52 protein-coding genes and 1 riboswitch (2 of these 53 only partly in view) are annotated in these 57,671 nt (G+C 72.2%); of the genes, 29 read left to right on the top strand and 23 right to left on the bottom strand.

Annotation, left to right across the window (positions count from 1 at the left end):
* Together lpdA and PUR26_RS22380 are read right to left on the bottom strand one after the other, a co-directional pair.
* A protein-coding gene (gene lpdA / locus PUR26_RS22385) for a dihydrolipoyl dehydrogenase (RefSeq protein ID WP_329874231.1) crosses the window boundary here: on the bottom strand, positions 1–114 show its 5' portion. The gene continues 1,275 nt to the left of window position 1, outside the view; 114 of the gene's 1,389 nt are visible here — the first part of the coding sequence; the start codon lies at positions 112–114; the stop codon falls past the left edge of the window.
* A gap of 526 nt (positions 115–640) precedes the next feature.
* Positions 641–2,161, bottom strand: a complete 1,521-nt coding sequence (locus PUR26_RS22380; protein WP_329874230.1) for a leucyl aminopeptidase — start codon at positions 2,159–2,161, stop codon at positions 641–643.
* Between the two features lie 318 nt (positions 2,162–2,479).
* Between PUR26_RS22380 and PUR26_RS22375 the strand changes: the two genes are divergently transcribed.
* From PUR26_RS22375 to PUR26_RS22350, 6 genes are all read left to right on the top strand, one after another.
* Complete coding sequence (locus tag PUR26_RS22375) at positions 2,480–4,525, top strand: hypothetical protein (protein WP_329874229.1); 2,046 nt, start codon at positions 2,480–2,482, stop codon at positions 4,523–4,525.
* A gap of 22 nt (positions 4,526–4,547) precedes the next feature.
* Positions 4,548–6,068, top strand: a complete 1,521-nt coding sequence (gene pelF, locus PUR26_RS22370) for a GT4 family glycosyltransferase PelF (RefSeq protein ID WP_329874228.1) — start codon at positions 4,548–4,550, stop codon at positions 6,066–6,068.
* Positions 6,068–7,531 carry a hypothetical protein gene (locus PUR26_RS22365; RefSeq protein WP_329874227.1) on the top strand — a complete coding sequence of 488 codons (1,464 nt, stop codon included), beginning with the start codon at positions 6,068–6,070 and terminating at the stop codon, positions 7,529–7,531. Before pelF ends, PUR26_RS22365 begins: the two co-directional genes overlap by 1 nt.
* Before the next feature lie 21 nt (positions 7,532–7,552).
* On the top strand, positions 7,553–8,161 hold the full coding sequence (locus PUR26_RS22360; RefSeq protein ID WP_329874226.1) for a spherulation-specific family 4 protein: 609 nt from the start codon (positions 7,553–7,555) through the stop codon (positions 8,159–8,161).
* Positions 8,161–8,955, top strand: coding sequence for an endo alpha-1,4 polygalactosaminidase (locus PUR26_RS22355; RefSeq protein WP_329874225.1), 795 nt, complete (start codon positions 8,161–8,163; stop codon positions 8,953–8,955). The genes PUR26_RS22360 and PUR26_RS22355 overlap by 1 nt, the downstream gene beginning before the upstream one ends.
* A gap of 74 nt (positions 8,956–9,029) precedes the next feature.
* Positions 9,030–9,602, top strand: coding sequence for an ArsR/SmtB family transcription factor (locus tag PUR26_RS22350; protein WP_329874224.1), 573 nt, complete (start codon positions 9,030–9,032; stop codon positions 9,600–9,602).
* Here PUR26_RS22350 and PUR26_RS22345 read toward each other — a convergent pair.
* Complete coding sequence (locus PUR26_RS22345; protein WP_329874223.1) at positions 9,583–10,389, bottom strand: adenosylcobinamide-GDP ribazoletransferase; 807 nt, start codon at positions 10,387–10,389, stop codon at positions 9,583–9,585. The two genes, PUR26_RS22350 and PUR26_RS22345, sit on opposite strands and share 20 nt — an antisense overlap.
* 59 nt (positions 10,390–10,448) lie before the next feature.
* Here PUR26_RS22345 and PUR26_RS22340 point away from each other — a divergent pair, with 59 nt between their 5' ends.
* Positions 10,449–11,216, top strand: a complete 768-nt coding sequence (locus tag PUR26_RS22340) for a hypothetical protein (RefSeq protein ID WP_329874222.1) — start codon at positions 10,449–10,451, stop codon at positions 11,214–11,216.
* Here the strand turns inward: PUR26_RS22340 and PUR26_RS22335 are convergent.
* The 4 genes from PUR26_RS22335 to PUR26_RS22320 form a co-directional block, all read right to left on the bottom strand.
* Positions 11,140–11,883 carry a hypothetical protein gene (locus PUR26_RS22335; RefSeq protein ID WP_329874221.1) on the bottom strand — a complete coding sequence of 248 codons (744 nt, stop codon included), beginning with the start codon at positions 11,881–11,883 and terminating at the stop codon, positions 11,140–11,142. The genes PUR26_RS22340 and PUR26_RS22335 overlap by 77 nt on opposite strands.
* Positions 11,880–13,640, bottom strand: a complete 1,761-nt coding sequence (locus PUR26_RS22330; protein ID WP_329874220.1) for a phosphatidylglycerol lysyltransferase domain-containing protein — start codon at positions 13,638–13,640, stop codon at positions 11,880–11,882. The genes PUR26_RS22335 and PUR26_RS22330 overlap by 4 nt, the downstream gene beginning before the upstream one ends.
* Positions 13,641–13,721: 81 nt before the next feature.
* Entirely contained in the window at positions 13,722–14,879 is a 1,158-nt protein-coding gene (cobT, locus tag PUR26_RS22325; RefSeq protein WP_329874219.1) for a nicotinate-nucleotide--dimethylbenzimidazole phosphoribosyltransferase, read from the bottom strand.
* 61 nt (positions 14,880–14,940) lie between these two features.
* Entirely contained in the window at positions 14,941–16,140 is a 1,200-nt protein-coding gene (locus PUR26_RS22320; protein WP_329874218.1) for a bifunctional adenosylcobinamide kinase/adenosylcobinamide-phosphate guanylyltransferase, read from the bottom strand.
* 81 nt (positions 16,141–16,221) lie between these two features.
* On the opposite strand from PUR26_RS22320, the gene PUR26_RS22315 reads away from it, so the two are divergent.
* Complete coding sequence (locus PUR26_RS22315; protein ID WP_329874217.1) at positions 16,222–16,431, top strand: hypothetical protein; 210 nt, start codon at positions 16,222–16,224, stop codon at positions 16,429–16,431.
* A gap of 111 nt (positions 16,432–16,542) precedes the next feature.
* Here PUR26_RS22315 and PUR26_RS22310 read toward each other — a convergent pair whose 3' ends face one another.
* The 4 genes from PUR26_RS22310 to PUR26_RS22295 form a co-directional block, all read right to left on the bottom strand.
* Positions 16,543–17,589, bottom strand: coding sequence for a S1C family serine protease (locus PUR26_RS22310; protein WP_329874216.1), 1,047 nt, complete (start codon positions 17,587–17,589; stop codon positions 16,543–16,545).
* Between the two features lie 67 nt (positions 17,590–17,656).
* Entirely contained in the window at positions 17,657–19,396 is a 1,740-nt protein-coding gene (locus tag PUR26_RS22305; protein WP_329874310.1) for an ABC transporter ATP-binding protein, read from the bottom strand.
* A gap of 345 nt (positions 19,397–19,741) precedes the next feature.
* Positions 19,742–20,509 (bottom strand): class I SAM-dependent methyltransferase, encoded by a 768-nt coding sequence (locus PUR26_RS22300; protein WP_329874215.1) that lies wholly within the window; start codon positions 20,507–20,509, stop codon positions 19,742–19,744.
* A gap of 26 nt (positions 20,510–20,535) precedes the next feature.
* Positions 20,536–21,132: a DUF3043 domain-containing protein gene (locus PUR26_RS22295; protein ID WP_329874214.1), complete on the bottom strand. Its 597-nt coding sequence runs from the start codon at positions 21,130–21,132 to the stop codon at positions 20,536–20,538.
* Between the two features lie 278 nt (positions 21,133–21,410).
* Here PUR26_RS22295 and PUR26_RS22290 point away from each other — a divergent pair, with 278 nt between their 5' ends.
* The 5 genes from PUR26_RS22290 to PUR26_RS22270 all read left to right on the top strand — a co-directional run bounded on the left by PUR26_RS22290 (position 21,411) and on the right by PUR26_RS22270 (position 28,003).
* Complete coding sequence (locus tag PUR26_RS22290) at positions 21,411–22,208, top strand: PspA/IM30 family protein (protein ID WP_329874213.1); 798 nt, start codon at positions 21,411–21,413, stop codon at positions 22,206–22,208.
* Positions 22,209–22,396: 188 nt separating this feature from the next.
* Positions 22,397–22,675 (top strand): PspA-associated protein PspAA, encoded by a 279-nt coding sequence (gene pspAA / locus PUR26_RS22285; RefSeq protein WP_329874212.1) that lies wholly within the window; start codon positions 22,397–22,399, stop codon positions 22,673–22,675.
* 111 nt (positions 22,676–22,786) lie between these two features.
* Positions 22,787–24,037 carry a sensor histidine kinase gene (locus PUR26_RS22280; protein ID WP_329874211.1) on the top strand — a complete coding sequence of 417 codons (1,251 nt, stop codon included), beginning with the start codon at positions 22,787–22,789 and terminating at the stop codon, positions 24,035–24,037.
* Complete coding sequence (locus PUR26_RS22275; RefSeq protein ID WP_329874210.1) at positions 24,034–24,720, top strand: response regulator transcription factor; 687 nt, start codon at positions 24,034–24,036, stop codon at positions 24,718–24,720. The genes PUR26_RS22280 and PUR26_RS22275 overlap by 4 nt, the downstream gene beginning before the upstream one ends.
* Positions 24,721–24,874: 154 nt before the next feature.
* Positions 24,875–28,003, top strand: a complete 3,129-nt coding sequence (locus PUR26_RS22270; RefSeq protein ID WP_329874209.1) for an efflux RND transporter permease subunit — start codon at positions 24,875–24,877, stop codon at positions 28,001–28,003.
* Positions 28,004–28,243: 240 nt separating this feature from the next.
* Here the strand turns inward: PUR26_RS22270 and nadA are convergent, their stop codons facing one another.
* Positions 28,244–29,422 carry a quinolinate synthase NadA gene (gene nadA / locus PUR26_RS22265; protein WP_329874208.1) on the bottom strand — a complete coding sequence of 393 codons (1,179 nt, stop codon included), beginning with the start codon at positions 29,420–29,422 and terminating at the stop codon, positions 28,244–28,246.
* 319 nt (positions 29,423–29,741) lie between these two features.
* Here nadA and PUR26_RS22260 point away from each other — a divergent pair, with 319 nt between their 5' ends.
* Positions 29,742–30,098 (top strand): iron-sulfur cluster assembly accessory protein, encoded by a 357-nt coding sequence (locus PUR26_RS22260; protein WP_329874308.1) that lies wholly within the window; start codon positions 29,742–29,744, stop codon positions 30,096–30,098.
* A gap of 95 nt (positions 30,099–30,193) precedes the next feature.
* Here the strand turns inward: PUR26_RS22260 and PUR26_RS22255 are convergent, their stop codons facing one another.
* Complete coding sequence (locus PUR26_RS22255; protein ID WP_329874207.1) at positions 30,194–31,633, bottom strand: hypothetical protein; 1,440 nt, start codon at positions 31,631–31,633, stop codon at positions 30,194–30,196.
* Between the two features lie 81 nt (positions 31,634–31,714).
* Positions 31,715–31,939 (bottom strand): hypothetical protein, encoded by a 225-nt coding sequence (locus PUR26_RS22250; protein ID WP_329874206.1) that lies wholly within the window; start codon positions 31,937–31,939, stop codon positions 31,715–31,717.
* Positions 31,940–32,068: 129 nt separating this feature from the next.
* On the opposite strand from PUR26_RS22250, the gene PUR26_RS22245 reads away from it, so the two are divergent.
* The gene (locus PUR26_RS22245) at positions 32,069–33,043 is read left to right on the top strand and encodes a carbohydrate kinase family protein (RefSeq protein ID WP_329874205.1); all 975 of its coding nucleotides are present in this window, start codon (positions 32,069–32,071) and stop codon (positions 33,041–33,043) included.
* A 34-nt stretch (positions 33,044–33,077) separates the two neighbouring features.
* On the opposite strand, the gene PUR26_RS22240 is transcribed toward PUR26_RS22245, so the two are convergent.
* Positions 33,078–34,481, bottom strand: coding sequence for a cysteine desulfurase/sulfurtransferase TusA family protein (locus PUR26_RS22240; protein WP_329874204.1), 1,404 nt, complete (start codon positions 34,479–34,481; stop codon positions 33,078–33,080).
* A 271-nt stretch (positions 34,482–34,752) separates the two neighbouring features.
* Between PUR26_RS22240 and ctaC the strand changes: the two genes are divergently transcribed.
* The 4 genes from ctaC to PUR26_RS22220 all read left to right on the top strand — a co-directional run bounded on the left by ctaC (position 34,753) and on the right by PUR26_RS22220 (position 39,246).
* Entirely contained in the window at positions 34,753–35,721 is a 969-nt protein-coding gene (gene ctaC, locus PUR26_RS22235; protein WP_329874203.1) for an aa3-type cytochrome oxidase subunit II, read from the top strand.
* Positions 35,718–37,466, top strand: a complete 1,749-nt coding sequence (ctaD, locus tag PUR26_RS22230) for an aa3-type cytochrome oxidase subunit I (protein ID WP_329874202.1) — start codon at positions 35,718–35,720, stop codon at positions 37,464–37,466. Before ctaC ends, ctaD begins: the two co-directional genes overlap by 4 nt.
* The gene (locus PUR26_RS22225; protein ID WP_329874201.1) at positions 37,463–37,861 is read left to right on the top strand and encodes a cytochrome c oxidase subunit 4; all 399 of its coding nucleotides are present in this window, start codon (positions 37,463–37,465) and stop codon (positions 37,859–37,861) included. Before ctaD ends, PUR26_RS22225 begins: the two co-directional genes overlap by 4 nt.
* Positions 37,862–37,989: 128 nt before the next feature.
* Positions 37,990–39,246, top strand: a complete 1,257-nt coding sequence (locus PUR26_RS22220; protein ID WP_329874200.1) for a L,D-transpeptidase — start codon at positions 37,990–37,992, stop codon at positions 39,244–39,246.
* 61 nt (positions 39,247–39,307) lie between these two features.
* On the opposite strand, the gene PUR26_RS22215 is transcribed toward PUR26_RS22220, so the two are convergent.
* Complete coding sequence (locus tag PUR26_RS22215; RefSeq protein WP_329874199.1) at positions 39,308–39,709, bottom strand: hypothetical protein; 402 nt, start codon at positions 39,707–39,709, stop codon at positions 39,308–39,310.
* Between the two features lie 190 nt (positions 39,710–39,899).
* Between PUR26_RS22215 and ctaE the strand changes: the two genes are divergently transcribed.
* From ctaE to PUR26_RS22185, 6 genes are all read left to right on the top strand, one after another.
* Positions 39,900–40,520, top strand: a complete 621-nt coding sequence (ctaE, locus tag PUR26_RS22210; RefSeq protein WP_329874198.1) for an aa3-type cytochrome oxidase subunit III — start codon at positions 39,900–39,902, stop codon at positions 40,518–40,520.
* Positions 40,521–40,583: 63 nt separating this feature from the next.
* Positions 40,584–41,393 carry a cytochrome bc1 complex diheme cytochrome c subunit gene (gene qcrC, locus PUR26_RS22205; protein ID WP_329874197.1) on the top strand — a complete coding sequence of 270 codons (810 nt, stop codon included), beginning with the start codon at positions 40,584–40,586 and terminating at the stop codon, positions 41,391–41,393.
* Positions 41,390–42,451 carry a cytochrome bc1 complex Rieske iron-sulfur subunit gene (gene qcrA, locus PUR26_RS22200; protein WP_329874196.1) on the top strand — a complete coding sequence of 354 codons (1,062 nt, stop codon included), beginning with the start codon at positions 41,390–41,392 and terminating at the stop codon, positions 42,449–42,451. Before qcrC ends, qcrA begins: the two co-directional genes overlap by 4 nt.
* A complete protein-coding gene (gene qcrB / locus PUR26_RS22195; protein WP_329874195.1) occupies positions 42,448–44,079 on the top strand; it encodes a cytochrome bc1 complex cytochrome b subunit in 1,632 nt (543 codons plus the stop codon). Before qcrA ends, qcrB begins: the two co-directional genes overlap by 4 nt.
* Positions 44,080–44,202: 123 nt before the next feature.
* The gene (trpD, locus tag PUR26_RS22190) at positions 44,203–45,267 is read left to right on the top strand and encodes an anthranilate phosphoribosyltransferase (RefSeq protein WP_329874194.1); all 1,065 of its coding nucleotides are present in this window, start codon (positions 44,203–44,205) and stop codon (positions 45,265–45,267) included.
* Positions 45,268–45,398: 131 nt separating this feature from the next.
* A riboswitch (SAM riboswitch) is annotated at positions 45,399–45,516 on the top strand.
* A gap of 203 nt (positions 45,517–45,719) precedes the next feature.
* Entirely contained in the window at positions 45,720–47,192 is a 1,473-nt protein-coding gene (locus tag PUR26_RS22185) for an aminotransferase class V-fold PLP-dependent enzyme (protein WP_329874193.1), read from the top strand.
* A 71-nt stretch (positions 47,193–47,263) separates the two neighbouring features.
* On the opposite strand, the gene PUR26_RS22180 is transcribed toward PUR26_RS22185, so the two are convergent.
* The 7 genes from PUR26_RS22180 to PUR26_RS22150 form a co-directional block, all read right to left on the bottom strand.
* Positions 47,264–48,592: a glycerate kinase family protein gene (locus tag PUR26_RS22180; RefSeq protein ID WP_329874192.1), complete on the bottom strand. Its 1,329-nt coding sequence runs from the start codon at positions 48,590–48,592 to the stop codon at positions 47,264–47,266.
* Complete coding sequence (locus PUR26_RS22175) at positions 48,589–50,019, bottom strand: SLC13 family permease (RefSeq protein WP_329874191.1); 1,431 nt, start codon at positions 50,017–50,019, stop codon at positions 48,589–48,591. The genes PUR26_RS22180 and PUR26_RS22175 overlap by 4 nt, the downstream gene beginning before the upstream one ends.
* 73 nt (positions 50,020–50,092) lie before the next feature.
* The gene (locus PUR26_RS22170; RefSeq protein ID WP_329874190.1) at positions 50,093–50,752 is read right to left on the bottom strand and encodes a response regulator transcription factor; all 660 of its coding nucleotides are present in this window, start codon (positions 50,750–50,752) and stop codon (positions 50,093–50,095) included.
* Positions 50,749–52,110, bottom strand: coding sequence for a sensor histidine kinase (locus PUR26_RS22165; RefSeq protein ID WP_329874306.1), 1,362 nt, complete (start codon positions 52,108–52,110; stop codon positions 50,749–50,751). The genes PUR26_RS22170 and PUR26_RS22165 overlap by 4 nt, the downstream gene beginning before the upstream one ends.
* Before the next feature lie 49 nt (positions 52,111–52,159).
* Complete coding sequence (locus PUR26_RS22160) at positions 52,160–52,606, bottom strand: hypothetical protein (RefSeq protein ID WP_329874189.1); 447 nt, start codon at positions 52,604–52,606, stop codon at positions 52,160–52,162.
* A 124-nt stretch (positions 52,607–52,730) separates the two neighbouring features.
* Complete coding sequence (locus PUR26_RS22155) at positions 52,731–53,012, bottom strand: Lrp/AsnC family transcriptional regulator (RefSeq protein ID WP_248635491.1); 282 nt, start codon at positions 53,010–53,012, stop codon at positions 52,731–52,733.
* 40 nt (positions 53,013–53,052) lie between these two features.
* Positions 53,053–53,796 (bottom strand): rhomboid family intramembrane serine protease, encoded by a 744-nt coding sequence (locus PUR26_RS22150; protein ID WP_329874188.1) that lies wholly within the window; start codon positions 53,794–53,796, stop codon positions 53,053–53,055.
* Between the two features lie 219 nt (positions 53,797–54,015).
* Between PUR26_RS22150 and PUR26_RS22145 the strand changes: the two genes are divergently transcribed.
* From PUR26_RS22145 to PUR26_RS22130, 4 genes are all read left to right on the top strand, one after another.
* The gene (locus PUR26_RS22145) at positions 54,016–54,267 is read left to right on the top strand and encodes a hypothetical protein (RefSeq protein ID WP_329874187.1); all 252 of its coding nucleotides are present in this window, start codon (positions 54,016–54,018) and stop codon (positions 54,265–54,267) included.
* A 48-nt stretch (positions 54,268–54,315) separates the two neighbouring features.
* Positions 54,316–55,680, top strand: coding sequence for an NYN domain-containing protein (locus tag PUR26_RS22140; RefSeq protein WP_329874186.1), 1,365 nt, complete (start codon positions 54,316–54,318; stop codon positions 55,678–55,680).
* Positions 55,681–55,987: 307 nt separating this feature from the next.
* On the top strand, positions 55,988–57,013 hold the full coding sequence (locus tag PUR26_RS22135; protein WP_329874185.1) for a C40 family peptidase: 1,026 nt from the start codon (positions 55,988–55,990) through the stop codon (positions 57,011–57,013).
* A 190-nt stretch (positions 57,014–57,203) separates the two neighbouring features.
* On the top strand, positions 57,204–57,671 hold the 5' end (the start) of the coding sequence (locus PUR26_RS22130; protein ID WP_329874184.1) for a C40 family peptidase. It continues 561 nt past the right edge of the window; 468 of the gene's 1,029 nt are visible here — the first part of the coding sequence; its start codon is at positions 57,204–57,206; the stop codon falls past the right edge of the window.

Here is a 57,671-nt window from a genome sequence, read left to right as displayed (position 1 = left end):
CTCGATCAGTGCGACGTCCAGGCCCAGCTGCGCACCTCGAAGGGCCGCGGCGTAACCGCCACTGCCACCGCCGAGGATCACTAGGTCGAAAACGGTGCTGGCGTCGTTCGCCACGTCACGTCCTCCATGCATGTGCGCCGGTCGCCGGTCGTCGACGACCGGGCGGCGGCTGGTGTTCGGCCGCTTTTCGTCGGCCCTGTGGTGGGGGCCCTGTCCTGCCGAGAACCCATCTTCGCACTTGTTGCCGGAGTCCGGGACGCGGGGCCGGGGTCTGAGACGGCTGATCGTCCGCGCTCCCGGGTTACCAACGCGTACAGACGTACGGATTTCGTCGAAAGCGAACGCGCCGTTCATCCGGTGGGCACGGTCCCGCCGCCGGCCGCGCGCGGTCCCGGACGCGGAGCGCGGCGGTCCCGGACGCGCGGGCGTCCGGGACCGCCGCCCGGGATCAGCCCCCGTCGGGTCCCGCGCAGGTCGCCCGAAGGCCCCCTTCAGGCCTCCGGGTCCGACGACCGGATCCCGCCGGGCCGGATCCCGCCGGGCGGGGGGCCGGACGGCGAGGGGACCAGGGCCTCTCGCGTCCGGTCGTCCTATACCTCTCCGGGTCCTGTCGTCTCCGTACGTCTCCGGACGGAGAGTCCTAGCCGAGGTCCCCCGACGCCGTGCGCTCCGCCAGCTTGACCAGGGTGCGGACCGACGAGCCGGTGCCGCCCTTGGGGGTATAGCCGTAGGGCGCGCCCTCGTGGAAGGCCGGACCCGCGATGTCCAGGTGGGCCCAGGTGATGCCCTCGCCGACGAACTCCTTCAGGAACAGGCCGGCGACCAGGCCGCCACCCATGCGCTCGCCCATGTTGGCCATGTCCGCGGTGGGGGAGTCCATGCCCTTGCGCAGGTCGGCGGGGAGCGGCATCGGCCAGGACTGCTCGCCGACCTCCTCCGCGATCTCGTGGATCGAGGTACGGAAGGCGTCGTCGTTGGCCATGATCCCGAACGTGCGGTTGCCCAGCGCCAGCACCATCGCGCCGGTCAGCGTCGCCACGTCGACGATCGCGTCCGGGTTCTCCTCCGACGCCTTGGCCAGGGCGTCGGCCAGGACCAGGCGGCCCTCCGCGTCGGTGTTGAGCACCTCGACGGTCTTGCCGCTGTACATCCGCAGCACGTCGCCGGGGCGGACGGCGGAACCGGAGGGCATGTTCTCGGCGAGCGCCAGCCAGCCGGTGACGTTCACCCGCAGACCCAGGCGGGCGACCGCGACGACGGCGGCGAACACCGCGGCGGCGCCGCTCATGTCGCACTTCATCGTCTCGTTGTGGCCGGCCGGCTTGAGGGAGATGCCGCCCGAGTCGTAGGTGATGCCCTTGCCGACGAGGGCGAGGGTCTTCTCCGCCTTCGGGTGCGTGTAGGCGAGGCGGACCAGGCGCGGGGTGTGCTCGGAGCCCTGGCCGACGCCGAGGATGCCGCCGTAGCCGCCCTTGACGAGCGCCTTCTCGTCGAGCACCTGCACCTTGATGCCGTGCTCCTTGCCGGCCGCGGTGGCGATGGCGGCGAAGGACTCGGGGTAGAGGTCGTTCGGCGGGGTGTTGATCAGGTCGCGGGCGCGGTTGATCTCCTCCACCAGCGCGATCGCGCGCTCGGCCGCGGCCTTGAACGCCTTGTCGCGCGGCTTGGTGCCGAGCAGCGTCACCTCGGCGAGCGGACCCTTCGCGTCCTTGGCGTCGCCGGACCGGTAGGCGGTGAAGGCGTACGCGCCCAGGAGGGCGCCCTCCGCGATCGCCTCGGCGTCCTCGACGGCCCCGATGGGCAGCGCGAACGCGGCCTTCTTCGTGCCGGACAGGGCACGGGCGGCGTTGCCGGCGGCGCGGCGCAGGGCCTCGGCGTCGTAGTCCTCGTCCTTCTCCGGGGCGGTGCCCAGGCCGACGGCGAGCACGACGGGGGCCTTCAGACCGGACGGCGAGGGCACCTTGGTCACCTCACCCTCGGAGCCGGACGCGCCGAGGGTCTCCAGGACGGCGGCGAGCTTGCCGCCGAACGCCTTGTCCACGGCCTCGGCGCCCGGCGCTACCACGAGCCCCTTGCCGCCCTTCGGCTTGGCGACGCCGACCACGAGGGCGTCGGCGCGCAGCGTCGCGGCACCGGCAGTGCTGAGAGTGAGAGCAGTCACGGTGGTGAAATCTCGCTTCCGTTGAGTTCTGGGCGGTCTGCGCGGCCACCCCCTGACGGGGTGGGCCGGCCGTGCCCGCCGCATCGTAATTCGGCCCACTGAGCGCCGGGACCGAGCCTACGCGCGCTCCCGAGTCTCGCTCACGGCAGCGGTAGTTCACTCATCCGTGGTGTGTCGTCGATGTTTTCGGCCTCCACTCGTGAGAGCTGCGTCACACTCCCTGCAATCGCGCAAGGGAGCAACGTACGCCTTTGCATCATCTCCACAGATCCTCCCTGTGCCCGCACGCACACCGGAGGAGCCACAAGGGGGGACATCGTGCACACCCACAGTCATGCACATCGTGCCGTCAGAACGGCCGGTGCGCTGGTCGCCGCGGCCCTGGTCGCCGCGGCGGTCCCGGCCGGCCCGGCGGCCGCGGCCGAGCCCGCGCCGCGCGTCGACCTCACGGTGCTGGTCGTCGACGACGGCGGGGGAGCCGTCGGGGCGATCGCGTCCGAACTGAAGGGTTCCGGTGTGCCCCACCGGACCGTGCGCCTGGACGACCCGGGGCGGCCGGTCATCGACGCCGCCTTCCTCTCCGACACGCTCGACGGCCGGCCGCGCGCCAAGTACCAGGGCGTGGTGCTGCCCGACGAGGCCCCCTCCGGCATGGGACCGGCCGAGCGGGCGGCCCTCGCCGCGTACGAGAAGACCTTCGCCGTCCCGCAGGTCGACGCCTACACCTGGGCGCACCCGGGCGTCGGCCTCGACTACACCAGCGAGGGCGGGCGCTCGGGAGTGCTCGACGGCGTGGAGACCGCCGTCACCGCCGAGGGACGGACCGGAATCTTCCGCTACCTGGACGGGCCGCTGACGTTCGAGGACAACGCCCCGGACGTGTCGGAGAGCTACGGCTACGCCGGCCGCCCCCGGGCGGGCTTCACCAGCTTCCTGGACGTCCCCGCCGACGGCGGCGGCCGCGCCAGCCTGATCGGCGAGTACGCCCACGACGGCCGCCGCGAACTGGTCGTCACCTTCGCCTACAACCAGTACCAGCGACAGTTCCGCGCGCTCGCCCGCGGCATCGTGGAGTGGCTGACGCAGGGCGTGCACCTGGGGCAGACCCGCAACTACTTCTCCGTCCACGTCGACGACGTCTTGGCCCCCGACGCCCGCTGGGACACCGTCCGCAACTGCACCCCCGGCGACTTCGACTGCGTGGGCGGGGACGGCGAGGGCACCGCGCCGATCCGGATGACCGCCGCGGACGCGCAGTACGCGGCGGCGTGGCAGCGCTCCAGCGGCTTCACCCTCGACATGGTCTACAACGCGGGCGCCGGCGAGGAGTGGAAGGCCGAGAACGGCGGCAGCGACCCCCTCACCACCCAGCTCCTCGCCGACCGGGCCCAGTACCGGTGGGTCAACCACACCTACACGCACCCCTTCCTCGGCTGCGTGCAGGACACCTCCGCCGTGCCCTGGCGGTGCGCCCGGGACGCGGCCGGCGGGACGCTCTGGATGAGCCGTGCCGAGATCGCCGCGCAGATCCGCGACAACCACGCCTGGGCCGTCTCCAAGGGCGTCTCCGTCGACCGCGCCGAACTCGTCACCGGTGAGCACTCGGGTCTGAGAACCCTGCCGCAACAGCCCACGGACAACCCCAACCTGGCCGGCGCCCTCGCCGACAACGGCGTCAAGTGGATCGCCTCCGACAACTCGCGCGAGCCACAGCAGCGCGCCGTCGGCGCGGCCTCGACCGTGCCCCGCCACCCGATGAACGTGTACTACAACGTCGGTACGGCCGCCGAGATGGCCGACGAGTACAACTGGATCTACACGGACACCGCGGACGGCGGCAGCGGCGTCTGCGCCACCAACCCGGCCTCCACCTGCCTCGACGAGCCGCTCGACACCGCGACCGGCTACGCCACCCACATCGTCCCGCAGGAGGCCCGCATCGCGCTGGGCCACATCGTCGCCAACGACCCGCGGCCGCACTACGTCCACCAGTCCAACCTCGCCGAGGAGCGCATCCTCTACCCGGTCCTGGACAGGATCCTGGCCGACTACCGCGCCCTCTTCGCGGACAACACCCCCCTGGTCAACCCCCGCCACCGCGACGCCGGTACGGAGCTGGCGCGCCGTGCCGCCTGGGACAAGGCCCTCGCCGACGGCAAGGTCACCGCGTACCGCATCGGCAACACCGTCACCGTCAAGGCACCCTCCGGTGTGAGCGCCCCCCTCACCGCGCCCGAGGGCACGCGCAAGCGACTGCTGCTCGGCACGGCGGCCTTCGGCACCGCGTACGCCGGGGCGCGCTCGGCCTGGACCGCCCCGGAGGCGCTCCAGTCCGCGATCACGCTCACGCTGCCGACCGCCTGACCGATCCAACGGGGGGACCACCATGCCCAGCAGCGGCCGTCATGTCACCATGCTCACCGAAGGCACCTATCCGCACGTCCACGGGGGCGTGAGCACCTGGTGCGACCAACTCGTCCGCGGCATGCCCGAGGTGGACTTCCAGGTCCTGGCCCTCACCGGCAGCGGCCGGGAACCGGTCACCTGGGAGCTGCCGCCCAATGTGTACCGGCACACCTCGTTCCCGCTGTGGGGGCCGACGCCGCGGCGCGGCCGGCCCCTGTTCGGCCGCGAGCGGCGCCGCTTCACCGACCTCTACGAACGCTTCCTGCTCTCCGTCCTCGACCCGGGCGCCGGCTGCCACTTCGGCGAGAGCCTGTACGCGCTCGCCGCCCTCGCCCGCGACGGGCGCCTCTCCACGGCGATGCGCTCCGAGTCCGCCGTGCGCTCGCTGATGTGGATCTGGACCCAGCCGCACCTGTCGACGGCCGCCGCACGGCCCACCGTCCACGACGCCCTGACCGCCACCGACCTCCTCGAACACGCGCTGCGGCCGCTCACGGCCCGGATCCCCGACGACGGCGTGGCGCACGCCGTCTCCAGCGGTCTCGCCACCCTCCCGGCGCTCGCCGCCCAGCACTTCGAAGGGGTGCCGTTCCTCCTGACCGAGCACGGCATCTACCTCCGGGAGCGCTACCTGGGCTACCGCACCGAGGCCCAGCCCTGGCCGGTGAAGGCGCTGATGCTCGGCTTCTACCGGGAGCTGAACTCGCTGGGCTACCGCAAGGCCGACCTGATCACCCCGTGCAACCAGTACAACCGGCGCTGGGAGGAACGCGGCGGCGCGCCCGCCGACCGCATCCGCACCGTCTACAACGGCGTCGACCCGCACGCCTTCCCCCTCGCCGGACCGGAACCGGCCGTTCCCACCCTCAGCTGGGCCGGCCGCATCGACCCGATCAAGGACCTGGAGACCCTGATCAGGGCGTACGCCATCGCCCGCGCGGAACTGCCCGAGCTGCGGCTGCGGTTGTTCGGCGGGGTCCCGGCCGGGGGCGAGGACTACCGGACCCGGCTGGAGAAGCTCGCCGCCGAGCTGGGCGTCACCGACGGCATCAGCTACGAGGGGAGGGTCTCCGACGTGGCCCGCGCCTATGCGGCGGGCAGCGTGGTGATGCTCTCCTCGATCAGCGAGGGCTTCCCCTTCTCCCTCATCGAGGCCATGTCCTGCGGCCGTGCCACCGTCTCCACCGACGTGGGCGGCGTACGGGAGGCGGTCGGCGACACCGGCCTGGTGGTGCCGCCCCGCGAACCGGCCGTGATGGCCGAGGCCGCGACCACCCTGCTGAGGGACGCGGAACGCCGCGCCGAACTGGGGCGCAGGGCCCGGCAGCGGGTCGTCGACCAGTTCACCCTGCGCCGCTCCGTCGACGGCTTCCGCCGCATCTACCTGGAGCTGGCCGGCGTGCCGGAACCCGAGCCCGCCGAGCCCGGGGACTGGACCCTCCGGCTGCGGATCACCGATCCCTGGTACCGCGAGGCCGTCGCCACCGACGAGGCCGCGTGATGAGCGGCTCCCTCTGGCTCAAGCCGGCCGCCACCGGCGACACCCTGCCCTTCGTCCCGCGCCCGCGGCCCAGCTGGGCCGCGGCCGACCCCCTCGACGAACTCACCAGCAGGCTGGAGGAGCTGATAGCGGCCGCCGTCCACCCCGACGAGATAGCGGCGATACTCGAATCCGACGGGATGAACGACGAGCACATACGGCTGACCTACGGCCGGGAGGACTCCTTCGCGCTCGCCGAAGAGCTCTACGCGCGCGTGGGGCGCCGGTTCACCGGACATCCCGTGCCGCCCGCCGGCCCGGCCCGGGGCGCCACCGAACGCGGACTGCTGGCCGACTGCCTGCTGCGCGGCCTCGTCTTCGCCCTGCCCGGCCTGGCCTATGTGCTCGGCGCCCCCTTCCTGACGGGCCCGCCCGGCGCGTTCGGTCTGCCCTCGGGGACGGTCCCCCTGCTCGCCGGGGCGGTCACCGGGTGGATGTGGAACCAGGCCCTGGCCCACCGGGCCTACTCCTGGCTGGGCCTGGGCGACCGTCAGGCCGCCGCGCGTGCCCTGCTCACCGGCGCCCCCGCGGGCGCGCTGACCGGTGCCGTCGTCGCGGTGGCGACGGCCGGGCCCGGGGAGTGGGGAGCGGTCGCGTTCGCCGCCGGCCAGTCGCTGTACCTCGCCGCCGCCACCGTACTGCTGGTCCTCGACCGGGAGCGGTCCCTGCTCTGCGCGCTGCTGCCGATGCTGGCCGGCGCGCCGTTCGCGTTCTGGCTCCCCCTCCCCCTCCTGGCGCGTGGAGCGTTGCTCCTCACCTCCCTGGTGGCGGCGCTCGTCCTCGGCGGCCTCGCCGTCCTCCCGGGCACGGCGCCCGGGCAGCCCGAAGGGGCCGCGCCCAGGCTCACCGCGTCGGTGCCCTACGGACTGTTCGGGCTCGGCACGGGCGGGCTCGTGCTGTACGCGGCCGTCGGCGACGTCCTGACCGGGGGACCGGGCGCCGCCGTGGCCGCGCCGTCCGCCGTCGCCCTCACCCTGTCCATGGGGCCCGCCGAGTGGCTGCTGCACCGCTTCCGCAGGGAGAGCCTCGCCGGGCTGCGGGCCGCCACCAGCGCCCGGGGCTTCCGCCGCGCCACGGCTGCCTCGCTCGCCCTGTGCCTCGCCGGCTACCTGCTGGTGCTGATCGCCTTGGCCGCGGCCGGGACACTGCTGTGGCCGGGGGCGCCCGGGCTCGGCGGCGTGCAGGCGGTGTCCCTGCTGCTCATCGGTACGGTCCTCTGGGCCGCCCTGCTGCTGCAGTCCTTCGGCGCGGTGCTGAGCGCGGCGGTGGTCTGCGGGGCGGCGGCCGCGGTGCAGACGCTGGCCCTGGTCACCGGGGCGGGCGATCCCCGGCTCGTGGGAGCGGGCATCGCGGGGGCGGCCGCCCTGGTGCTGACCGTGCTGGGCTGTGTACTGCTGGGGCGGGCCACCGCCCACCGCTCATGACGTCGTTAAGGAAACCTTTCCGTGGAGCTACTCGTGCCGTACTACGAGCACCCCGCCGTGCGCCCCGCCGAGTGGGACGCCATCATCGGCTCCGCTTCGCGGATCCACGCGGTGGTGCTCAACCCCGCGAGCGGCGCCGGCGACGCGCCCGACCCCGCGTTCCAGGCCGTCGCCGCCCGGCTGAGGGACGCCGGGACACGCATCCTGGGCTACGCGGACACGGGATACGGGCGGCGCGCCCACGCCGACGTCGTACGGGACATGACACGCCACCGCGACTGGTACGGCGCGGACGGGGCCTTCTTCGACCAGGTCCCGACCGGGCCCGAGTTCCTCGGCCACTACCGGCGCCTGGGTGTCGCGGCGCGGGCGGCGGGCGCCGCCACGCTCGTCCTCAACCACGGGGCGCACCCCCACCCCGCGTACGCGGCGCTGGCCGAACTGCTCGTCACGTTCGAAGGCCCCTGGGAGACCTACCGCGACCTCGACCTGCCGGTCGCCGACCACTACTGCCACCTGGTGTACGCGGCACCGGCGAGTGCTCGCCTCTCCACACGTGTCCGGTGCGCGGTCCCCGGCGGCGGGGCACATCCCTGGGGAACCCTTCCCCACGCCCTGGAGCGCCCCTGATGCGACGCCTGGTCCCCCTGCTGTCGGCGCTGCTGCTCCTGGCCGGCTGCACCGGCTCGCCCGACGGCGAGGCCCCCGGCCCCGCACCGCGCGCCGAGCGCTGGCAGCCGGAGCCGGGCCAGCCCTGGCAGTGGCAGCTCAGCGGCCGCCTCGACCCGGGCGTCGACGTGCCGGTGTACGACATCGACGGCTTCGACCACCAGGCGGCCGCCGTCGACGATCTCCACCGGCGCGGCCGCAAGGTGATCTGCTACCTCTCCACCGGAGCCTGGGAGGACTGGCGCCCCGACGCCGACGCGTTCCCCCGGGACACCCTGGGCCGGGGCAACGGCTGGGAGGGCGAGCGATGGCTCGACATCCGGCGCACCGACGTCCTCGAACCGCTGATGGCCGCCCGCTTCGACATGTGCCGCGACAAGGGCTTCGACGCGGTCGAACCCGACAACATGGACGGCTACAAGAACCCCACGGGCTTCCCCCTCACCGCGGCGGACCAGCTCCGCTACAACCGCCTCATCGCCCGGCTCGCCCACGAACGGGGCATGGCGGTGGGGCTGAAGAACGACCTGGACCAGATTCCCGAACTCGTCGGCGACTTCGACTTCGCCGTCAACGAGCAGTGCGCCCAGTACACCGAATGCGAGGACCTGACCCCGTTCATCGAGGCGGACAAGGCGGTCTTCCACGTGGAGTACGAGCTCACGACGGAGCAGTTCTGCCCCCTGGCGAAGAGGCTCCGCCTGAGCTCGATGCTGAAGAAGTACGAACTGGGGGCCTGGCGCCGGCCCTGTTAGGGGTGCCCTGTCGGATCGGGCCGGACCAGTGACCGGGGCTGCTGGGCCGCGCCCGGCACGCCGCCCTCGGGACGGTGCTGCGCCCGGTATGGACGAGGGTGCAGGACCTGCACCAGGGGGAGTTCACCCGCCACGCCCTGATGGTGGCCGAGCACGGCATCGGTGCCGCGCTCGCGGCGCTCGTCCCGGGCGGGCGGCTGCGCGACGGGGTGTGGGAGCTACCGGGGCCGGAGGCCCGGGACATCACGCTCGGCGGCCGGGGCGTGCTCGTGCCCACGTTCCACTGGACCGGCCACCCGCTGATCGCCGACCTGCCCGGCCGGCCCCTGGGCGTCACCTGTCCGGCCGGGCCCGGCCTTCCCCTCACGGCGGAGGGCGCCGACGACGGGGACGGTGCGCCGGCCGGGGTCCTCGGCCGTACCCGCCTCGCGATCCTGGTCCTGCTGGCCGGCGAACAGGCCACCGGCGGACTCGCCCGGCGTCTTGGGGTGAGCGATGCCACGGTCTCCGCCCACACCGCCGCCCTGCGCGGCGTGGGGCTCGTCACCACGGTCCGCGCGGGCCGGGCGGTCCTGCACCGGCGCACCGCCCTGGGCGCCCTCCTGGTCCGCCGCGCGGACCCGGTCCCTACGCCGCGCCCACGGTGAGCGCCACCAGGGCGACCGTCGCCGCCGTCTCCGCCACCGCGCCGAAGACGTCCCCCGTCACCCCGCCGAGGCGTCGTACGCAGCGCCGCAGCAGCCACTCGCCCGCCAGCAGGGCCACCGCGGCCGCCAGCGCGTGGTGCAGCGCGTTCCACGCGCCCCACGGGGCGCCCGCCGCCGCGCACCCCGCCAGGACCGCGGCGCTCACCGCCAGGGCCCACCGCGCCGGGACCGTGCCCGCCACCACCGCGCCGAGCCCCTCGGGCCGGGCCGCCGGGACGGAGGCGCGCGAGGCGAGGGTGAGCGCCAGACGGGCGAGCGTGCCCGCGAGGACGGCGCCCACCGCGCCCCTCGCCCAGCCCTCCCCGTACAGCTCGTACAAGGCGGCGACCTGCGCCAGCAGCGTGAACAGCAGTGTGGTCACGCCGAACGGGCCGATGTCCGACTGCTTCATGATCCGCAGCGCGTCCTCGGCGGGCTTTCCGCTGCCCAGCCCGTCCGCGGTGTCCGCCAGGCCGTCCAGGTGCAGCCCCCGGGTCAGCACCGCCGGGACCGCGGCCGAGGCGACGGCGGCGAGCAGCGGTCCCGTGCCCAGCAGCAGGGACAGCACGCCGGCCGCCGCCGCGGCCAGCCCCACCACCAGGCCCGCCACCGGGGCGCACAGCATGCCCGTACGGGCCGCTCCGCGGTCCCAGCGGGTGACGTGGACGGGCAGCACGGTCAGCGTGCCGAAGGCGAACCGCAGGCCGTCGGCCGCCGGTCGATCGATGGATGAGGTCACCGCGCGCACAGTAGTCGCCGACCGGGAACGGTAAATTGCGCATAACGCGCAATACGGAAGCGGGTGGCATGGGTCACTGGTTCTATCGCAACATCGTCGAGCCCGGGAAGCTGCCGCTTCTGCTGGCGCTCGCCTCCTTCGTGCTGACCTTTCTGATCACCAGGACGGTGACCCGGCTCATCCGGGCCGGCAAGGGCCCCTTCCGCAACATCAGTCCCGGCGGTATGCACATCCACCATGTGGTCCCGGGCGTCGTCCTCACCCTGACCGGTGGCTTCGGCGCGGTCGCGGCGGACCGGCACGGCGTCGCCTCCGCCGTCTGCGCGATCGTCTTCGGCATGGGCGCGGGCCTCGTCCTCGACGAGTTCGCGCTGATCCTCCACCTCGACGACGTGTACTGGAGCGAACAGGGCCGCAAGAGCGTCGAGGCCGTCGTGCTCACCGCCGCCCTGGTCCTGCTGATCCTCCTCGGCTTCGCGCCGCTGGGCGTCAACGAGGTCGGCCCCGACGAGCGCCAGGACCGCCGCGGTTTCCTCCTCACCGTGGCGCTGAACTTCCTCTTCGTGCTGATCGCGCTGTTCAAGGGCAAGTTCCGGATGGCGGTCCTCGGCACCCTGGTGCCGTTCGTGGCCCTCTTCGGCGCTCTGCGGCTCGCCCGGCCCGGCTCCCTGTGGGCCCGCAAGGCATACCGCCGCAGGCCCAGGGCGCGGGCCAGGGCCGGGCTGCGCGCCTTCCACCACGACCGCCGCTGGAACGGCCTCAGACGCCGCTTCCAGGACCTGATCGCCGGCGCGCCCGACCGGCTGCCGCTGCGCCGCCCGGGGGACCGGCGCTGACGCCCGGCCGGACGGCGCGGATCCGTGCCCGGCGCCCGCTCCACGACATGGCCGCGCACACCGCCAGCACCGCCGCGATCGCCGCCAGGTGCTCCTTGCCCGCCAGGTTGTTCTTGACCAGCACCTCCACCACCATGGCCACGATCACCAGCCCGCCCGTGAACCAGGCCCGGTGGCGCCAGCAGACCAGGATCGCGAGGCCGACGACCGCCGCCGACGGCCCGGTGTCCACGACCTGCGCGTCGGTCCCGGGCAGCCCGAGCGGATGGCCGGGACCGAGTGCGATCCCGATCCGCGCGTACATCGTCCCGGCCAGGGTCGCGGCGTACGCGACGAGCAGCGTCCGGGCCCGGCCCAGACAGATCTCGGCGATCCCGAACACCAGCAGGATCTGCGCCAGGGCGCCCCACACCGGCAGGTCGAGGGCCGGTACGAAGAGCGACAGCGGGGTCCGCGCCAGCGCCGCCCCCAGGGGGTCCGCTGCCCGCACCGACCCGATGTCCTGCACCGGCTGGTAGCCCCAGGGCTGGTTCTGCACCACCTGGAAGACCGCCGTCAGGGTGACCGCGCAGAGGGTCATCGCGACCGCCCGCGCTCCGCGTGCGGCCAGCGCCGTGCGCACGGTCTCGTACAGCGGCCCCCATTCCCGGCGCGCGAACCGTCTCAACGCCGGCCCTCCAGACGGGTGCGGTGCAGCCACTTGGGCAGGCCGGGCGCCTCCAGGAAGCCTTCGGCGCGGCCCGCCGCGACTCCGATGCGCAACAGGTCGGCGCTCTTCTCGAAGAGCATGAATCGTGGCTCCCAGATCGGTCGGTACTTGGCGTTGGCGCGGTACAGCGACTCGATCTGCCACCAGCGGGAGAAGAAGCTGAGCAGCGAGCGCCACAGCCTCAGAACGGGTCCCGCCCCAAGCCTCGAGCCACGTTCGAAGACCGACCTGAACATCGCGAAGTTGAGTGAGACCTGAGTGATCCCGATCTCCTCGGCGCGCCGCAGCAGCTCGATGACCATGAACTCCATCAGGCCGTTCTCCGCGTCGCGCTCACGCCGCATCAGATCGAGCGACAGTCCGCCGGGCCCCCACGGCACGAACGACAGCAGCGCCCTGGCCCGCCCCTCGGCGTCGGCGCACTCGACCATCACGCACCGCCCGTCGGCCGGGTCGCCGAGCCGCCCGAGCGCCATGGAGAAACCCCGCTCGGTGGCGCCGTCCCGCCAGTCGTCGGCCCGCCGCAGCAGTCCGGCCATCTCGTCGTCCGGGATGTCCTCGTGGCGTCGGATCCGGACCTGGTAGCCGGCCCGCGCGATCCGGTTGTACGCCTGCCGTACGGTCCGCATCGCCCTGCCCTCCAGGGTGAACTCCGCGGTCTCCACGATCGCCTCGTCGCCCAGCTCCAGGGCGTCCAGGCCGTGCCGGGCGTAGACCGTGCCCGCCTCCTCGCTCGCACCCATCACGGCCGGGATCCAGCCGTGTTCGCGCGCCTCGGCCAGCCAGGGCCCGATCGCCCCGGGCCACGCCTCCGGGTCGCCGATCGGGTCGCCGGAGGCCAGGGAGACCCCGCCCACGACGCGGTAGGTCACGGCGGCCTTCCGGCTCGGCGACCAGACCACGCTCTTCTCGCGGCGCAGCGCGAAGTAGCCGAGCGAGTCGCGCTCGCCGTAGCGCTCCAGCAGCTCCCGCAGCCGCTCCTCGTCACCGGGGCCGAGGGGGTCGACCGCCCGGCGGGAGCGGAACGCCGCGTACAGCACGGCGACCAGCAGGGCGGTGGACATCACGTTGATGACGACGTCGGCCCAGCCCGGCGTGCGGATGCCGGGCAGACGGGAGGCGTCGGGGGCGAGGGTGACCAGGCGCAGCAGGCCGTAGCGCCAGCGCTCGGCGAAGGTGGAGTGGCCGGACGCCGTGTTGGTGACGGTGACCAGCGCGGCGGCGAGCAGCGAGGTGACCAGCAGCCCGCCGGCGGCCACGACCGTGGCCAGCGCCGGGTTGGAGCGGTCGCCCTTGGCGTAGAACTCCCTGCGGCTCACCAGCAGGGCCAGGACGAAGGCGGCGGTCAGGGCCAGGGAGATCCAGTTCTGCGCGTGCTGCCGGATCTCCGGGAAGGTCATCGCGACGGCGAAGAGCAGCAGGAAGAGTCCGCTCAGCACGAGGTCGAGGATCCAGGCCGCCCGTTTGCGGCGGCGCATGGTGATCGCCAGGAAGAGCGTGAACGCGCCGGAGGCGAAGCCGGCGCTGAGCAGGTACGGAGTGAAGAAGTCGTCCGTGTTGTGCCGTCGGAGGTCCTGGCCCAGGGAGACCCAGACGGCGCTCAGGAGGTTGATGGACGCGACGGCGCGCAGGTACCAGAGGGCGAACAGGGCACCGCGGCGCGACCGGACGGTGCTCGGGGGTGTTCCTTCGCCGGGCAAACGGACCTCTCCCATGAAACGTGATCATATGGGGCATCACGCATCATGGCGGGCGTCCGGTGCGGCCGCCCGGTCGGCGGCGGCCGCACCGGCGCGTCAGTCCGTGCCGCTCTCCCCGACGCGGCCTGCCGCGCCGTCCACGACACCGTCCTTGACGCCGTCCTCCGGGGCGTCCTCCACGGCGTTCTCCCCGTCGCTCTCCACGGGTGACGGGCGTTCCGGCAGCTCGGCCGCGAAGGCGGCGGCGGCCTGCACGAGGGGGAGTGCGAGCAGCGCCCCGGTCCCTTCCCCCACCGTGACGCCGTGGTCGAGCAGCGGGTTGAGCGCCATCCGGTCCAGCGCCTTCGACTGCCCCGGCTCCCCGCTCACCTGACCCGCCAGCCACCAGTCCGGGGCGCGGAACGCCGCCCGCTGCGCCACCAGCGCGCACGCCGCCGACACCACACCGTCCAGAATCACCGGCATCCGCCGCACGGCGCTCTGCAGCAGGAACCCGGTCATCGCCGCCAGGTCCGCGCCGCCCACCGCCGCCAGCAGCTCCAGCTGGTCGCCGAGGACCGGCCGGGCCCGGCGCAGCGCGTCACGGATCGCCGCGCACTTGCGCATCCACGCCAGGTCGTCGATGCCCGCCCCGCCGCGTCCGGTGACCACCGAGGCGTCGGTGCCGCACAACGCCGCGATCAGCGTGGCCGCGGGCGTCGTGCCGCCGACGCTGAGATCGCCCAGCACCACCAGGTCGGTGCCCGAGTCGGCCTCCTCGTCGGCGATCGCCATCCCCAGGCGCACGGCCCGCTCGGCCTCGTCCGCCGTCAGGGCGTCCTCGATGTCGATACGGCCGCTGCCGCGCCGCACCCGGTGGCGTACGACGTCCCGGGGCAGCAGCTCCGGGTCGCAGTCCACACCGGCGTCGACCACCCGCAGCGGAACGTTCATCCGGCGCGCCAGCACCGCCACCGGGCTCGCCCCGTCCAGCGCCGCCCGCACCAGCTCCCGCGCCCCGCCCGCCGCGCGGCCCGACACGCCCAGCTCCGCCACCCCGTGGTCGCCGGCGAACAGCACCACCCGCGGCCGGTCGACCGGCCGGACCGGGACGGCACCCTGCGCGGCCGAGAGCCACTCGCCCAGCTCGTCGAGACGGCCGAGCGCGCCCGGCGGAACGGAGAGCCGTTCCCGGCGTTCCTCGGCGTCGCGCCGCATACCGCTGTCGGGGCGCTCGATCAGATCGGAGAAGTCGTCGAGATTCAGCCTGCTCATTCGCCGAACAGTACCGGCAGCGGGGGCCGGTCAGCCCCTCGGTGCGGGGCACCCCGGGACCTCAGCCGCGCAGCACCAGCGCCTGTCCGGCGACGACCAGCAGGACGTGCTCGCACTCGTCGGCGAAGGCCGCGTTCAGTCGCCCCAGCTCGTCGCGGTACCGGCGGCTGCCCGCGTCGGCGGGCACGATCCCCGACCCCACCTCGTTCGTGACGGCGACGACCGTACGGGAGGTGGCGCGGACCGCCCCCACCAGTTCCGAGACCCGCTCGCGCAGGGCGCGCTCGCCGCTCCCGGCCCACGTGTCGTCGTCCCAGGCGCCCACCCCGTCCATCGCGTCGGCCAGCCACAGCGACAGGCAGTCGATCAGCAGGGGCGGGCCGTCCCGGGTCAGCAGCGGCACCAGCTCGCAGGTCTCCTCCGTACGCCAGGACGCGGGCCGGCGCTCGCGGTGGAGGCGCACCCGGGCCGCCCACTCGGTGTCGCCGCCGCGGCTGCCGCCCGTCGCCACGTACAGGACGTCCGGGAAGGACTCCAGGCGCCGCTCCGCCTCCACGGACTTGCCCGACCGGGCGCCCCCGGTCACCAGCGTGCGGCGCGGGATACGCGGCGCCTCGTGGAACCCGCCCACCACGACGGTCGTCCCGTCCGGCACCGCGCGCGCCCCGGCCGCGGCCAGCCGGCGGTCCAGCTCGCGTCCCGGCGGTACGTCGTGGTCCAGGTGCGCCGCGACCACATCGGTCGCCGGGCCGATCGCGCCCGCCGCCCGCAGCCGGGCGAACCCGTCCGGCCGCCCGACGACGTCGCCGACCACCATGTCGTACGCCCGCGGCGACCCGTTGAGGCCGGCGGGGGCGCCGCCGGGGGGCAGGTAGAGCAGCCGTTCTCCGTCCGGGGACGTCACCTCGTACCCCGTGCCGGGCGAGTCCATCGGCACCGCCCGGACCCGGTGCCCGCTGATGAGCGTCAACTCCCGTCCGTCCGGCACCCGCCCCGCCGCCGGCAGCCCGGCCGGGAGCTCCACGGCCGGCCCGTCGTGCGGATGCGTCAGCAGTACCTGCCGTACGCCGGTCAGCGAGTGCCCCGCCCGCGCGGCGGCCAGCGCGGCCCCGGGGGTGAGGTCGAGCAGCAGGGCGCCGTCCACCAGCAGCGCGGTGGCGGCGCGGGCCCGCTCGCCTCGGGCGGTCGCGCAGGTGGCGCAGGGGCAGTCGGGGCGGGGGAGCCCCTCGGGGGCGCCGGTGCCGAGCAGAGTCAGTTCCACGATGACGATCCTCCCGCGTCACCGCGCGGGGTGCGCGCCCGGCTACGCTGCGGGCAGGAAACCGATCATCTGGAGGCGCACATGGCATGGACGTGGCGGTTCGAGAAGTCCGACGGCACAGAGGTCCAGCCGGCGGTCCAGCCGGAGGAGTTCACCACCCAGGGGGATGCCGAGTCGTGGATCGGTGAGATCTGGAAGGACCTGCGTGAGGGCGGCGCGGATCAGGTGACGCTGTTCGAGGACGACAAGAAGATCTACGGCCCGATGAGCCTGGACGCGGAAGCCGTGTAGCCCCGCCACCGGGTGCCGCCCGTCCGGACGGCGCGTGCTCGCGCCACGGCCGTCCGGGCACGCCCCGTCGCCGCGCGGTCCGGTGACGGGCTCGGACACCGGGCGGGCGCCTCAGATCTCGCCCAGGGTCACCGTCGCCGTCGAGGACCGTCCGTCGCGCTCGTAGGTCACCGACACCTGGTCGCCCGGCTTCTTCGAGGCCAGGGCCTCCAGCAGGGACGTGATCGTGGTGATCTGCGTGTCGTCCACCCCGGTGATGATGTCGCCCGGCCGGATGCCCGCCTTCGCCGCCGCGCCCCCCGCGGGCGCGTCGACGACCGCCACACCGGCCGGCCGGTAGTCGTCGGTCAGCACGGTGCGGCCGGAGACGTTCAGCGCCGCGCGCCCCGAATCCGTGACCTTGCCCGTGTTCACGATCTGGTCGGCGACCGTCTTCACCATCGAGGCGGGGATCGCGAAGCCGATCCCCGGCGCCGTGCCTCCCAGGTTCGGGTCCGCCGCCGCCAGGGTCGGGATGCCGATGACCTCGCTGTCCAGGTTGACCAGCGCTCCACCGCTGTTGCCCGGGTTGATCGCCGCCGACGTCTGGACCATGTTGCCGATCGTCGCGCCGGTCCCGCCGTCGCGGGCGCCCTCGCTGACCGTGCGGCCGGTCGCCGAGACGATGCCCTGGGTCACGCTGCTGGACAGGCCGAGCGGTGAGCCCATGGCGAGGACGATCTGGCCGACCGCCACCTCGGAGGAGTCCCCGAAGGTCGCCGGCCGCAACCCGGCGGGCGGGTCGTCCAGCCTGATGACGGCCAGGTCCTGCTCCGGATAGCTGGACACCAGCCGGGCGCCGAGCACCTGCTCGCCCGTCGCCACGGTGACCTTGAAGGTCCGCTCGGCGCCGACGACGTGGGCGTTGGTGACGATGTGCCCCTTGTCGTCGTAGACGATCCCCGAGCCCACACTCGATCCGGCGTCGATCTGCACCACCGACGGCAGCACGTCCTTGATCGTGGCCCGGTACGCGCTCTCCAGGTCGGTGGCCGCCCGCTGCGCCACGGCCCGGGCCGTCGCAGCGGCCGGACGCGCAGCGGGAGTGCCGGCCGAACAGCCGGCCGTCAGGGCGGCCACGCAGAGCAGGGGGATCAGTCGGGCGAAACGGGCGTCCATGTCCGGAGTATCGCTCGACCCGGCAGGCGGCGGCTCGCGCTGTGCGGCCGATCAGGTGCGCGGCGGATCAAGGAGCGGCGGTCAGGAACTGCGTCGCGGCCAGCTCCCCGTACAGCGGATCCGACGCCACCAGTTCCGCGTGCGTCCCCACGGCCCGTACCCGGCCGGCGTCCATGACCACGATCCGGTCCGCCAGCGTCACCGTCGACAGCCGGTGGGCGACCACCAGGACGGTCACCTCGCGTGCCGCCTCGGCGACCACGTCCCGCAGCGCCAGTTCGTTGACCGCGTCCAGCTGGGACGTCGCCTCGTCGAGCAGCAGCAGGCGCGGCCCGCGCAGGAGCGCCCGGGCGATCGCCACCCGCTGCCGCTCGCCGCCCGACAACCGCGAACCCCGGTGCCCGACCACGGAGTCGAGGCCGTCCGGCAGCCGTTCGACGAGTCCGTCGAGCCTCGCCCGGGCCAGCACCCGCCGGACGTCCTCGTCGGTCGCGTCCGGAGCGGCGAAGGTCAGGTTCTCCCGCAGCGTCCCGGCCAGGACCGGCGCGTCCTGCTCCACATAGCCGATGGCCGCCCGCAGTTCGGCCAGCGGCCAGTCGCGAACGTCCCGGCCGTCGATCAGGACGCGGCCGCCGGTGGTCTCGTAGAACCGTTCGACCAGCCCGAACACCGTCGTCTTGCCCGCGCCCGACGGGCCGACGAACGCCGTCATGCCGGCGCCCGGCACCTCGAAGGAGACGCCGTGGTGGACATACGGAAGGTCTTCCCGGTAGCGGAACGTGACGTCCTCGAAGACCACCGACGACGCGGGGCCGCTGTCTCCCGCGCGGGCCGGGCCGGGCGCCGTGACCGGCTCGGTCTCCAGCCGCTCCGCCTCGGCGAGCCGCGCGATGGCCGCTGTGCCCACCTGGTACTGCGTCGCCGCCTCCACCAGCCTGGACACCGGGTCGATCAGATAGAAGAGATAGAGCAGGAACGCCACCAGCGTCGAGATGGAGATCGCGCCCGACGCGACCCGCGCGCCGCCGATTCCCAGCACCGCGAGGAACGAGACCTGCACGCACAGCCCGACCGACGACCACGCCAGCGCCTGCCACTTGGCCGCCTTCAGCCCGTACCGCCACGCCTGCGTCGCCGCCGCGTCGACGGCCGCCGTCTCGCGCTCCTCCGCACCCGACGCCTTCACTGTGCGGAACGCTCCGAAGACCCGTTCCAGACGGGTGGATATCTCGGCCACCGCCTCCTGCGAGCGCCGCGTCGCCCGGGAGATCCTCGGCATCACCAGCGCGAAGGCGCCACCGATCACCACGATCACGCCCAGGGTGACGCCGAGCAGCACCGGATCCATCAGCGCCATCATCACGATCGTCGCCACGAACGCGAGCCCGCCCGTCGCCGCCGAGACGATCGACTGGGTCGTGACCGCCCGGAGCAGCGTGGTGTCGGAGGTGATCCGGGACATCAGGTCACCGGGCTGGGTCCGCTCCACCTCCGGCAGCCGCAACCGCAGCAGACGTCCGATCAGGGTGCGGCGGGCGGCCAGCACCACGGACTCGGCGGTGCGCTCCAGGACGTACGCCCCGACCGCCTCGATCGCCGTGCCGAGCAGTACCAGCGCGGTGAGGACCACGAGGACGTCCGTGATCGGCTCGTCCTGGCCGAGCCGGTCGACCAGCGCCTTGGCGGCCAGCGGCTGGAGCACCCCGGTGGCGGCGCCGATCAGCGTGCAGAACGCGCCCAGCGCGACGGCCCAGCGGTGCGGGCGGAAGTGGCGGTGGACGGCGCGCCAGGTCTCGGCGGCGGACAGTTCGAGGGGGTTGTCGACGGAGTCGTCGACGGTGTTCTTCCCGACGGTGTTCTTCGCGGTCACGACCGCTGGGACGCCGCACGCGCCGCTTCCGCCTGACAGCCGGCGCCCGCCCGGGCACACTTGGCCGGATCCCGCCCCTGAGGGGCATCACACATGACCGCACATCGGGCGAATCGTCCGCAGCGGCCGGGGGCGATCCCCGCCGGGCCCGTGTCGCCTGGGCGGGCCCTCACACCGGGGCCGGAACGGGGCCGGAACGGGGCCGGGACCAGGGCCGGAACGGGGGCCGGGGCCGGCCCGCGGGCCGTCGGCCCCACCCGTGGGCTGTCCGGCCGGGCGGCCTCAGCCGCGGACGCCGCACAGGTGCAGCAGCGCCGCCACCCGGCGGTAGGGCTCCGTCCGCCCCGCCCTGTCCTCCGCCGCGAGCAGCCGCTCCAGCTCCTCGGCGGCCGGCAGGCCCTCCTCGGCCGGGACACCGTCGGTGAAGAGCCGCACCCCGTACCAGGCCTGCAGCGGTGCCGCGATGCCGGCGAGCGTCGCGGTCAGGTCCTCCAGGCGATCGGCCCGGACGGTGTGGCCGAGACGGCTGACATAGGTGTCCGACTCGAAGGAGGCCAGGGTGTCCGACCAGTCACCGGCGAGTCCGGGCCGCAGCGCCAGCGCGTCCGCGTTCCGTACGAGCAGGGACAGCAGGCCACCGGGTGCCAGCATCCGGGCGAGCCCCGCGAGCATGGCGTCGGGCTCCTCCACGTACATGAGCACTCCGTGGCAGAGGACCACGTCGAAGCTGCCGGGCAGGAAGTGCACGCCGGTCTCGCGGCCGTCGCCCTCGATCAGTGTGACCCGCTCCCGGATGCCCGCGGGCTCCGTGGCGAGGGCCTCACGGGCGGCCTTGAGCAACCCCGCGTCGGACTCCAGACCGGTCAGGGTGTGCCCGGCCCGTGCCAGGCGCAGCGCCTGGGCGCCCTGGCCCATGCCGACGTCGAGGATGCGCAGACGCTGTCCCACCGGGTAGCGGGCGGCTATCTGCTCGTCCAGCTGGCGGGCGACGAGCTCCTGGCGAACCATGGTGCGCAGTCCGCCGAGCCCGTCGAGCCAGTCACCCGTCATGCCTCCGGAACCGGAGACCTCGGTGCTCAGGGCCGCTCTCCGCGCTTGACCCGAGGCTTGGGCAGCCGCAGCCGGCGCATCTGGAGCGTCCGCATCAGGCCGTACGCCACCGCGCCGCGCTTCGGCTCGTTCGGGAAGCGCTCGGCGAGCTGCTTCTTCAGGCGGATCCAGATGCCGATCGAGTCGATGACGATCAGGACGATCACACCGAGCCAGAGCAGCAGGGCGATGTTCTGGAGCTGGGGGACCCGGATCATGGAGAGCACCAGGATCACCACGGCGAGCGGCAGGAAGAACTCCGCGATGCAGAAGCGTGAGTCGACGAAGTCGCGTACGAAGCGGCGGACCGGGCCCTTGTCACGGGCCGGCAGGTAACGCTCGTCGCCACTGGCGAGCGCCTCGCGCTGCTTGGCGAGGTCCGTGCGACGGGCCTCGCGCTGGCGCTTCATCGCTTCTTTGCGGTCGACCGGCGTCGTCGACGCACGGCGGCGCTGGGTCTGGGCCTCACTCCGCTTCGGGGTCGGGCGGCCCTTGGGGGCCTCGGGGTCGCGGGGCTGCTTGGAGAGGTCCGCCGTCACCTTGTCGGTGGGGGCCTTCTCATCCTTCGAACGGCTACGGAACACAAAGCCCAAGGGTACGGGGTATGTCGCACGTACCCCACCCCCTCGGGGAACGATCCGGCAACGGCGCGCGTCCCTGACGACAGAACCCCGGGCGGGGAACGCAAGCACGGATCCCCGGCGGACACCTACTCCTCAGGCGGGATCCCACGTGGTCGTACTCGTTCTTGGGGATGAGCGCATCGGCGCTCGAACAGTGCGGTAATGGATGCAGGGCCCGTACTGTGGGTTCTGTTGGAGTGCTGGAGTCCAGTCCGTCCAGAAGGGGGCGCGCGAAGCCCATGAGCGGTGTGATGAAGCGTATGGGGATGATCTTCCGCGCGAAGGCAAACAAGGCCCTTGACCGGGCCGAGGATCCGCGCGAGACCCTCGACTACTCGTACCAGAAGCAGCTGGAGCTGTTGCAGAAGGTCCGCCGGGGCGTCGCCGACGTGGCGACCTCGCGCAAGCGCCTGGAACTCCAGCTGAACCACCTCCAGGGCCAGTCCTCCAAGCTGGAGGACCAGGGCCGCAAGGCGCTGGCGCTGGGCCGCGAGGACCTGGCCCGCGAGGCGCTCTCGCGCAGGGCCGCGCTCCAGCAGCAGGTCACGGACCTGGAGACGCAGCACCAGACGCTGCAGGGCGAGGAGGAGAAGCTCACCCTCGCCGCCCAGCGGCTCCAGGCCAAGGTCGACGCCTTCCGTACGAAGAAGGAGACGATCAAGGCGACCTACACCGCCGCGCAGGCGCAGACCAGGATCGCCGAGTCGTTCTCCGGCATCTCGGAGGAGATGAGCGACGTCGGCGTGGCCATCCAGCGCGCCGAGGACAAGACCGCCCAGCTCCAGGCGCGGGCCGGCGCGATCGACGAGCTGCTCGCCTCCGGGGCCCTGGACGATCACTCGGGCCTTGCCAAGGACGACATCCAGGCCGAGCTGGACCGCCTCTCGGGCGGTACGGACGTCGAGCTGGAGCTCCAGCGGATGAAGGCGGAGCTGGCCGGCGGGAGCGCCTCCCAGCAGGCCATCGAGGGCGGCGGCCAGGCGGGTTCCCAGGACCAGCAGGCGCAGCAGTCCCGGCCCCGTTTCGACAAGCAGTGAGCTGACCGGCGGGACCGACGGTCTCCGCCGGCGGGGACGGGCGGAACCGGCGGCCATCGGCCGGAAACGTCCGGAAGCAACCAGAAGCGACCGGAAGCCACGGGACGCGACCGGAAGCCACGGGAATCAACCGGGAACACCCAGGATCAGCAGGCATCAGGCCGCAACCGGCAGAAGGACGGCGCGTCATGATCGTGAGGATCATGGGGGAGGGCCAGATGACGCTGGCGGACAGCCACGTCACCGAGCTCAACAAGCTGGACGAGGAACTGCTCGCCGAGATGGAGTCGGGCGACGGAGAGGGCTTCCGCCGCACGCTCCACGCCCTCCTGGACAAGGTGCGTGAACTGGGTGAGCCCCTCCCCGACGCCTCTCTGGAGCCCTCCGGGCTGATCCTGCCGGCGCCCGACGCCACGCTGGAAGAGGTCCGGGCCATGCTGCGCGACGACGGGCTCATCCCCGGCTGAGAGGCACCGGCGCGGGCCGGCACCTCACCTCCGACACCCTCCGTGCCCCGCCCCGGCGACGACCGGGAGCGGGGCACGGTGTTCCCCCCGCGGGCGCGGCACGCCGTACCGTTGCCCGACGTGACCACCCTCGGAACCCGGCTCGTCCGCGGCCGCTGCTGGCTGCGGTCGCATCCGTACGCGTTCGACGCCGCCCTCGCCCTCGCCGTGCTGATCAGCATGGTCGCCGGGTCGTTCGTCGACCCGCACGGCGGCCCCGACGGCCCCACCTTCGGCACCCGCAGCCCGCAGCCGGCCGGGGTGCTGCTCATGGTGGCGGGCGCGGCGGCACTGGTGCTGCGGCGTACCCGTCCGCTCGGGGTGCTCGCGTTCACCGGCGCCGTCACGTTCGCGGAGCTGGTCGCCGGCGACCCGCCCGCGCCCGTCGCCATGAGCGTGGTCATCGCCCTGTACACCGTCGCCGCGCGCACCGACCGGCCCACCACCTGGCGGGTCGGCCTGCTGACGATGACCGTGCTCACGGGCGCCGCGATGCTCTTCGGGCCCACCCCCTGGTACAGCCAGGAGAACCTGGGCATCTTCGCCTGGAGCGGCATGGCCGCGGCCGGGGGCGACGCCGTCCGCAGCCGCCGGGCCTTCGTCGACGCGATCCGGGAGCGCGCCGAACGCGCCGAGCGCACCCGCGACGAGGAGGCCCGCCGCCGGGTCGCCGAGGAGCGCCTGCGCATAGCCCGGGACCTCCACGACGTCGTCGCCCACCACATCGCCCTGGTCAACGTCCAGGCCGGGGTGGCCGCCCATGTCATGGACAAACGGCCCGACCAGGCCAAGGAGGCCCTGGCCCACGTCCGCGAGGCGAGCCGCTCCGCCCTCGGGGAGCTGCGGGCGACCGTCGGGCTGCTCCGTCAGTCCGGCGACCCGGAGGCCCCCACCGAACCGGCCCCCGGACTCGCCGTCGTCGACGAGCTGCTGGCGACCTTCCGCCATGCCGGCCTCCCCGTCGAACTCGCCCGCACCGACCACGACACCCAGCTCCCGGCCGCCGTGGACCTGGCCGCGTACCGGATCATCCAGGAGGCCCTGACCAATGTGCGCAAGCACGCGGGCCCGGACGCCCGGGCCGAGGTCAGCGTCGTACGGGTCGGCCGCACCATCGAGGTGACCGTGCTCGACGACGGCTCCGCTCCCGGACCGGTCCCGCACCGGGCGGAACCGGCGGACGGCGGAGGGCACGGCCTCCTCGGCATGCGCGAGCGCGTCACCGCCCTCGGCGGGGCCCTGACCGCGGGCCCCCGCTACGGCGGCGGCTTCCGGGTCCAGGCGATACTGCCGCTCACCGCACACACAGGGGAGTCCACATGACCATCAGGGTGCTGCTCGCCGACGACCAGGCGCTGCTGCGCAGCGCGTTCAGGGTGCTGGTCGACTCCGAGCCGGACATGGAGGTCGTGGGGGAGGCCGCCGACGGCGCCCAGGCCGTCGCCCTGGCCCGCTCCGCCAAGGCGGACGTGGTGCTGATGGACATCCGGATGCCCGGTACGGACGGGCTTGCCGCCACCCGCATGATCAGCGCGGACCCCGGCATGGCGGGCGTACGGGTCGTCATGCTGACCACCTTCGAGGTCGACGAGTACGTCGTGCAGTCGCTGCGCGCCGGGGCCTCGGGCTTCCTGGGCAAGGGCGCGGAGCCGGACGAACTGCTCAACGCCATCAGGATCGCGGCCGCCGGCGAGGCGCTGCTGTCGCCCGCCGCGACCAAGGGCCTCATCGCCAGGTTCCTCGCGCAGGGCGGCGCGGACGGCACGGACGGCGAGGCGGCGGCCTACTCGGAGCGGATCGCCCTCCTCACCGTCCGGGAGCGTGAGGTCCTGGTGCTGGTCGGCGGAGGCCACTCCAACGACGAGATCGCCGAACGCCTGGAGGTCAGCCCGCTGACCGTCAAGACCCATGTGAACCGCGCCATGGCCAAGCTCGGCGCCCGCGACCGCGCGCAACTCGTCGTGACGGCGTACGAATCGGGTCTGGTACGCCCAAGGGTGGAGTGAAGGCGCGCTTCCGCGTACTCCAGACGCGGTATGCGGGAGATAAGGAAATGGACCTGGGGGCGACGGATCGCCCCTCTCTCATGGCCGATCGTAAGAACGGGCCACGTGTACGGGGTGAGCCCACCTGCCGAGCACGCCACAGAAGAGAGACCCCATGTCCTGGCTGTCCAGATTCAGCCTCGCGCAAAGGGCCCTGATAGGGCTGATCTCGATCGTCGCGATCGTCTTCGGGGCGATCGCCATCCCGCAGCTGAAGCAGCAGCTCCTGCCCTCCATCGAGCTGCCGATGGTGTCGGTCCTGGCGCCCTACCAGGGCGCGTCCCCCGACGTGGTCGAGAAGCAGGTCGTCGAACCGCTCGAGAACACGATCAAGGCCGTCGACGGGATCAAGGGCGTCACCTCCACGGCGAGCGAGGGCAACGCCGTCATCATGGCGACCTTCGACTTCGGGGACGAGGACACCAAGCAGCTCGTCGCCGACGTCCAGCAGGCCGTCAACCGGGCCCGCGTCCAGCTGCCGGACGACGTGGACCCGCAGGTCGTCGCCGGCTCGACCGACGACATCCCGACCGTCGTCCTCGCCGTCACCTCCGGCAAGGACCAGCAGGCGCTCGCCGCCCAGCTGGAGCGGACGGTCGTCCCCGCCCTGGAGGACATCGACGGTGTCGGCCAGGTCTCCGTCGACGGTGTCCAGGACCTCCAGGTCTCCGTCACCCCGGACAACGCGAAGCTCGCCGCGGCCGGCCTCGACACCATGGCGCTCTCCGAGGCGCTGAAGTCGGGCGGCGCGACCGTCCCGGCCGGCTCGTTCTCCGAGGAGGGCAAGAGCCGCACCGTGCAGGTGGGCGGGGGCTTCACCTCGCTCAAGCAGATCGAGGACCTGCGGATCGCACCGGCGAAGGGCGACCCGGTACGCCTCGGGGACGTCGCCGCGGTGAAGCAGGAGGAGTCGCAGCGGGTCTCCATCACCCGTACGAACGGCAAGCCCAGCCTCGCCGTGATGGCCACCATGGACAACGACGGCAGCGCCGTCGCCATCTCCGACGCGGTCAAGGACAAGCTGCCGGGCCTCCGTGCCGACCTGGGGGCGGGTGCCGAGCTGACCGTCGTCTCCGACCAGGGCCCGGCCGTCTCCAAGTCGATCTCGGGGCTCACGACGGAGGGCGCGCTCGGCCTGCTCTTCGCCGTCATCGTCATCCTGGTCTTCCTCGCCTCCCTGCGCTCGACCATCGTCACCGCGGTCTCCATCCCGCTCTCGGTGGTCCTCGCGCTGATCGTGCTCTGGACCCGCGACCTCTCGCTGAACATGCTCACGCTGGGGGCGCTGACCATCGCCATCGGCCGGGTCGTCGACGACTCGATCGTGGTCCTGGAGAACATCAAGCGGCACCTCGGCTACGGCGAGGAGCGCCAGTCGGCGATCCTGACCGCCGTCAAGGAGGTCGCGGGCGCCGTCACCTCCTCCACCCTCACCACCGTCGCGGTGTTCCTCCCGATCGGCCTGGTCGGCGGCATGGTGGGCGAGCTGTTCGGCTCGTTCTCCCTCACCGTCACCGCCGCCCTGCTCGCCTCCCTCCTCGTCTCCCTGACCGTCGTGCCGGTCCTCTCGTACTGGTTCCTGCGCGCCCCCAAGGGCACGTCCGAGGACCCGGACGAGGCGCGGCGCGTGGCGGAGGAGAAGGAGAACCGCAGCGCCCTGCAGCGGATGTACGTCCCGGTGCTGCGCTTCGCGACCCGTCGCCGGCTCACCAGCGTCGCCATCGCGGTCGTGGTGCTCCTGGGCACCTTCGGCATGGCGCCCCTGCTGAAGACCAACTTCTTCGACCAGGGCGAGCAGGAGGTCCTCTCCGTCAAGCAGGAGCTCGCGCCGGGCACCAGCCTGGAGGCGGCCGACGCCGCGGCGAAGAAGGTCGAGAACGTCCTGGCCTCGGTCGACGAGGTCGAGGACTACCAGGTCACCGTCGGCTCCTCCGGCTTCATGGCGGCCTTCGGCGGCGGCACCGGCGCCAACCAGGCGTCGTACCAGGTCACCCTGAAGGACGCGGCGTCGTACGAGAAGGCCCGCGACAGCATCGACGCGGAGCTGGCCGGGCTCGACGGCATCGGCGACACGACGATCGCGGCGGGCGACGGCTTCGGCAGCCAGGACCTGAGCGTCGTGGTCAAGGCCTCCGACGCGGACACCCTGAAGAAGGCGTCCGAGGCGGTACGGGCCGAGGTCGCCGGGCTCGACGACGTCACCGACGTCCAGAGCGACCTGGCGCAGTCCGTTCCGCGCATCTCGGTCCGGGCCAACGAGAAGGCGGCAGCCGCCGGACTCGACGACGCCAAGCTCGGCGGTGTGGTCGCCCAGGCGATCCGCGGCCTCCCGGCCGGCGAAGCGGTCCTGGGCGACACCCGGCGGAACATCGTCATCACCTCGGCCGCCCCCGCCAGGACCATGGCGGAGCTGAGCAAGCTGCCGCTGGGCCCGGTGAAGCTCGGTGACATCGCCGAGGTGAAGCTGGTCCCGGGCCCGGTCTCGATGACCCGCATCGACGGGGCGCGCGCCGCGACGATCACGGCCAAGCCGACCGGTGACAACACCGGCGCGGTGAGCGCCTCGCTCCAGTCCAGGATCAACGCACTGGACCTGCCCGAGGGCGCCACGGCCACCATCGGCGGCGTCTCGGAGGACCAGGAGGAGGCGTTCCTCAACCTGGGGCTGGCGATGCTGGCGGCGATCGCGATCGTCTTCATGCTGCTCGTCGCGACCTTCAAGTCGCTGGTCCAGCCGCTGATCCTGCTGGTCTCCATCCCGTTCGCGGCCACCGGCGCGATCGGTCTGCTGATCGCGACCGGCACCGCGATGGGCGTCCCGGCGATGATCGGCATGCTGATGCTGATCGGCATCGTCGTGACCAACGCGATCGTGCTGATCGACCTGATCAACCAGTACCGGGCACAGGGCCTAGGGGTCGTCGAAGCGGTGATCGAGGGAGGCCGGCACCGACTGCGTCCGATCCTGATGACCGCCTTGGCGACGATCTTCGCGCTGCTGCCGATGGCGCTGGGCGTCACCGGACAGGGCGGGTTCATCGCCCAGCCGCTCGCCGTGGTCGTGATCGGCGGTCTGGTCACCTCGACGCTGCTCACGCTGCTGCTGGTCCCGACGCTCTACGCGATGGTGGAGCTCCGCAAGGAGCGGCGCCGGGCCAAGCGCGCGGCCAAGCGCGTCGAGAAGGACGGCGGCCCGTCCGGCGGCCGGCCCGCCTCGGAGGAACCGGCACCGGCCAACGCGTAACGGCACGGCCAGCGCGTCACGGCACGGCCGCCGGGCCTCGGCCCCGGCCGAGGCGATGCGGTCCCGCGCGCGGCGCGGCGGCTCCCCCCCGGGGGTGGCTGTCGCGCCGCGTCGTCGGCAGGGCCGGCGGGGGAGCGTTTGCCGGCCTCACCTCCGCGGCCTCCGGTCCACGACGAGGGGCGCCCCGCCATGGCGGGGCGCCCCTCGTGCGCTGTTCTCGCGCCGTGCCGTGGTGTGCGGCTACGGCAGCGCCAGCATCCGCTCCAGCGCGAGCTTGGCGAAGCTCTCGGTCTCCCGGTCGACCTCGATCCGGTTGACCAGGTTGCCCTCGGCGAGCGACTCCAGCGTCCACACCAGGTGGGGCAGGTCGATGCGGTTCATGGTCGAGCAGAAGCAGACCGTCTTGTCGAGGAAGACGATCTCCTTGCCCTCAGGGGCGAACCGGTTCGCCAGGCGGCGCACCAGGTTCAGCTCGGTGCCGATCGCCCACTTGGAGCCGGCCGGGGCCGCTTCCAGGGCCTTGATGATGTACTCGGTCGAGCCCACGTAGTCCGCGGCGGCCACGACCTCGTGCCTGCACTCCGGGTGGACCAGGACGTTGACGCCCGGGATGCGCTCGCGCACGTCGTTGACGGAGTCCAGCGAGAAGCGGCCGTGGACGGAGCAGTGGCCGCGCCACAGGATCATCTTGGCCGCGCGCAGCTGCTCGGGGGTGAGGCCGCCGCCCGGCTTGTGCGGGTTGTAGACGACGCAGTCCTCCAGCGTCATGCCCATGTCGCGCACGGCGGTGTTGCGACCCAGGTGCTGGTCCGGCAGGAAGAGGACCTTCTCGCCCTGCTCGAAGGCCCAGTCGAGCGCGCGCCGGGCGTTGGAGGAGGTGCAGATCGTGCCGCCGTGCTTGCCGGTGAACGCCTTGATGTCGGCCGAGGAGTTCATGTACGAGACCGGGACGGTCACGTCCGCGATACCCGCCTCCGACAGCACGTCCCAGCACTCCGCGACCTGTTCGGCCGTCGCCATGTCGGCCATCGAACACCCGGCGGCCAGGTCCGGCAGGACGACCTTCTGGTCGTCCGAGGTCAGGATGTCCGCCGACTCGGCCATGAAGTGCACACCGCAGAAGACGATGTACTCGGCCTCCGGCCGCGCCGCCGCGTCACGCGCGAGCTTGAAGGAGTCGCCGGTGACGTCCGCGAACTGGATGACCTCGTCGCGCTGGTAGTGGTGCCCGAGGACGAAGACCTTGTCGCCGAGCTTCTCCTTGGCCGCGCGGGCGCGCTCCACCAGGTCGGGGTCGGACGGCGAGGGCAGGTCGCCGGGGCACTCCACACCCCGCTCGCTCTTCGGGTCGGCCTCGCGGCCGAGCAGCAGCAGGGCGAGGGGCGACGGCTGGACGTCCAGGGGCTGGGCGGTGGTCACGTCACGCACCCTTTCTTCTCTTCGGTGGAGGCGGCGAAGCCGCCCGGTGGGGCCGGTACGGGCACCAGCCCCCTTTTCGTCTAATTGACGCTATCTATCATAACCGCTTCACGTCACTTTGACGATGGCCATAGTGTCGATGTGACACATTCGCTCTCGGCACCCTTGGCGCTTGTCGCTCTCCGCGCACGGTGCCCGCTCCCGGACCGGTGTGCGAGCATGAAGGGGTAAGAGAAGCGCTCGGCCCGGAATGAATCCGCGGCCCCGCCGGTTTCCACCGTCGGCAAGCAGTCTCCGTACAACCCGGGAGAGAATGCAGATGTCCGTATCGGACGAGAAGACCACTGTCAGCGACGGCATCCTCCTGTCGGACGCGGCCGCGGCGAAGGTCAAGGCCCTGCTCGACCAGGAAGGGCGCGAGGACCTGGCGCTGCGCGTCGCTGTCCAGCCTGGTGGCTGCTCCGGCCTGCGTTACCAGCTCTTCTTCGACGAGCGTGCGCTCGACGGTGATGTCGTCAAGGACTTCGGCGGCGTCAAGGTCGTCACCGACCGGATGAGCGCCCCGTACCTGGGCGGCGCCTCCATCGACTTCGTCGACACCATCGAGAAGCAGGGCTTCACGATCGACAACCCGAACGCCACCGGCTCCTGCGCCTGCGGCGACTCCTTCAGCTGACGCGCTGACACGAAGGCGGCGGCCCCGGAACACCGGGGCCGCCGCCTTCGTCGTACGCCGTCGGGCCGCCCGTGCCGGGAGGGCGGCCGGGGCCCCTACGTGCGCGGCACCGCCTCACCGCCGGCGTCCACGACCTTCCGGCCGTCCAGCGGCCGCTCCAGCGTCACCGTGGCGGTGATCTCCTTGGCCATGGCGATGCAGTACCTGTCCGGCTTCGGCGGCGTCTCGACCACCTTCACCCGCACCTCCGTACCGCTCTCGTCGGCCTGCGCGGTGTACGTGCTGCACACGCCGCCCCAGAAGCGGACGGTCAGGATCTGCCCGTCCACGCCGTACGACTGCACCCGCGGCCCGCCCGAGGGCTCGGGCTGCGGCGCGTCGCTCTCGCGGGGCGACGGCGCGGGCGCCAGGTGGGAGGGCGCCACCGCCGGATAGGTGATGGTGAAGGGTCGCGCGTCGCCCTTCGGCTCCACCGTGAACAGCCACGAGGGGACGAGTGCCTCACGTCCACCGGTGAACTGCGCTGCCAGCCCGAACACCGCCCTGCTGATCGTCACCGTCTCCTTGGGGGCGGGGGTGGCGCCCGACGGCTCGCACGGCGCGGCCGGTTCGGCGTCGTTCTTCAGCGGCGCGGGCGTCGCACAGCCGCCGATGCCGACCGGGCCGCCGCCCGAGGACGCGTTCAGCAGCTTCAGCGCCTCCGCGGCCCCGATCACCGGGTACTCGTCGCCCTTCTCCGGCGCCTTGAGCCGTCCGCTGCCACCGACGACCGAACCGTCCGGCCCGACCTGGATGCCGGTCGACCAGCCGTACGTCGGCAGCCCGCCGACCACCGGGTCGGCGTTGACCACCCGCACCGCGCCCATCAGCTGGGTGGCGTCCAGTGCGGCGTCCCGCTGGCCCGACGCCTCCAGCACCGGGGCGGCGGCCTCCTTCGCGGCCTTCTCGCTCACGGCCCGGCCGCCCCCGCCGCCCGGTGCCTGCCCGCCCGAGGGGCAGACATCGGCCTTGCGGCAGTCGTCACCCGTCGGCGCCGTCCCGAGCGTCCAGCCGCCCGGAGCCTGCTTGTTCACCTGGAGCAGGGGGCCGGAACCGTCCTTCGCGGGGCCGGTCTTCCACACCGAGCCCTCCAGCCGGGGCGTTCCCGGCACCCCGAGGGCCTTGGCCAGGCGCGCCACCTCGTCCGCCCCGACGGTCCCCCGGGGCCGGTGGACCGGCGCCGAGTCCGGACCCTGCGGCAGTTCGCCCTTCGCCCGGTAGACGACCCCGCCCGGGTCGGGCTCGCCGGGGGCGATCCCCGGCCCAGGGCCGGTGGCACCGCCCGTGGCGTCCGTGTGACCGTCCAGCACCAGCGGCGGCGGGGTGCGGTCCGCGGCCGGCACGGCGCCGTCCGCCTTGCCGTCGCGCTCCGAGGCGGCCGTCGCGAAGTACGCCCCGCCGCCCCCGGCGAGCAGCACCGCTGCCGCCACGGAAGCGACGGCGAGCGGCGAACGCCGCCGACGGGGGCTCTCGTCTGTGGGCTCGGTACTGCTCACCGCAACGCTCCTTCGTAGGCGTGTTCCCTTGACGGAAGACACCGGTGGGACGGAACGAAGGAGCGCGCGGTTCCCTTCGCCTCAGGCGCCGTAATCGGAGGTGGCGTCCATCAGCCGGGCGGAGGCCGGCTCCACGACCACGCCGTGGATCAGGGAGGGGGAGACCGGGGCGGGCGCGGCCTCCGCCGGAACCACCCAGTGCGGTGCCATCCGTGCGCTGTCACCGCACAGCTCGGCCAGGCTGATCTCGCTGATCTCGCTGATCTCGCGGTTCCGCTGCTCGCGCTGAGCGCTGTAAGTCGGCATAACCGCACGGTACGCACAGGAGGGCTGACTGAAAAAGCCCTACTATCGGGTAGTTTCCGCACTTCAGACGGCTCCGCCGACCGGGTAGCGTGAACTGTCAACTCCCCCTCCCCGCAGGAGAGCCCAGCCGTGCGTATCGCAGTCACCGGCTCCATCGCCACCGACCACCTCATGACCTTCCCCGGCCGATTCGCCGACCAGCTGGTCGCGGACCAGCTGCACACGGTCTCCCTCTCCTTCCTCGTCGACAACCTCGACGTACGCAGGGGAGGGGTCGGCGCCAACATCTGCTTCGGGATGGGCCAGCTCGGCACCCGGCCCGTCCTGGTCGGCGCGGCCGGCGCGGACTTCGACGAGTACCGAGCCTGGCTCGACCGCAACGGGGTCGACACCGGCTCCGTGCGGATCTCCGAGGTCCTGCACACCGCGCGCTTCGTCTGCACCACCGACGCCGACCACAACCAGATCGGCTCGTTCTACACCGGCGCCATGAGCGAGGCCCGCCAGATCGAGCTCAAGTCGGTCGCCGACCGGGTCGGCGGGCTCGACCTCGTCCTGATCGGCGCCGACGACCCCGAGGCCATGCTGCGCCACACGGAGGAGTGCAAGACCCGCTCCATCCCGTTCGCCGCGGACTTCTCGCAGCAGATCGCCCGCATGGGCGGTGACGAGATCCGTACGCTCCTCGACGGCGCGACGTACCTCTTCTCCAACGAGTACGAGAAGGGCCTCATCGAGAGCAAGACCGGCTGGAGCGACGAGGAGATCCTCGGCAAGGTCGGCCACCGCGTCACCACGCTCGGCTCGCGCGGTGTGCGCATCGAGCGCGTCGGCGAGCCCGTGATCGAGGTCGGCTGCCCGGACGAGGAGGCCAAGGTCGACCCCACCGGTGTCGGCGACGCCTTCCGCGCCGGCTTCCTCTCCGGCCTGTCCTGGGGCGTCGGCCTGGAGCGCGCCGCCCAGGTCGGCTGCATGCTCGCCACCCTGGTCATCGAGACCCTCGGCACCCAGGAGTACACCCTGCGCCGCGCCAACTTCATGGAGCGCTTCACCAAGGCGTACGGCGACGAGGCCGCCGCCGAGGTCCGCATTCACCTGGTCTGAGCCCCTCGGGCCCCCGCCAGGATCCACCCGAGTCCTAGGACACCCGGCGGACCACGTACGCGACACCGTGGTCCGCCGGGCGCTCACCCACGTACTCCTGGCCGCGCATCCTGCACCACGCCGGGATGTCCAGCCGGGCCGCCTCGTCGTCGCTCAGGACCGTCACCGTCCCGCCGACCGGCACGTCGGCGATCACCTTGGCCAGCTCGATCACCGGAATCGGGCACCGCCTGCCGGTCGTGTCGACGAGCAGGGAGCCGGGCGGGGCGTCCCCCGCGGCCGCCGCGGTCGCCGCCGCCGCGGTCGCCGCCGGCGCGCCCAGCTGCTCCCGCACCCCGGCCACCGCACCCGGCAGCACCTCCAGGAACCGGTCCACGTCCCCGGCCGCGGTGCCGGGCGGCAGCGACACCCGGACGTTCCCCTCGGACAGCACCCCCATCGCGCGCAGCACATGGCTCGGCGTCAGCGTGGAGCTGGTGCAGGACGAACCGGAGGAAACGGAGAAACCGGCCCGATCCAGCGCGTGCAGCAGCGCCTCCCCGTCGGCATAGAGACAGGAGAAGGTGACGAGGTGGGGCAGACGGCGCACCGGATCGCCCACCACCTCCGCGTCGGGCACCAGCTCCGGTACCCGGGCACGGATCAGCTCGACCAGTCCCCGCAGCCGCTCGCCCTCGGCCTCGGCCTCCGCGCGCACGGCCCGCAGCGAGGCCGCGGCGGCCACCACGGCCGGGATGTTCTCGAACCCGGCCGCCCGCCCCGACTCCCGCTCGTCCACCGGGCCCCGGGCCGCGAAGCGCACCCCCTTGCGGACCGCGAGCAGCCCCACCCCCGCCGGGCCGCCCCACTTGTGGGCACTGGCCGTGAGCAGGGACCAGCCCGCCGGCACCGGCCCCCAGGCCAGCGACTGCGCCGCGTCCACCAGCAGGGGCACCCCCGCCGCCCGGCACGCCTCGGCCACCTCGCCCACGGGCTGCTCGGTGCCGACCTCGTGGTTGGCGGACTGGAGGCAGGCGAGTGCGGTGTCGGAGCGCAGCGCGGCGGCGTACCCGGCCGGGTCCACCGCCCCCGCCCGGTCGACCGGAACCTCGGTGACCGACCCGCCGTCCGCCTCGTGGGCCTCGGCCGAATGGAGGACCGAGGAGTGCTCCACCGCCGAGACGACCAGATGGCGTCCGGTCCGCCGGCGGCCGGCGAGCGCCCCGGCAACCCCGGAGTGCACCGCGCGGGTCCCCGAAGGAGTGAACACCAGCTCGTCCGGGCGGCACCCCACCGCCTCCGCGGCCGCCTCCCGCGCCGCGTCGAGCAGCAGCCGGGCCCGCCGCCCCTCGCGGTAGAGGCGGGCCGGGTCGGCCCAGCCCTCGTCGAGCGAGGCGAGCAGGGCCTGGCGGGCCACCGGGTGCAGCGGGGCGGAGGAAGCGGAATCGAAGTAGGGCACGTCGCCACGCTAGTACGGAGGAGGAGAAGGAGCGTCAGATGGGCGCCGCGGACGCCGGATCGGCCTCCCGCGAGGCGTCCGCCGGAGCGCGCGGCCACCCCTTCGGGGAGTCGGACGGCGCGTTGGGCACCCTCCCCGCGCGACCCCAAATAGCGTCCAGTAGGGTTTGGTCCGCATAAACATCCAAACCCCTGCCCGCGTCAGGGCCGGCGACCGACCAGCGAGACGGCCGCAGCCGACCGCGCGGGCGAGACTCTCGGGAAGGCGCTACGTGAGTCCCAACGGCTCCGACCGCTCGTCGCGGCGCCCGATGCGGCGGAAGCTGCCGCAGGTGCTGACTGCGGGCCTGATCCTGGCTACCGCCACCGGTTGCTCGTACAACTGGGAGGATTTCCCCCGCCTTGGTATGCCGACTCCGGTAACGGAAGAGGCGCCGCGGATCCTCTCCCTCTGGCAGGGCTCGTGGGCGGCTGCGCTCGTCACGGGCGTGCTGGTCTGGGGCCTGATCCTGTGGAGCGTCATCTTCCACCGGCGAAGCCGCACCAAGGTCGAGGTTCCTCCGCAGACCCGGTACAACATGCCCATCGAGGCCCTGTACACGGTGACCCCCCTCATCATCGTCTCGGTGCTCTTCTACTTCACCGCGCGTGATGAGTCGAAGCTCCTGGCCCTCTCCGACAAGCCGGCCCACACGATCAACGTGGTCGGCTACCAGTGGAGCTGGGGCTTCAACTACATCGAGGACGTGGACGGCAAGGCCGACACGGGTACCAAGCGCGCCAAGGAGCTCGGCGCCATTCCGGACAAGTTCCAGAAGGACTTCCCCGCGGGTGCCGAAGGCGTCTACGACGCCGGCATCCCGGGCACCCGGAACCCGCAGACCGGCAACCCGGGCCCGACCCTGTGGCTGCCGAAGGGAGAGAAGGTCCGGTTCATCCTGACCTCTCGTGACGTCATCCACTCCTTCTGGGTGGTGCCCTTCCTGATGAAGCAAGACGTCATCCCGGGCCACACCAACGCCTTCGAGGTGACCGCCAGCCGCGAGGGCACCTTCCTTGGCAAGTGCGCCGAGCTCTGCGGTGTCGACCACTCCCGGATGCTGTTCAACGTCAAGGTGGTCTCCCCGGAGCGCTACCAGCAGCACCTGAAGGAGCTGGCCGAGCAGGGCCAGACCGGCTTCATCCCGTCGGGTATTGAGCAGTCGGACCCGGCCCGGAACGCGGAGACCAACAAACTGTGAGCATCCTCAACGAACCTCAGGGTGCCGCCGCAGCAGCTGACGGCTCGCGAGAGCCGTACGAGAACGAGCTGCCCGTTCGGCGCAAGCAGCCCGGCAACGTGATCGTGAAGTGGCTGACCACCACCGACCACAAGACGATCGGCACGCTTTACCTGGTCACCTCGTTCGCCTTCTTCTGCATCGGCGGTCTGCTGGCGCTCTTCATGCGCGCCGAGCTGGCCCGTCCGGGTACGCAGATCATGTCGAACGAGCAGTTCAACCAGGCGTTCACGATGCACGGCACGATCATGCTGCTGATGTTCGCGACGCCGCTGTTCGCCGGATTCGCGAACTGGATCATGCCGCTGCAGATCGGCGCGCCCGACGTGGCGTTCCCGCGGCTGAACATGTTCGCCTACTGGCTGTACCTCTTCGGCTCGCTCATCGCGGTGGCCGGCTTCCTCACCCCGCAGGGTGCGGCCGACTTCGGCTGGTTCGCCTACGCCCCGCTGTCGGACGCGGTCCGTTCGCCGGGTGTCGGCGCCGACATGTGGATCATGGGTCTGGCCTTCTCCGGCTTCGGCACGATCCTCGGCTCGGTCAACTTCATCACCACGATCATCTGCATGCGCGCTCCCGGCATGACGATGTTCCGCATGCCGATCTTCACCTGGAACGTGCTGCTGACCGGTGTGCTGGTCCTGCTCGCCTTCCCGGTGCTGGCCGCGGCGCTGTTCGCCCTGGAGGCGGACCGCAAGTTCGGTGCCCACATCTTCGACGCCTCCAACGGCGGCGCGTTGCTGTGGCAACACCTCTTCTGGTTCTTCGGACACCCTGAGGTGTACATCATCGCGCTGCCGTTCTTCGGCATCGTGTCGGAGATCATCCCGGTCTTCAGCCGCAAGCCGATGTTCGGTTACATCGGCCTGGTGGCCGCCACGATCGGCATCGCCGGTCTCTCCGTGACGGTGTGGGCCCACCACATGTACGTCACCGGCGGTGTGCTGCTGCCGTTCTTCTCCTTCATGACCTTCCTGATCGCGGTACCGACCGGTGTGAAGTTCTTCAACTGGATCGGCACCATGTGGAAGGGCTCGTTGTCCTTCGAGACACCGATGCTCTGGACGATCGGCTTCCTGATCACCTTCACCTTCGGTGGTCTGACCGGTGTCATCCTGGCGTCGCCCCCGATGGACTTCCACGTCTCGGACTCGTACTTCGTCGTCGCGCACTTCCACTACGTCGTCTTCGGCACCGTGGTCTTCGCGATGTTCGCCGGCTTCCACTTCTGGTGGCCGAAGTTCACGGGCAAGATGCTGGACGAGCGCCTCGGCAAGATCACCTTCTGGACGCTGTTCATCGGCTTCCACGGCACGTTCCTGGTGCAGCACTGGCTGGGTGCGGAGGGCATGCCGCGTCGTTACGCGGACTACCTCGCCGCCGACGGTTTCACCGCGCTGAACACGATCTCCACGATCAGCTCGTTCCTGCTCGGTCTGTCGATCCTGCCCTTCATGTACAACGTCTGGAAGACGGCGAAGTACGGCAAGAAGATCGAGGTCGACGACCCGTGGGGCTACGGCCGTTCGCTCGAGTGGGCGACCTCCTGCCCGCCGCCGCGGCACAACTTCCTCACCCTGCCGCGCATCCGCTCGGAATCGCCGGCGTTCGACCTGCACCACCCTGAGATCGCCGCCCTCGGCCAGCTCGAGAACCACGGTCAGAAGGACACCGCGCTGTTCGGTGGCAAGGAGGTCGGCAAGTGAAGATCCAGGGCAAGATGTTCATCTGGCTGAGCATCTTCATCCTCGCCATGGCGATCCTCTATGGCGTGTGGTCGAAGGAGCCGGCCGGTACGACGGCGCTCTTCCTGGCCTTCGGCCTGTCGATCATGATCGGCTACTACCTGGCCTTCACGGCCCGGCGAGTGGACGCCATGGCGCAGGACGACAAGGAGGCCGATGTCGCGGACGAGGCCGGTGAAGTCGGCTTCTTCTCCCCGCACAGCTGGCAGCCCCTGTCGCTGGCGATCGGTGGCGCGTTCGCCTTCGCGGGCATCGCACTGGGCTGGTGGCTGGTGTACTTCTCGGCTCCGCTGATCCTGATCGGCCTGTTCGGCTGGGTCTTCGAGTACTACCGGGGCGAGAACCAGAACCAGTAGGTTCCGCCGCATCCGAAGAGCCCGCGTATACGAAGAGTGGCCCGGCAACCTCCGTAAGGAGGGTGCCGGGCCACTCTTTTGCAGTCACCCGGCGTGCCGGTGTCGACAAGTCTTCCTACCGTGTGCTTATGAGCCAGACGCCGCGCATTCCCACCACCTTCACCTGCACCCTGCTGGTCCTCGCCCTCGGCGCGGGCATGACGGCATGCAGCGGCGGGTCCGACGGCCATCCGCTCGCCGGGAAGCCCTTCGACGCGGCACAGCAGGTCTCGTTCAACGCCCCGATGGGCAACGCCAGGGCGCCCCTCGACAAGCCCCTGGAGGTCACCCGGAAGGGCGACGGCCGCATCACGGACGTCACGGCCGTGGACGAGGCCGGTCACTACCTGGCGGGCGAGCTCGCCGCGGACGGCAGCCGCTGGCGCTCCACGGGCCCGCTCGCGGCCGATGCCCGCTACACCGTCAAGGTGGCCACGGAGGACGACAGGGGCGCTCCGGGGGCCCGTACGCTCACCTTCCAGACGGCCCCCGCCAAACAGCTCCTCCAGGTGGAATTCGGTCCGGAGGAGGGCAAGTACGGCGTCGGACAGCCCATCACGGCGGCACTCAGCGCCCCGGTGAAGACCCCCGAGGCCCGGGCCGCCGTCGAACGCTCCCTCACGGTCCGCTCGACCCCCCGGGTGACGGGCGCCTGGCACTGGGTCGACGACGAGAAGCTGCACTGGCGCCCGAAGGACTTCTGGCCCGTCGGCGCTCAGGTGAGCGTCAGCGGGAACCTGGGCGGCATCAGGATCGCCGACGGCCTCTACGGCGCGCCGACCGGGGAGGAACTGAGGCTGACCATCGGCGACCGGGTCGAGGCCATCACCGACGCGGCCTCGCACCAGATGACGGTCAAGCGCAACGGAGAAGTGATCAACACCATTCCGGTGACGACCGGGAAGCCGGGCTTCTCCACCCGTAACGGGATCAAGGTGGTGCTGGGAAAGGAGTACTTCGTCCGGATGCGCAGCACCACCGTCGGGATCGCGGCGGGCAGCAGCGAGTCGTACGACCTGCCGGTGTACTACGCCACCCGCGTCACCTGGAGCGGTGAGTACGTCCACGCTGCGCCCTGGTCCGTCGGCTCACAGGGGTACGCCAACGTCAGCCACGGGTGCACCGGCATGTCCACCGGCAACGCCGCCTGGTTCTTCAAGACCTTCAACGAGGGCGACCTGGTGACCGTCATCAACAGCTCGGGCAGGGAGATGGACCACTTCGGCAACGGCTTCGGCGACTGGAACCTGTCCTGGGACCAGTGGCGCGGCGGCAGTGCCGTGCTCGCCGGGACCCGCGACGGCGCCACCGCGGCGGACCAGGCCCGGCTGAGGCCCGCCTTCTGAGTCCGGGGCCCGCCCGGCCCGGCCTGCCCCGCCCGGCCCGCCCGGAACCCCGGGCGGGCCCTCAGGCCTCGATCGCGAGGTGGGTGCGCAGCAGGGCGGCCAGGGCGGCCGCGAACTCCACCGGCTCGACCGGAAGCGTCACCGCCGCGTCCGCGCGGCTCCAGGTGGCCAGCCAGGCGTCCTGCGGGCGCCCGATCAGCAACAGGACAGGCGGGCAGTGGAAGATCTCGTCCTTGATCTGCCGGCACACGCCCATCCCGCCGGCCGGCACGGCCTCGCCGTCCAGCACGCAGACGTCGATACCGCCCTCGTCGAGCCGCCGCAGGACGGCCGGGAGTGTCGCGCATTCGATGAACTCGACCGGGGGAACGTCTGCCGCCGGCCTGCGCCCGGCCGCCAGCCGCACCTGCTCGCGGGTGTTCGCGTCGTCGCTGTAGACCAGTACGGTGGCGCTCGACTGCATGGTTCCTCCGAGATCGTCGGCGTTCGTCGGCGGTGCCGGCCCGGGGGCCGATGCGCCGGATGCTACTCCGTCCGACAGCGTGTCAACACCGGTTCGGACACCGCTTCGATGGGCCGTTCGGGCTGGACACGACCCACGGACACACCGAACGGCACCCCCGGGAGTGAGGGCGGGATAAGCGACCGACATAATGTCGGTCGTGGCGACAGCAACGACAGTAGAAACCGGGCACGCGCACCCGTCGGTCAATCGGCCGAACCTCACCAGCGTCGGAACCATCATCTGGCTGAGTTCCGAGCTGATGTTCTTCGCGGCCCTCTTCGCGATGTACTTCACTCTGCGATCGGTGACGGGTGCCGAGTTCTGGGCAGAGAAAGCCGATGCGCTGAACTTCCCGTTCTCGGCGACCAACACCACGATCCTGGTGCTCTCCTCCCTCACCTGTCAGCTCGGCGTGTTCGCCGCCGAGCGGGGCGACGTGAAGAAGCTCCGCACGTGGTTCGTGATCACGTTCGTGATGGGTGCGATCTTCATCGGAGGCCAGGTCTTCGAGTACACCGAGCTGGTGAAGCACGAGGGCCTCTCGCTCTCGTCGGATCCGTACGGCTCGGCGTTCTACCTGACCACCGGCTTCCACGGCCTGCACGTGACGGGCGGTCTCATCGCCTTCCTGCTGGTCCTCGGCCGTACCTACGCGGCCAAGAGATTCACTCACGAGCAGGCAACCGCCGCCATCGTCGTGTCCTACTACTGGCACTTCGTCGATGTCGTCTGGATCGGCCTCTTCGCCACGATCTACATGATCAAGTAGTCGGGCCAGTCCCGACACATCCAGCAAGCATCGACGCAGAAGATCCTGACACCGGGGTAATCCGTGAAAAAGCTCTCCGCACGACGACGCCATCCGCTGGCGGCGGTCGTCGTCCTACTTCTCGCGCTGGCGGCCACTGGGGGGCTGTACGCCGCGTTCGCACCCGCGGGCAAGGCGCAGGCCGATGAAACCTCCCAGTCCCTCGCCATCGAGGAGGGCAAGAAGCTCTACACCGTCGGCTGCGCCAGCTGCCACGGAACCGGCGGTCAGGGAACCACTGACGGCCCGAGCCTGGTCGGCGTCGGCTCCGCATCCGTGGACTTCCAGGTCGGCACCGGCCGTATGCCGGCGCAGCAGCCGGGCGCCCAGGTGCCGAAGAAGAAGGTCGTCTACTCGCAGGCCGAGATCGACCAGCTCGCCGCGTACGTGGCTTCCCTCGGGGCCGGCCCGATCACGCCGACCAAGGAGCAGTACAGCCCGAGCGGCGCGGACATCGCCAAGGGTGGCGACCTGTTCCGCACCAACTGCGCGCAGTGCCACAACTTCACGGGTGAGGGCGGTGCCCTGACCAACGGCAAGTACGCCCCCAGCCTGGAAGGCGTGGACCCGAAGCACCTCTACGAGGCCATGCAGACCGGCCCGCAGAACATGCCGTCCTTCCCCGACACCACGATGCCGGAGAAGGAAAAGAAGGACATCATCGCGTACATCCAGACCGTCAACGGTGACAAGACGGCGACTCCCGGCGGCTTCGCACTGGGCGGGCTCGGCCCGGTCAGCGAGGGTCTGTTCGGCTGGATCTTCGGTCTGGGTTCGCTGATCGCTGTCGCCGTCTGGGTCGCGGCCCACACCGCTAAGGCCAAGAAGTCATGAGTAGCCAAGAGATTCCAGAAGACGAGAACCTGCCCGCAGAGCAGGGATCCGCGCACGGCGCGGTAGCGGTCGCGACGGCCGAGGCCCCGTTCGCCGACCCGGGGCTGCCGCCCCACAAGCCGCGCGTCCAGGACATCGACGAGCGGGCAGCCAAGCGCTCCGAGCGCACGGTCGCCCTCCTGTTCACGCTCTCGATGCTGGCGACGGTCGGTTTCATCGCCTCGTTCGTGATCTTCCCGGTCGACAAGATCGTGTACGTGTGGCCGCTGGGCCACGTGAGCGCGACCAACCTGTCGCTGGGTCTGACGCTGGGCATCGCGCTGTTCTGCATCGGCGCGGGTGCGGTCCACTGGGCCCGCACCCTGATGTCGGACAACGAGGTCGCCGACGACCGGCACCCCATCGAGGCCGCGCCCGAGGTCAGGGCCAAGGTCATGTCCGACTTCGCGGAGGGTGCGGCCGAGTCCGCCCTGGGGCGCCGCAAGCTGATCCGCAACACCATGTTCGGCGCGCTGGCCATGGTGCCGCTCTCCGGTGTGGTGCTGCTGCGCGAGCTCGGCCCGCTGCCGGAGAAGAAGCTCCGCACGACGCTGTGGGCCAAGGGCAAGCAGCTCATCAACATGAACACCAACGAGCCGCTGCGTCCCGAGGACGTCGCCGTCGGTTCGCTCACCTTCGCCATGCCCGAGGGCCTGGAGGAGAGCGACCACGACTTCAACAACGAGATCGCCAAGGCCGCCCTGATGATCGTCCGCATCCAGCCGGACGACATCAAGGACAAGCGTCAGCTCGAGTGGTCCCACGACGGCATCGTGGCGTTCTCGAAGATCTGCACCCACGTGGGCTGCCCGATCTCCCTGTACGAGCAGCAGACGCACCACGTGCTCTGCCCGTGCCACCAGTCCACCTTCGACCTCTCCGACGGCGCCCGCGTCATCTTCGGCCCGGCCGGCCACGCTCTCCCGCAGCTGCGGATCGGCGTGAATGACAAGGGCTTCCTCGAGGCGCTCGGCGACTTCGACGAGCCCGTCGGTCCTGCATTCTGGGAGCGCGGATGAGCACCACGACCGCAACAGACAGTAAGCGGAAAGCACCCGCCGGCGAGAAGGTCGCCGACTGGGCGGACGGCCGGCTGGGCATCTACTCGTTGGCCAAGGCCAACATGCGCAAGATCTTCCCGGACCACTGGTCCTTCATGCTCGGTGAGATCTGCCTCTACAGCTTCCTGATCATCATCCTCACGGGTGTGTATCTGACGCTGTTCTTCCACCCCAGCATGAACGAGGTGGAGTACCACGGCTCGTACGTGCCGATGCAGGGCATCCGGATGACCGAGGCGTACGCCTCGACGCTGGACATCAGCTTCGACGTGCGCGGTGGTCTGCTCATCCGGCAGATCCACCACTGGGCCGCGGTCATCTTCCTCGCCGGCATGTTCGTGCACATGATGCGCGTCTTCTTCACCGGCGCGTTCCGCAAGCCGCGTGAGATCAACTGGCTGTTCGGCTTCCTGCTGTTCGTCCTGGGCATGTTCACCGGCTTCACCGGTTACTCGCTCCCGGACGACCTGCTCTCCGGCACCGGTGTCCGCTTCACGCAGGGCGCGATCCTGTCCGTGCCGGTCGTCGGCACGTACATCTCGATGTTCCTGTTCGGCGGCGAGTTCCCCGGCCACGACATGGTGGCCCGGTTCTACTCGATCCACATCCTGCTGCTGCCGGGCATCATGCTCGGCCTCGTGGTGGCCCACCTGATCCTGGTCTTCTACCACAAGCACACGCAGTTCGCGGGCCCCGGCCGGACGAACAAGAACGTCGTCGGCATGCCGCTGCTGCCGGTCTACATGGCGAAGGCCGGAGGCTTCTTCTTCCTGGTCTTCGGTGTGATCGCGATCATCGCGGCGCTCTTCACCATCAACCCGGTGTGGGCGCTCGGCCCCTACCGGCCGGACCAGGTGTCCACCGGCGCGCAGCCCGACTGGTACATGGGCTTCGCCGAGGGTCTCATCCGCGTGATGCCGGGCTGGGAGATCAACCTGTGGGGTCACACCCTCGTCCTGGGCGTGTTCATCCCGCTGGTGGTCTTCGGTCTGGTCCTCGCCGCGATCGCGGTCTACCCGTTCATCGAGGCCTGGATCACGGGCGACAAGCGTGAGCACCACATCCTGGACCGGCCGCGCAACGCGCCGACCCGGACCGCTCTCGGTGTCGCCTGGGTGACGGCGTACATGATCATGCTCATCGGTGGTGGCAACGACATCTTCGCCACGCACTTCCACCTGTCGATCAACTCGATCACCTGGTTCGTCCGGATCTTCTACTTCCTCGGACCGGTCATCGCGTTCATCGTCACCAAGCGGATCTGCCTGGGTCTGCAGCGTCGTGACCGCGACAAGGTGCTGCACGGCCGTGAGACCGGCATCATCAAGCGACTGCCGCACGGTGAGTTCGTCGAGGTCCACGAGCCGCTCAGCCAGGCCAAGCTGTACTCGCTCACCGCGCACGAGCAGTACGAGCCGGCCGAGATCGGCCCGTCGGTCGACGAGAACGGTGTCGAGCGCAAGATCTCGCGTGGGCAGAAGCTCCGCGCGAAGCTGAGCAAGGCGTACTTCGGCGAGGGCAACCAGGTTCCCAAGCCGACCGCCGAGGAGCACCAGGAGATCACCAGCGGCCACGGCCACCACTGATCCCTGACCTGTAAGGTCGCCACGGCAAGAGCCCCGTCCATTCGCCGGACGGGGCTCTTTGCCGTACCCGGGGATCGATAGGGTGGTGAACGTCCATGGAGATACGGAAGACCAGGAGCGACCATGAGCGCTGTGAACCCCGCTGGAGGCAATCGCGCGGCGGGCCGTTCCTGGCCCGAGGTCCTCGACTCGCTGCTGTACGGACGTGACCAGAGCGCCGAGGCGACGGCCTGGGCGATGGACCGCATCCTGCGCGGCGAGGCGACCAACGCCCAGATCGCCGGCTTCGTCGTCGCGCTGCGGGCGAAGGGCGAGACGGTCGAGGAGATCTCCGGTCTCGTGCGGACCATGTACGAGCACGCCAACCTCATCGAGGTCCCCGGGCCCTCGGTCGACATCGTCGGCACGGGCGGCGACGGCGCCAAGACCGTCAACATCTCCACCATGTCGGCCATCGTCGTCGCCGGTACCGGCGCCAAGGTCGTCAAGCACGGCAACCGGGCGGCGTCCTCCGCGTCCGGCTCCTCGGACGTACTGGAGAAGCTGGGCGTCAATCTGGACCTCACGCCCAAGCGGGTCGCCGAGGTCGCGCAGGAGGCCGGCATCACCTTCTGCTTCGCGGTGAAGTTCCACCCGGCGCTGCGCCACGTCGCGGCGGCCCGCAAGGAGCTCGGCATCCGCACGACCTTCAACTTCCTGGGGCCGCTCACCAATCCGGCGCGGGTACGCGCCCAGGCGACCGGCGTGGCCGACGCCCGGATGGCGCCGATCATGGCCGGAGTCCTCGCCGAACGGGGCTCGTCCGCCCTGGTGTTCCGGGGTGACGACGGGCTTGACGAGCTGACGACCACCGCCACCTCACGTGTGTGGGTGGTACGGGACGGAGCGGTCCACGAGCAGGCGTTCGACCCGCGTGACGTGGGGATCGACCTGGTGCCCGTGGAGGCCCTGCGGGGCGCGGACGCGTCGTACAACGCGGATGTCGCCCGCCGTCTCCTGGGCGGAGAGACCGGCCCCGTACGCGACGCGGTGCTGCTCAACTCGGCGGCGGCGCTCGTGGCCCTGGAGCCGACGGACGCGCCGCTGACGGACCAGATCCGGGCGGCCCTCGCACGGGCGGCCGAGTCCATCGACTCCGGTGCGGCGCGCGCGGCGCTGGAGCGGTGGGTCACGGCCAGCAACACGTGAGGCACCCGGCGGGCCCGCGCGGGTGCCCGCCGGTGTCCGGGCGCGGGATCGCGACGGTGTGACGCACGGCGCAGTCCGAAGTGTGGACTGCGCCTTGCGCATGCCGAGACGTATGGCAGGATGCTGTTCAAGGTCATGAGTGACAGCGACTACGGCCCCGGCCCGCTGTCCGGCAACCCTCCGTCCGTGGCGGGGTGCCCCGGGTGAAGACCAGGCCGTAGGCAGCGAGGTCTGCGGCAAGCGCGGACCCCTGCTACACCCTGGGGTCCTGGTCCTCAAGGGAGCAGTCTCGTGAGCAAGCGAATGCGATAGGGCGGCTACGCCCCCTTCTTCAGCACACCCCTCCACGCGGTGACGCCGCGTGCTGAGGCAACCCCCGTACGCCGGACGCCCCTTCGGGCCGTCCCACGGGTTTGAAGCCATTCCGCCTTGTCCTGCCGGGAGATACCGCCATGTCCGCATGCCCGAACGCCGCCGCCCCCACCGCCGAGACCGCCACCCTCGCGCCCCCCGTCGCCGAGCCGGCCGCCACCGGGTCCGCCCCGGCCGGGCACCCCGCGGAGCCGGCCGCCGAGCCCTGCTGTGCGGCCCCGCTGCCCGTGCTGGGCCGCGATGTCACCGTGCCGCTGGTCACCGGTGGCGAGGTCGCCTACGCCGCCCTCGACTACGCCGCCAGCGCGCCGGCCCTGCAGCGGGTGTGGGACGACGTCGCCGCCTACGCCCCGTACTACGGCAGCGTCCACCGGGGCGCCGGGTACCTCTCCCAGCTGTCGACGGACCTCTTCGAGAACAGCCGCGCGGTCGTGGCGGAGTTCCTCGACTGCCGCCCGGACGACCAGGTCGTCTTCACCCGTTCGACGACCGACTCGCTGAACCTGCTCGCCGCCGTCCTCCCGGCCGACTGCCAGGTCTTCGTCTTCGAGACCGAGCACCACGCCTCGTTGCTGCCCTGGAGGGACGCACGGGTGACCTACCTGAACGCGCCCCGGACGCCCGCGGAGGCCGTCGGGACGCTGGAGCGGGCGCTCGCCGAGCGGGCCACCGCGTCGGGAGCGGATGCCCCGGCCCTGGTGTGTGTGACAGGTGCGTCGAACGTGACCGGTGAGCTGTGGCCGGTGCGCGAACTGGCCGCCGCGGCGCACGCGCACGGTGCCCGGATCGTGCTGGACGCGGCGCAGCTGGCGCCGCACCACCCCGTCTCCGTGCGGGACCTGGACGTGGACTGGGTCGCCTTCTCCGGGCACAAGCTGTACGCGCCCTTCGGCTCGGGCGTCCTCGCCGGACGGTCCGACTGGCTCCAGGACGCCGAGCCGTACCTGGCCGGCGGAGGCGCCTCCCGCCAGGTCGCACGGCGTGAGGACGGGGGAGTGGACGTGCAGTGGCACACCACCGCCGCGCGCCACGAGGCCGGTTCGCCGAACGTCATCGGCGTCTACTCCATCGCCTCGGCCTGCAAGGCGCTCACCGAGGCCGGCTTCGAGAACCTGGTGGCCCGTGAGCAGCACCTGGTGGAGACGGTCCGTAAGGGTCTCGCCGAGGTGCCCGAGGTGAAGGTGCTGTCGCTCTTCGGCGACGACGCCCCGCGGGTCGGTGTCATCTCCTTCGTCGTCGAGGGCTGGAACAGCTCGCACTTCGCGGCGGCGCTCTCGGCCGAGTACGGGATCGGTGTGCGCGACGGACTGTTCTGCGCCCACCCGCTGGTGCGGACCCTGCTGGGCAGCGACCCGCAGGACCCGGGCGAGTGCGGCGCGCCGGAGGGCGACCCGGGCGAGCGCTCCTTGAACGCCATCCGGGTCAGCTTCGGTGCGGGCACTCCGGACGAGCACGTGCGGCGATTCGTCCGGGCGGTGAAGGAGCTCGTCCGTGAGGGCGCGAAGTGGAACTACCGTACCGAGGAAGGGCGTTGCGTTCCCGACCGCGGCTGAGCCCGATGGCCCTGGGCGGCGGTCCTCGCGGCCGCCGCCGTCACCACCACCCGCCGTCACCACCACCGCCGTCACCACCTCCGGGCGAGCGACCGGAGGGCCGATGCCCCGGCCGGCGGGGGAGCGGACCGGGCGGGCGCCGCGGTGTGCGCGCCGCCCTTCGTTCCCGCGGGGCCGTGGGGGAGCCGGCGGCCCGCGGCGACGCAGCGGCCGGGGGTGCCCGGGCACGCGAGGCCGGCCAGGTCCGGCCGGCGGGGCCTGAGCCGGGTGCCGAGCAGGACGGTGCGCAGGGCCCGTTCGGCCGCGTCGGTGAGCAACTCGGCCGCGCGCTCCAGAGCCTCCCGCAGGGGTACGGGGCCGGGCGTGATCGACTCGTAGGCGTCCAGGCCCGCCTCCCGGGCGCCGTCGGCCACCGTGCCCGCCAGGGCGAGGACCGGGACGCCGGCCTCGCGGGCGCGGCGTGCGACCTCGGAGGGGATCTTGCCGCGGGGCGTCTGGGCGTCCAGTGCGCCCTCTCCCGTGATCACCAGGTCGGCGCGGGAGAGGCGGGCGTCGAGGTCCAGCCCGTCCAGGAGCACATCGAAGCGGGGCAGCAGCCGCGCGCCCACCGCCGCGAGGCCCGCGCCCAGACCCCCGGACGCCCCGGTGCCGGGCGCGGTGCGCAGGTCGACGGCCGGGCCGAACGCCTCGGCCAGGGCGGCCGCCCAGTGTTCGAGGGCTGCCGACAGCTCCTCGACCTGGGCCGGTGTGGCGCCCTTCTGGGGGCCGAAGACCCGGGCGACGCCGGACCGGCCGCACAGCACGTTGTAGGGGTTGCACGCCACCAGCAGTTCGGTCTCCGCCAGCCGGGGATCGAGGCCGCCGGGGTCGATGACGGACAGCTCGCGCAAGGCCGCCCCGCCGTGCGGCAGTTCGTCGCCCGCGCGGTCCAGGAGCCGGGCGCCGAGCGCCTGGAGCGCGCCCGCGCCCCCGTCCGACGTACCGGAGTCGCCGCAGCCGACGAGGACGCGGCGGGCACCGGTGTCCAGGGCGGCGAGGACCAGTTCGCCGACGCCGTACGTGGTGGTGCCGCCCGGGGCCCGGCGGCCCGGCGGCACCAGCCGCAGTCCGGCGACGGCCGCCATCTCGACGACCGCGGTACCGGAGCCGTCGCCGAGCAGCGCGAAGTGCGTGGCCACGGGTGTGCCCAGTGGCCCGGTGGCGGTGCGCGCCACGAGCCGGCCGCCCGTCGCGGCGGCCAGCGCCTCGGCCGTGCCCTCGCCGCCGTCGACCAGCGGGATCAGGTCGAGCCGGGCGCCGGGCAGGACGCGCAGCACCCCCTCGGCGATGGCCTCGGCGGCCTGGGGGGCGGAGAGGGACTCCTTGAAGCCGCCGGGGGCGACGGCGATGCGATAGGTCATGGCTGGGTCTCCAGGAGTACGGGCACGCCGAGCAGCGGCCAGACGGTGAGGGCGAAGAGCAGGACCACGGCCGCCGTGAGCGGGGCGAGAACGGCCGAGAGCCGCAGCAGGTCGCGCGGGGTGTAGGTGGGGACGCCGTCGGGGAGGTCGGCGAAGAGCGCCACCGGCTTGGCCGAGGCGGGCAGGGTGTGGCAGAAGCCGGCCGCGGCCGTGGAGGCGAGGGCGGCGGCCACCGGGTTGACCCCGGCGGCCGCCGAGGCCGCCACCACCAGCGGGACGAGGACCGAGGAGCGGGCCGAGCGGGACTGGAGGACGAGATGGGCGGCCGTGCTGACCAGTACGACGGCGGTGAGGAACGCCCAGGGCGGCAGGTCCGCCGGCAGCCAGGCCACGAGCCACCGGGCCGCGCCCGAATCGGCCAGGGCCACGCCCATCGCCATCGTCGTGGCCATGAAGAGCAGCAGGGGCCAGGGAACCGTCCTGAGCCCGTCCTTGAGCCGCACGGTGCCGAGCGCGGGAGTGGCGGCCACGACCGCGCCGATCAGCGCGACCATCGCGGGCGGGACGCGGTGCAGCGGCTCGCTGCACCACAGCGCCACCACGGTCGCCAGCAGCAGCGCGCAGCGCGCCTCCGCCGTGGAGAGCGGACCGGTGACCGGGGTGGGGGAGTGCTCCTGGAGCTGCTCGGGCGTGATGACGACCGGGCCGCGCCGGTCGGTCCGTTCGGTGGCGGTGAGCAGGACCGCCTCGGCGGCCAGGTGCGAGGAGACCACCGCGAGCGGCAGCCCCAGCAGCAGCCACTCCACGAACCCGAGCCGCTCGCCGGTCTGCTCCCACAGCACGCCGACGGTGATCAGGTGCGCGCCGGCGCCGATCAGGGTGGCGACGGCGGAGAGCAGGACGACGGTGGGGAAGAGCAGCGCCAGCATCACCACCAGCCGGGTGCGGTCCGCGAGCACCTTGGCCAGGGCGAGGAAGACGGGGAGCGCGAGGGCCGCCCGGCCCGAGGTGGCGGGTACGGCGAAGGAGGTGACGACGAGCGCGGCGGTGGTCAGGTGCGCCAACTGGCGCACCGTGCGGGCGCCGTCGACCAGGAAGGCCGCCGCCCGCCCCGCGAGCCCGGTCCGGGTGATCGCGGCCGCCAGGACGAACGCGCAGATCAGCAGCCACACCGTCTCGTCGCCGAGGGTGGCGAACAACGTCTCGCTGCTGATCACCCCGGACGCCGTCAGCGCGAGCCCGGCCCCCAGGGCGACGTAGGTGTCGTCGACGGGCAGGGCGGTCCAGGCGACGGTGGCCAGGGTGAAGACGGCGAGGGTGACACGCGCGTCACCGCCGAGGCCGGGGAAGCAGGACGGCACCGTCAGCAGCGCGCAGAATCCGAGCGCGGCGCAGAACCACACCGCCCGGGGGAAGGAGAGGGCCACGGAAGCGAGTCTGGTGACGTGCCGTGAGTCCTCGATGAGCGCTCCGTGAAGAGATGTTCACGCCGGAACGGGACTACGGCATGCGGTAGCCCATCCCCCGTACGGTCTCCAGCCGCTGGGCGCCGAGCTTCCTGCGCAGCGCCCGGACGTACACGTCCACGATGTTGGAGCCGGGATCGAAGTCGTACCCCCAGACGTGGGAGAGGATCTGCTCCCGCGACAGCACCTGGCCCGGGTGGCGCAGGAACATGTCGAGCAGCATGAACTCGCGGGCCGTCAGGTCGACCGTCCGGTCCCCGGCGCGGGCCCGCCGGGTGCGCAGGTCGAGGCCGAGGTCGCCGCTGCGCAGCACCGTCACCTCGGGCGCGCGGGCGGCGGTGCGCAGCCGCAGCCGTACCCGTGCCAGCAGCTCCTCGAAACGGAACGGCTTGGTCATCCAGTCGTCGGCGCCGCCCTCCAGGCCGGCCACCGTGTCCCGCACCGAGTCGAGGGCGGTCAGCACGATCACCGGCAGCGTCGCCCGCGCCTCCCGCAGCTCCCGCAGCACGGTGAAGCCGTCCCGGCCGGGCAGCCCGATGTCCAGCACCATCAGGTCGAAGCCGCCCGTGACGGCGTGGTCCAGGGCCGTGTCGCCGTCGGCGGCGACCGTGGTCGTGTAGGCGTTGGCGCGCAGCCCCTTCTCCACGAAGGAGGCGATGCGCTCCTCGTCCTCGGCGATCAGAATGCGGTTCACCGGTCCTCCTCCAGTACGAGTACGAAAGTGGCCCCGCCGCCCTCGGTGGGGCGCAGTTCGACCCGGCCGCCCCGGTGGCCCTCGGCGATCGCCTTCACGATGGACAGGCCGAGCCCGGCGCCGCCGGTGCGCCCGCGCCGGTTCGTGCCGCGCCGGAACCGTTCGAAGATGACCTCGGCGTCCGCCGGTTCCACACCGGGACCGCTGTCGGCCACGTACAGCTCGACGCGGCCCTCCGCCTCCTGGGAGCCGATCCGCATCCGCTGGCCCGGGACGGTGTGCTGGACGGCGTTCTGGGCGAGCTGCACCATGGCCTGGGTGATGCGCTGCGGGTCGAGCAGGACCTCGCGGTCGGCGACGCCGTCCAGGATCCACTCGCGCTCGCCGAGCGCGCGCGCCTTCACGAACACGTCCGCGGTCAGCTCGCCGAGCTGGACCGGCTCGGGGGCGACGAAGTCGGGGCGTCCCGCCTTGGCGAGCAGCAGCAGGTCCTCGACGATCCGGCTCATCCGGTCGAGTTCGTCGGTGACCAGCCGGACGGTCTCGCGCTGCTCGGCCGGGTCGTCGCCCATCACCTCCAGGTGCCCGCGCACGATGGTGATGGGGGTGCGCAGCTCGTGGCCGGCGTCGTCGGCGAACCGGCGCTGCCCGGCGAACGCCCGCTCCAGCCGGTCGAGCATGGCGTTGAACGTCTCGGCCAGCGCGGCAATGTCGTCCCGGCCCCGGACCGGGATGCGCCGGGTCAGGTCCTGCTCGGTGAGCTGCTCCGCGGTCGTCCGGACCAGGCGTACGGGGGCCAGGATGCGGCCCGCGACGGCCCAGCCGATGCCGGTCGTCATCAGCAGCGCCACACCGGAGATGGCGAGCTGGGTGCGGAACGCCTCGGCGGCGATCGCCTGTTCGCCGTCGGCGTGGAAGGCGACGACGAACGCGCCCGGCGGGGTGTCGCCGGCCGCGCGGACCGGCACCTTGGCCCAGCGCACCTCGCCCCGCGGCCGGTCCAGCGTCCCGGAGCGGGCGTCGGAGGCGAAGATCCGGGCGAGCGCCTCGCGGTCCCGGTGCAGGGCGACGCCCTCGGCGATGTCGCGGGGCTGGCGCAGCACCGCGGGCGCCGGTCCGGCCGTCCGGGTGAGACCGAGGAGCTCCTCGTCGGGGTCGGAGTACTGGCGTTGCAGGAAGACCTGGAGGAGCCTGCGCGGTTCGGTGAAACGGGTTCCGGTGTCCGGGTCCACGCCCTGCTCGACGAAGTTGGCGAACTCGCGGGTCTCCTGGGTCAGCAGCCGGCCGATCCGGTGGTCGACGTCGCGCAGCAGGATCGAGCGGGTCGTCATGGCCACCGCCATCAGCGCCACGGCCATCACCAGCAGCAGCCAGAGCAGGATCCGCACCCGGGCGGAGACGCCGCGGTCAGTTCTCGTCACCGGTGTCGTCACCGCGGTCGGTCCCGTCGTCGTCCCCGGTGGCCCCGGGACCCGGTACGACGGCGTCGGTGGGGGTGCCGGCCGGGGTCCCGGCGGGCGGCGTGGTCCCGGGGCGGCCCGACGGCGTCATGGCGGGCGCCGCGCCCCCGTGGCCACCGGGGGGCGGGGAGACGCTTCCGGGGGGCCGGGGAGTGCCTGGGCCGCCTGGGCCGCCGGGGGCGGCGCCGGACGGTCCGCGCGTGCCGTCGGGCGGACCGGATGACGGCCGCGGGGTGACCGTGCCACCCGCGGGGGTCTCCGGGGCCTCCAGCTCGATCTCGGGAGGCACCTCGGGTGCCTTCGGAGCATCGGTCAGGGTGTAGCTGGTCGCCGCGATGCCGAGCGGGACGGCGACGACGGCGGCGAGGGCCGCCATACGGAGGGAGAAGGCCATGGGGCCATCCTGGGTGTCCGGCGCCCCCGCTTGGATGAGGGGAACATGAGGGCTCCCTCATGAACCCCCGGGCTTCCCGCGCCGACGGCGGGCCCGCGGCTCCGCCCGGACCCCGGCGGTGCCGTCAGGCGTCGAGGCCGATCGCGAACGCCGCCTCCAGGTCGTGCTGCGAATACGTACGGAACGCGACGTGGGTGTCCGTACCCTCCACGCCGGGGATCTTGCTGATCCGGCCCGGGATGACGTCCGCCAGGTCGTCGTGCCGGGCGACGCGGACCATGGCGATCAGGTCATACGTTCCGGTGACGGAGAAGACCTCGCTGACGCTGTCCAGCGAGGCGATCGACTCGGCGATCTCCGGAATGCGGTCCACGCTGGTCTTGATGAGCACGATCGCGGTGATCACGGCTGGTTCTCCCTCGGTGGCCGCTGCTGGGGCCCCAAGCCTACTTGCTGGGGGTCGCGGGGCGGCGCGGCCGCCGGCCGCCGGCCCCCGCGCCGTCCGCGAGCGCGGCCGGCCGCCGCCGGTAGCGCCCCCAGGCGTAGAGGAAGCCCACCGCGAAGCCCACCACGTGCGCCAGGTACGCGACGCCCGGCCCGCTGCCGGCCTGCTGCGCCGCCGCCCACTGGAGCACGAACCAGAAGACCAGCACGATCCAGGCAGGGAAGCGCAGCGGCAGGAAGAAGAGGAACGGGAAGAGGCTGGTGACCCGCGCCCGGGGGAACAGATAGAGGAAGGCGCCCAGCACGCCCGAGATCGCACCCGACGCCCCGACCAGGGTCTGCTCGCTGTCCGCGTGGGCCGCCGCGTAGGCGAGCAGGGCGAGGTATCCGCAGCCGACGTAGAAGAGACCGAACTCCAGACGCCCCATCCGCTCCTCGGCCATCGCCCCGAAGACATAGAGGAAGAGCATGTTGCCGAGCAGATGCAGCCAGCTGCCGCTGACGAACAGCGCCGTCAGCGGGGTCGGCAGGGCGGCGGGGGAGCCGCTCAGCAGCTCCGCCGGGATGACCCCCCAGCGCCGGAAGTAGGCGCTCTGCGCCACGAGCAGGGTGTCCCCGGTGCCGTACGACGGGTTCATCCCGGACACCGGGCTGAAGAGGAAGATCAGACAACACGCGGCGATGGCGCCGTACGTCACCGCCGGTCCGGTGACCACGCCACGAGCCGTTCCCCGCCAATCGATCACGGACAGATCATGACGTAAAGGGACCGAGCGGGACAGGGTGCCTCGCCGCGACACGGGGTACCCGCAAGGCCGTAGGGTTGGGCCTGTCCTCCGGGCCGGACCTGTCACGGTACTGCCCGGACGGCCGGCCTCCGGGCCGTACAACAGCACATCCGCAGTCCGACGGCGCACCGCGGCTTCCGCACCCGGCACGACCTCACCAGGAAAGAGGACGGCACGATGACGACGGTTCCCCTGCCGACCGCCGAGACCCGCTGGCGCTGCACCCTCTGCGGCAATCTGACGCGCTTCGACGTGACGCGCTCCTCGAAGGTCGTGGAGTACGTCCATCTGGACCTCGCCGGGGAGCCGAAGGTCGAGGAGCGCGAGGTGGTCAGTGAGACCATCGAGTCGGTCCGCTGCCGGTGGTGCAACGCGGTGGACCAGATCGAGTTGGTGGACAGGCCGGGCGCCGCTCCCTCGGAATCCTGAGAGGGCGGCCCCGCAGGGCAGAACGGACGGGTAGTGGGGTGACGGATCGTGGAGCAGCCCGGGAGCGGCGCTGAACCGGCCGGCGCGGCCGGTGACGCCGCCGAGGCGCTCGACCGCCCGCTGCCCGAAGGTGTGCGGCGCCGGGTCGTCGCGCTCGTCTCGGACGCCTTCGGCGGTCTGACGGTCGCCGAACTGCCCGCCCAGCTGCGGCAGTACGCCCGCTTCACCCCGACCCGGCGCGCCAAGTTCGCCGGCAACGCGATGGCCGCCGCCCTGGAGGGCGACCCGCTGTTCCGCCAGCGGATCGGTGAGCGCCTCAAGGAGTCCCAGCCCGAGCTGGCCGGGGCGGTCGAGTCCGGCGCGCCGCCCGCGGCCGCCGACCCCGTGGACGTCGCCGCGGCCGCCTATGTGCTGCGGCCGCCCGGCTGGGTCAAGCTCGTCGCGGCCGCGGGCGAGGAGGCCCTGCGGGTCGACGCCGAGCGGGCCGACGAGGCCGGGCGGCGCGAGCTGGACCGGCTGCGCGAGGAGCTCGCCGAGGCGCGCGCGCAGACCAGGGGCGAGACCGAGCGGCTGCGCGCCGAACTGGACGCGGCCCGCAAGGAGGCCGAATCGCTGCACCGCAAGCTGCGCAGCGCGCAGAGCGACGTGAAGCGCGGCGAGGCCGCCCTGCGCCGTACCCAGGCGGAGATCGACGGGATCAGGGCCGACGCGGCCGCCCAGGTGTCCGCCGCGGAGAGCGAGTCCCGGCGCCTCAAGGCGCGCCTCGGCGAGACGGAAGCCGCCCTGGAGGCGAGCCGCCGGGCCGCCCGGGAGGGCCGTTCGGTGGAGGACATGCGGCTGCGGCTGCTGCTGGACACCGTCCTGGAGTCCGCCCAGGGGCTGCGCCGCGAGCTGGCCCTGCCACCCGTCTCCGTCCATCCCGCGGACACCGTCGACGCGGTGGAGCCCGGCCGGATGTCGCCCAAGGACATCGCCGCGCGCGCCCTGTCCGAGACCGACCCGGCGCTGCTGGACCAGTTGCTGGCGCTGCCCCAGGCGCATCTGGTCGTCGACGGGTACAACGTCACCAAGACCGGCTATCCGACGATGCCGCTGGAGAAGCAGCGGCTGCGGCTGCTCGGCGGGCTGTCGGCGCTGGCGGCCCGTTCGGGCGCCGAGGTCACCTGCGTCTTCGACGGGGCGGAGCTCGCGGCGCCGGTGCTGCTCGCGCCGCCGCGCGGGGTCCGGGTGCTGTTCTCCAAGCCGGGCGTGACCGCCGACGAGCTGATCCGTCAGCTGGTGCGGGCGGAGCCGCCGGGCCGGCCCGTGGTGGTGGTCTCCACCGACCGGGAAGTCGCCGACGGTGTCGCGAAGTCGGGCGCCAGGCCCGTCGCGTCCGCCTTGTTGCTGAAGCGGCTTTCGCGCGCCTCGTAACTACTGGGCGCTATGCCCGAATTCGGGAAACGTACTGTCAACTCCTCATGACGCAGCGTGGGGTGCGTGTAAAGAATGTGCTTCCCGGGCGGGAATTTTCGCATGAGGATTTGAACTGATCACAAGATGGTCACTAGGGTCTGCTCGAACCTTCGCGCAGTTGATCACCCACCCGGGGTGTCAGTGAAGGAACCGCCTAATCCGTGCAGTTCGGACTCATTTTCACGGGGGAGCCGACGCAGCGCGCGGAGCCGGGGCAGACCCCCACAGCCCGGTAGGCGGCTCGAGGAAGAAGGAGCTCGCCTCCGTGGCGTCCCACCGTCGTCCCAAGCAGCCGAGCCGCACCCGTGTGACCGTGCTGACCGCGACCGCAGCCGCGGCCGTCGCCCTGAGCTCCCAGACCGCCCAGGCCGACCCGAAGCCCACCAAGAGCGAGGTCAAGGCCAAGGTCGACAAGCTCTACCACGAGGCCGAGAAGTCCACGGAGGAGTACAACGGCGCCAAGGAGCAGCAGGGCAAGCTCCAGAAGGAGGCCGACGCCCTCCAGGACAAGGTCGCCCGTGGCCAGGAGGAGCTCAACACGCTGCGCGACAGCATCGGTTCGGTCGCCAGCGCCCAGTACCGCTCCGGTGGCATCGACCCCTCGCTCCAGCTCTTCCTCTCCTCCGACCCCGACGACTACCTCGACAGGGCGTCCGCGGTCGACCAGTTGAGCACCAAGCAGACCGAGGCGCTGGAGGTCATCCAGGCCAAGCAGCGCACGCTCGCCCAGCAGCGCGCCGAGGCGACCTCGAAGCTCGCCGACCTCGAAGACGTCCGCAAGACGCTCGGCGAGAAGAAGAAGGCGTTCCAGGGCAAGCTCGCCGAGGCGCAGAAGCTGCTCAACACGCTGACCGCCGAGGAGCGCGCGAAGATCCAGGAGGAGGAGCAGCGCGCGAGCCGCGACGCCGGCGACCGGGTCGAACTCGGCAACGAGGTCCCCGCCTCCCAGCGCGGTGCCGCCGCCCTCGCGGCCGCGGACACCCAGGTCGGCAAGCCGTACGTCTCCGGCGCCGAGGGCCCCAACTCCTACGACTGCTCGGGCCTGACCCAGTGGGCGTACCGCCAGGCCGGGGTGAGCCTCACCCGGACCACCTACACCCAGCAGAACGACGGCGTGAAGATCGGCCGCAGCCAGCTCAAGCCCGGCGACCTGGTGTTCTTCAGCAACCTCTCCCACGTCGGCCTGTACGCGGGCAACGGACAGGTGCTGCACGCCCCGTACCCCGGCGCCTACGTCCGCTACGAGGCGATCGGGTACCTGGGCGACTTCCAGTTCGGCGTCCGCATCTGACGCGCCCGGGCTCCACGCCCGATCGGGTGGTTTGCCGCCCTTCCAGCTGACGCCCCGCCCCGCCGGTGACCTTGAGGTCTCCGGCGGGGCGTCGCTGTTCGAGCCCCGTACGGCCTTTGGACGCCGTGTAGTCGCACGGCTACTGTCTGGCGCGCAACAGCCCGCAGTACAGCTGAAGGGAGCGCGGCCCGTGGCGTCCCACCGCCGGTCCTCGTCGTCAGGTCATACCCGGAGCGCGAAGGTCACCGTCCTCTCCGCGGCGGCGGCCACCGCCGCCGCCGCTTTCGGCGCCGCCCCGGCGGACGCCGACCCGGCCGACCGGGCCGAGGCCACCCGGGCCACGGTCGACCGGCTCTACGCCGAGGCGGAGAAGGCCACCGAGCGCTTCAACGAGGCGGACGAGCGCACGGACCGGCTGCGCGAGCAGGTGGCGCGGGCACAGGACGGCGTGGCCCGGGGGCAGGAGCGGATCAACCGCATGCGGGGCGTCCTGGGCTCGGTGGCCGGCGCCCAGTACCGGTCGGGCGGCATGGACCCGGCGCTCGCCCTCATGCTCTCCGGGGACCCGGAGACCTACCTGGAGAGGGCGGCCGCCCTCGACCGGATCGGCGAGCGGCAGAGCGACACCCTGGCGGAGCTGCGCAGGGCCCAGCAGCGG

The sequence above is a fragment of the Streptomyces sp. SP18CS02 genome (assembly GCF_036322365.1).
Taxonomy (GTDB): domain Bacteria; phylum Actinomycetota; class Actinomycetes; order Streptomycetales; family Streptomycetaceae; genus Streptomyces.
This window is presented reverse-complemented; position numbering and strand designations above follow the sequence as displayed.

Excerpts from the sequence above, each read along its gene's own strand:
- pelF (WP_329874228.1), top strand. The coding sequence starts at position 4,548 with ATGCCCAGCAGCGGCCGTCATGTCACCATGCTCACCGAAGGCACCTAT.
- PUR26_RS22365 (WP_329874227.1), top strand. The coding sequence starts at position 6,068 with ATGAGCGGCTCCCTCTGGCTCAAGCCGGCCGCCACCGGCGACACCCTG.
- PUR26_RS22355 (WP_329874225.1), top strand. The coding sequence starts at position 8,161 with ATGCGACGCCTGGTCCCCCTGCTGTCGGCGCTGCTGCTCCTGGCCGGC.
- PUR26_RS22340 (WP_329874222.1), top strand. The coding sequence starts at position 10,449 with ATGGGTCACTGGTTCTATCGCAACATCGTCGAGCCCGGGAAGCTGCCG.
- PUR26_RS22330 (WP_329874220.1), bottom strand. The coding sequence starts at position 13,640 with ATGGGAGAGGTCCGTTTGCCCGGCGAAGGAACACCCCCGAGCACCGTC.
- cobT (WP_329874219.1), bottom strand. The coding sequence starts at position 14,879 with ATGAGCAGGCTGAATCTCGACGACTTCTCCGATCTGATCGAGCGCCCC.
- PUR26_RS22315 (WP_329874217.1), top strand. The coding sequence starts at position 16,222 with ATGGCATGGACGTGGCGGTTCGAGAAGTCCGACGGCACAGAGGTCCAG.
- PUR26_RS22310 (WP_329874216.1), bottom strand. The coding sequence starts at position 17,589 with ATGGACGCCCGTTTCGCCCGACTGATCCCCCTGCTCTGCGTGGCCGCC.
- PUR26_RS22300 (WP_329874215.1), bottom strand. The coding sequence starts at position 20,509 with ATGACGGGTGACTGGCTCGACGGGCTCGGCGGACTGCGCACCATGGTT.
- PUR26_RS22290 (WP_329874213.1), top strand. The coding sequence starts at position 21,411 with ATGAGCGGTGTGATGAAGCGTATGGGGATGATCTTCCGCGCGAAGGCA.
- pspAA (WP_329874212.1), top strand. The coding sequence starts at position 22,397 with ATGATCGTGAGGATCATGGGGGAGGGCCAGATGACGCTGGCGGACAGC.
- PUR26_RS22275 (WP_329874210.1), top strand. The coding sequence starts at position 24,034 with ATGACCATCAGGGTGCTGCTCGCCGACGACCAGGCGCTGCTGCGCAGC.
- PUR26_RS22270 (WP_329874209.1), top strand. The coding sequence starts at position 24,875 with ATGTCCTGGCTGTCCAGATTCAGCCTCGCGCAAAGGGCCCTGATAGGG.
- PUR26_RS22260 (WP_329874308.1), top strand. The coding sequence starts at position 29,742 with ATGTCCGTATCGGACGAGAAGACCACTGTCAGCGACGGCATCCTCCTG.
- PUR26_RS22250 (WP_329874206.1), bottom strand. The coding sequence starts at position 31,939 with ATGCCGACTTACAGCGCTCAGCGCGAGCAGCGGAACCGCGAGATCAGC.
- PUR26_RS22220 (WP_329874200.1), top strand. The coding sequence starts at position 37,990 with ATGAGCCAGACGCCGCGCATTCCCACCACCTTCACCTGCACCCTGCTG.
- PUR26_RS22215 (WP_329874199.1), bottom strand. The coding sequence starts at position 39,709 with ATGCAGTCGAGCGCCACCGTACTGGTCTACAGCGACGACGCGAACACC.
- ctaE (WP_329874198.1), top strand. The coding sequence starts at position 39,900 with ATGTCGGTCGTGGCGACAGCAACGACAGTAGAAACCGGGCACGCGCAC.
- qcrA (WP_329874196.1), top strand. The coding sequence starts at position 41,390 with ATGAGTAGCCAAGAGATTCCAGAAGACGAGAACCTGCCCGCAGAGCAG.
- qcrB (WP_329874195.1), top strand. The coding sequence starts at position 42,448 with ATGAGCACCACGACCGCAACAGACAGTAAGCGGAAAGCACCCGCCGGC.
- trpD (WP_329874194.1), top strand. The coding sequence starts at position 44,203 with ATGAGCGCTGTGAACCCCGCTGGAGGCAATCGCGCGGCGGGCCGTTCC.
- PUR26_RS22185 (WP_329874193.1), top strand. The coding sequence starts at position 45,720 with ATGTCCGCATGCCCGAACGCCGCCGCCCCCACCGCCGAGACCGCCACC.
- PUR26_RS22180 (WP_329874192.1), bottom strand. The coding sequence starts at position 48,592 with ATGACCTATCGCATCGCCGTCGCCCCCGGCGGCTTCAAGGAGTCCCTC.
- PUR26_RS22165 (WP_329874306.1), bottom strand. The coding sequence starts at position 52,110 with ATGGCCGTGGCGCTGATGGCGGTGGCCATGACGACCCGCTCGATCCTG.
- PUR26_RS22160 (WP_329874189.1), bottom strand. The coding sequence starts at position 52,606 with ATGGCCTTCTCCCTCCGTATGGCGGCCCTCGCCGCCGTCGTCGCCGTC.
- PUR26_RS22145 (WP_329874187.1), top strand. The coding sequence starts at position 54,016 with ATGACGACGGTTCCCCTGCCGACCGCCGAGACCCGCTGGCGCTGCACC.